The organism is Chitinophaga horti (assembly GCF_022867795.2).
Taxonomy (GTDB): Bacteria; Bacteroidota; Bacteroidia; order Chitinophagales; family Chitinophagaceae; genus Chitinophaga; species Chitinophaga horti.
In genome coordinates, this window is the sequence record NZ_CP107006.1 from 5,824,015 (window position 1) to 5,881,685 (window position 57,671).

44 protein-coding genes (2 of these 44 only partly in view) are annotated in these 57,671 nt (G+C 49.6%); 30 read left to right on the top strand and 14 right to left on the bottom strand.

The genetic code is table 11. The features are described from left to right. A protein-coding gene (gene prfA / locus MKQ68_RS23670; protein ID WP_264281220.1) for a peptide chain release factor 1 crosses the window boundary here: on the bottom strand, positions 1-559 show its 5' portion. 506 nt of this gene lie to the left of the window's left edge; only the first 559 of its 1,065 coding nucleotides appear in the window; its start codon is at positions 557-559; its stop codon lies off the left edge, out of view. 108 nt (positions 560-667) lie between these two features. Here prfA and MKQ68_RS23675 point away from each other — a divergent pair, with 108 nt between their 5' ends. Beyond that, entirely contained in the window at positions 668-1,828 is a 1,161-nt protein-coding gene (locus tag MKQ68_RS23675; RefSeq protein ID WP_264281221.1) for an amidohydrolase family protein, read from the top strand. Positions 1,829-1,856: 28 nt separating this feature from the next. After that, the gene (locus tag MKQ68_RS23680) at positions 1,857-2,999 is read left to right on the top strand and encodes a mechanosensitive ion channel family protein (protein ID WP_264281222.1); all 1,143 of its coding nucleotides are present in this window, start codon (positions 1,857-1,859) and stop codon (positions 2,997-2,999) included. Between the two features lie 60 nt (positions 3,000-3,059). Here the strand turns inward: MKQ68_RS23680 and MKQ68_RS23685 are convergent, their stop codons facing one another. The 3 genes from MKQ68_RS23685 to MKQ68_RS23695 form a co-directional block, all read right to left on the bottom strand. Continuing rightward, entirely contained in the window at positions 3,060-3,578 is a 519-nt protein-coding gene (locus tag MKQ68_RS23685; RefSeq protein ID WP_264281223.1) for a thioredoxin domain-containing protein, read from the bottom strand. A 10-nt stretch (positions 3,579-3,588) separates the two neighbouring features. Continuing rightward, positions 3,589-4,197 carry a MerR family transcriptional regulator gene (locus MKQ68_RS23690; RefSeq protein ID WP_244836781.1) on the bottom strand — a complete coding sequence of 203 codons (609 nt, stop codon included), beginning with the start codon at positions 4,195-4,197 and terminating at the stop codon, positions 3,589-3,591. Between the two features lie 120 nt (positions 4,198-4,317). Beyond that, complete coding sequence (locus tag MKQ68_RS23695) at positions 4,318-5,286, bottom strand: M23 family metallopeptidase (RefSeq protein WP_264281224.1); 969 nt, start codon at positions 5,284-5,286, stop codon at positions 4,318-4,320. A gap of 340 nt (positions 5,287-5,626) precedes the next feature. Between MKQ68_RS23695 and alaS the strand changes: the two genes are divergently transcribed. The 10 genes from alaS to MKQ68_RS23745 all read left to right on the top strand — a co-directional run bounded on the left by alaS (position 5,627) and on the right by MKQ68_RS23745 (position 20,679). Beyond that, complete coding sequence (alaS, locus tag MKQ68_RS23700) at positions 5,627-8,239, top strand: alanine--tRNA ligase (RefSeq protein ID WP_264281225.1); 2,613 nt, start codon at positions 5,627-5,629, stop codon at positions 8,237-8,239. 388 nt (positions 8,240-8,627) lie between these two features. After that, on the top strand, positions 8,628-9,662 hold the full coding sequence (locus MKQ68_RS23705) for a PDZ domain-containing protein (protein ID WP_264281226.1): 1,035 nt from the start codon (positions 8,628-8,630) through the stop codon (positions 9,660-9,662). A 160-nt stretch (positions 9,663-9,822) separates the two neighbouring features. After that, the gene (gene gatB, locus MKQ68_RS23710) at positions 9,823-11,277 is read left to right on the top strand and encodes an Asp-tRNA(Asn)/Glu-tRNA(Gln) amidotransferase subunit GatB (RefSeq protein WP_264281227.1); all 1,455 of its coding nucleotides are present in this window, start codon (positions 9,823-9,825) and stop codon (positions 11,275-11,277) included. Between the two features lie 79 nt (positions 11,278-11,356). After that, complete coding sequence (locus tag MKQ68_RS23715; protein ID WP_264281228.1) at positions 11,357-12,520, top strand: AhpC/TSA family protein; 1,164 nt, start codon at positions 11,357-11,359, stop codon at positions 12,518-12,520. Positions 12,521-12,596: 76 nt separating this feature from the next. After that, on the top strand, positions 12,597-13,415 hold the full coding sequence (locus MKQ68_RS23720; RefSeq protein WP_264281229.1) for an endonuclease/exonuclease/phosphatase family protein: 819 nt from the start codon (positions 12,597-12,599) through the stop codon (positions 13,413-13,415). Positions 13,416-13,814: 399 nt separating this feature from the next. Beyond that, positions 13,815-14,648: a heme/hemin ABC transporter substrate-binding protein gene (locus MKQ68_RS23725; RefSeq protein WP_264281230.1), complete on the top strand. Its 834-nt coding sequence runs from the start codon at positions 13,815-13,817 to the stop codon at positions 14,646-14,648. A gap of 3 nt (positions 14,649-14,651) precedes the next feature. Next, positions 14,652-15,707 (top strand): FecCD family ABC transporter permease, encoded by a 1,056-nt coding sequence (locus MKQ68_RS23730; protein WP_264281231.1) that lies wholly within the window; start codon positions 14,652-14,654, stop codon positions 15,705-15,707. Then, positions 15,704-17,587 carry a heme ABC transporter ATP-binding protein gene (locus MKQ68_RS23735; protein WP_264281232.1) on the top strand — a complete coding sequence of 628 codons (1,884 nt, stop codon included), beginning with the start codon at positions 15,704-15,706 and terminating at the stop codon, positions 17,585-17,587. The genes MKQ68_RS23730 and MKQ68_RS23735 overlap by 4 nt, the downstream gene beginning before the upstream one ends. 443 nt (positions 17,588-18,030) lie before the next feature. Then, positions 18,031-20,049 (top strand): TonB-dependent receptor plug domain-containing protein, encoded by a 2,019-nt coding sequence (locus tag MKQ68_RS23740; RefSeq protein WP_264281233.1) that lies wholly within the window; start codon positions 18,031-18,033, stop codon positions 20,047-20,049. Between the two features lie 33 nt (positions 20,050-20,082). Next, positions 20,083-20,679 (top strand): HmuY family protein, encoded by a 597-nt coding sequence (locus MKQ68_RS23745; RefSeq protein ID WP_244836799.1) that lies wholly within the window; start codon positions 20,083-20,085, stop codon positions 20,677-20,679. A gap of 163 nt (positions 20,680-20,842) precedes the next feature. Here the strand turns inward: MKQ68_RS23745 and MKQ68_RS23750 are convergent, their stop codons facing one another. Next, complete coding sequence (locus MKQ68_RS23750; RefSeq protein WP_264281234.1) at positions 20,843-23,356, bottom strand: DUF5686 and carboxypeptidase regulatory-like domain-containing protein; 2,514 nt, start codon at positions 23,354-23,356, stop codon at positions 20,843-20,845. A 130-nt stretch (positions 23,357-23,486) separates the two neighbouring features. Here MKQ68_RS23750 and MKQ68_RS23755 point away from each other — a divergent pair, with 130 nt between their 5' ends. The 7 genes from MKQ68_RS23755 to MKQ68_RS23785 all read left to right on the top strand — a co-directional run bounded on the left by MKQ68_RS23755 (position 23,487) and on the right by MKQ68_RS23785 (position 28,911). Then, the gene (locus MKQ68_RS23755) at positions 23,487-24,128 is read left to right on the top strand and encodes a hypothetical protein (protein ID WP_264281235.1); all 642 of its coding nucleotides are present in this window, start codon (positions 23,487-23,489) and stop codon (positions 24,126-24,128) included. Positions 24,129-24,189: 61 nt separating this feature from the next. Next, positions 24,190-24,486 carry a winged helix-turn-helix domain-containing protein gene (locus MKQ68_RS23760; RefSeq protein ID WP_244836804.1) on the top strand — a complete coding sequence of 99 codons (297 nt, stop codon included), beginning with the start codon at positions 24,190-24,192 and terminating at the stop codon, positions 24,484-24,486. A 208-nt stretch (positions 24,487-24,694) separates the two neighbouring features. Further along, on the top strand, positions 24,695-25,987 hold the full coding sequence (creD, locus tag MKQ68_RS23765) for a cell envelope integrity protein CreD (RefSeq protein WP_244836805.1): 1,293 nt from the start codon (positions 24,695-24,697) through the stop codon (positions 25,985-25,987). 18 nt (positions 25,988-26,005) lie between these two features. Then, a complete protein-coding gene (locus MKQ68_RS23770; RefSeq protein ID WP_264281236.1) occupies positions 26,006-27,406 on the top strand; it encodes a B12-binding domain-containing radical SAM protein in 1,401 nt (466 codons plus the stop codon). 22 nt (positions 27,407-27,428) lie between these two features. Further along, complete coding sequence (locus MKQ68_RS23775) at positions 27,429-27,833, top strand: hypothetical protein (protein WP_244836809.1); 405 nt, start codon at positions 27,429-27,431, stop codon at positions 27,831-27,833. 35 nt (positions 27,834-27,868) lie between these two features. Then, positions 27,869-28,246 carry a diacylglycerol kinase gene (locus tag MKQ68_RS23780; protein ID WP_264281237.1) on the top strand — a complete coding sequence of 126 codons (378 nt, stop codon included), beginning with the start codon at positions 27,869-27,871 and terminating at the stop codon, positions 28,244-28,246. Further along, entirely contained in the window at positions 28,243-28,911 is a 669-nt protein-coding gene (locus MKQ68_RS23785; RefSeq protein ID WP_264281238.1) for a DUF1361 domain-containing protein, read from the top strand. The genes MKQ68_RS23780 and MKQ68_RS23785 overlap by 4 nt, the downstream gene beginning before the upstream one ends. A 28-nt stretch (positions 28,912-28,939) precedes the next feature. Here the strand turns inward: MKQ68_RS23785 and MKQ68_RS23790 are convergent, their stop codons facing one another. Then, positions 28,940-32,311 carry a hypothetical protein gene (locus tag MKQ68_RS23790; RefSeq protein ID WP_264281239.1) on the bottom strand — a complete coding sequence of 1,124 codons (3,372 nt, stop codon included), beginning with the start codon at positions 32,309-32,311 and terminating at the stop codon, positions 28,940-28,942. A 55-nt stretch (positions 32,312-32,366) separates the two neighbouring features. Between MKQ68_RS23790 and MKQ68_RS23795 the strand changes: the two genes are divergently transcribed. Further along, positions 32,367-33,008 (top strand): MBL fold metallo-hydrolase, encoded by a 642-nt coding sequence (locus MKQ68_RS23795; protein ID WP_264281240.1) that lies wholly within the window; start codon positions 32,367-32,369, stop codon positions 33,006-33,008. Positions 33,009-33,222: 214 nt separating this feature from the next. Here the strand turns inward: MKQ68_RS23795 and MKQ68_RS23800 are convergent, their stop codons facing one another. Both MKQ68_RS23800 and arfB read right to left on the bottom strand, forming a co-directional pair. Continuing rightward, positions 33,223-34,734, bottom strand: a complete 1,512-nt coding sequence (locus MKQ68_RS23800; RefSeq protein ID WP_264281241.1) for an oligosaccharide flippase family protein — start codon at positions 34,732-34,734, stop codon at positions 33,223-33,225. 58 nt (positions 34,735-34,792) lie between these two features. Then, entirely contained in the window at positions 34,793-35,197 is a 405-nt protein-coding gene (arfB, locus tag MKQ68_RS23805; protein ID WP_432803730.1) for an alternative ribosome rescue aminoacyl-tRNA hydrolase ArfB, read from the bottom strand. Between the two features lie 33 nt (positions 35,198-35,230). Here arfB and dtd point away from each other — a divergent pair, with 33 nt between their 5' ends. The 6 genes from dtd to MKQ68_RS23835 all read left to right on the top strand — a co-directional run bounded on the left by dtd (position 35,231) and on the right by MKQ68_RS23835 (position 39,979). After that, positions 35,231-35,683 carry a D-aminoacyl-tRNA deacylase gene (dtd, locus tag MKQ68_RS23810; RefSeq protein WP_264281242.1) on the top strand — a complete coding sequence of 151 codons (453 nt, stop codon included), beginning with the start codon at positions 35,231-35,233 and terminating at the stop codon, positions 35,681-35,683. Between the two features lie 79 nt (positions 35,684-35,762). After that, positions 35,763-36,215, top strand: a complete 453-nt coding sequence (locus MKQ68_RS23815) for a hypothetical protein (RefSeq protein ID WP_264281243.1) — start codon at positions 35,763-35,765, stop codon at positions 36,213-36,215. Between the two features lie 85 nt (positions 36,216-36,300). Then, positions 36,301-36,627 carry a nucleotide pyrophosphohydrolase gene (locus MKQ68_RS23820; RefSeq protein WP_264281244.1) on the top strand — a complete coding sequence of 109 codons (327 nt, stop codon included), beginning with the start codon at positions 36,301-36,303 and terminating at the stop codon, positions 36,625-36,627. A 28-nt stretch (positions 36,628-36,655) separates the two neighbouring features. Beyond that, a complete protein-coding gene (locus MKQ68_RS23825) occupies positions 36,656-37,606 on the top strand; it encodes a YihY/virulence factor BrkB family protein (protein WP_264281245.1) in 951 nt (316 codons plus the stop codon). Between the two features lie 71 nt (positions 37,607-37,677). Continuing rightward, positions 37,678-39,105, top strand: coding sequence for a glycine--tRNA ligase (locus MKQ68_RS23830; protein ID WP_264281246.1), 1,428 nt, complete (start codon positions 37,678-37,680; stop codon positions 39,103-39,105). 205 nt (positions 39,106-39,310) lie between these two features. After that, a complete protein-coding gene (locus MKQ68_RS23835) occupies positions 39,311-39,979 on the top strand; it encodes a dihydrofolate reductase family protein (RefSeq protein ID WP_264281247.1) in 669 nt (222 codons plus the stop codon). A gap of 178 nt (positions 39,980-40,157) precedes the next feature. On the opposite strand, the gene MKQ68_RS23840 is transcribed toward MKQ68_RS23835, so the two are convergent. After that, positions 40,158-40,883 (bottom strand): ferredoxin--NADP reductase, encoded by a 726-nt coding sequence (locus tag MKQ68_RS23840; protein ID WP_264281248.1) that lies wholly within the window; start codon positions 40,881-40,883, stop codon positions 40,158-40,160. Positions 40,884-40,959: 76 nt separating this feature from the next. Here MKQ68_RS23840 and mfd point away from each other — a divergent pair, with 76 nt between their 5' ends. Continuing rightward, a complete protein-coding gene (gene mfd, locus MKQ68_RS23845) occupies positions 40,960-44,346 on the top strand; it encodes a transcription-repair coupling factor (RefSeq protein ID WP_264281249.1) in 3,387 nt (1,128 codons plus the stop codon). A 2-nt stretch (positions 44,347-44,348) separates the two neighbouring features. Here mfd and MKQ68_RS23850 read toward each other — a convergent pair whose 3' ends face one another. Further along, positions 44,349-46,289 carry a lectin-like domain-containing protein gene (locus tag MKQ68_RS23850; protein WP_264281250.1) on the bottom strand — a complete coding sequence of 647 codons (1,941 nt, stop codon included), beginning with the start codon at positions 46,287-46,289 and terminating at the stop codon, positions 44,349-44,351. Positions 46,290-46,547: 258 nt separating this feature from the next. Between MKQ68_RS23850 and MKQ68_RS23855 the strand changes: the two genes are divergently transcribed. Beyond that, positions 46,548-47,222: an SIMPL domain-containing protein gene (locus tag MKQ68_RS23855; RefSeq protein WP_264281251.1), complete on the top strand. Its 675-nt coding sequence runs from the start codon at positions 46,548-46,550 to the stop codon at positions 47,220-47,222. A 200-nt stretch (positions 47,223-47,422) separates the two neighbouring features. Here MKQ68_RS23855 and MKQ68_RS23860 read toward each other — a convergent pair whose 3' ends face one another. From MKQ68_RS23860 to MKQ68_RS23870, 3 genes are all read right to left on the bottom strand, one after another. Further along, positions 47,423-47,881 carry a hypothetical protein gene (locus MKQ68_RS23860; RefSeq protein WP_264281252.1) on the bottom strand — a complete coding sequence of 153 codons (459 nt, stop codon included), beginning with the start codon at positions 47,879-47,881 and terminating at the stop codon, positions 47,423-47,425. Between the two features lie 507 nt (positions 47,882-48,388). After that, positions 48,389-50,365, bottom strand: coding sequence for a DNA topoisomerase (ATP-hydrolyzing) subunit B (gene gyrB, locus MKQ68_RS23865; protein WP_264281253.1), 1,977 nt, complete (start codon positions 50,363-50,365; stop codon positions 48,389-48,391). A 149-nt stretch (positions 50,366-50,514) separates the two neighbouring features. Beyond that, positions 50,515-52,164 carry a hypothetical protein gene (locus tag MKQ68_RS23870; protein ID WP_264281254.1) on the bottom strand — a complete coding sequence of 550 codons (1,650 nt, stop codon included), beginning with the start codon at positions 52,162-52,164 and terminating at the stop codon, positions 50,515-50,517. Between the two features lie 210 nt (positions 52,165-52,374). On the opposite strand from MKQ68_RS23870, the gene MKQ68_RS23875 reads away from it, so the two are divergent. Further along, positions 52,375-53,307, top strand: a complete 933-nt coding sequence (locus MKQ68_RS23875) for a helix-turn-helix domain-containing protein (protein WP_264281255.1) — start codon at positions 52,375-52,377, stop codon at positions 53,305-53,307. An 809-nt stretch (positions 53,308-54,116) separates the two neighbouring features. Here MKQ68_RS23875 and MKQ68_RS23880 read toward each other — a convergent pair. Next, positions 54,117-54,584 carry a hypothetical protein gene (locus MKQ68_RS23880; protein ID WP_244845190.1) on the bottom strand — a complete coding sequence of 156 codons (468 nt, stop codon included), beginning with the start codon at positions 54,582-54,584 and terminating at the stop codon, positions 54,117-54,119. Between the two features lie 239 nt (positions 54,585-54,823). Between MKQ68_RS23880 and ileS the strand changes: the two genes are divergently transcribed. Next, on the top strand, positions 54,824-57,671 hold the 5' portion of the coding sequence (ileS, locus tag MKQ68_RS23885; protein ID WP_264281256.1) for an isoleucine--tRNA ligase. It continues 482 nt past the right edge of the window; 2,848 of the gene's 3,330 nt are visible here — the first part of the coding sequence; its start codon is at positions 54,824-54,826; the stop codon falls past the right edge of the window.

Here is a 57,671-nt window from a genome sequence, read left to right on the forward strand (position 1 = left end):
CGGGTACGCGTTGTACGCGGTGTACGCCGGACTCAAACTTGAGGGTGCCGTACACATCGTCGCCGTTCACTTCCAGTACTACTTCCTTGTAGCCGCCTGCGGAACCCGCGGTTTCGCTCATCACAGCTACTTTATAACCCCTGTTTTCACAGAAACGGAGGTACATGCGCAGCAGGTCGCCGGCGAAAAGGGCGGCTTCGTCGCCACCGGTACCGCCACGTATTTCAAGGATGGCATTACGCTCATCCTGGGGATCTTTGGGAATGAGGAGGTTGCGGATGTTAGCCTCGGCCTCGTCCTTTTGTTCTGCCAGGGACTCGGTCTCGGCTTTCGCCAGTTCCCGCATTTCCTCATCGCCGCTTTCCAGCACTTCCTTGTTAAAGGCAATAGCATCCAGCAGGTCGGTGTAGGCTTTGTAGGCCTTTACGATCTTTTCCAGCTGGCGGTATTCCTTGCTGTATTTGGAAAACTGCTTGTTGTCGCTCACCACCTCGGGGTTGGTAAGCGCCAGCGATACCTGTTCAAAACGGCCTCTTATGGCTTCCTGTTTATCTATCATGGTTATCTTTGATACCTGTTACGAATCTGCAGGCGCCGCTTCCTCATTTTAAACGGAGCGAGCTTGCAGGGTTGCAAAATTAACACCAATTCACGTAAATAGTACAGCATGCCGGAATGGATTAAGTTAACTGCCCGCGATATCTTCGACGGGCGCAGGTTTCTGGGGGAGGATAAAGTTTTGGTGATGCGACCTGATGGGGCCGTGGAGGCCATTATTGACCGCTCCGAGGCAGGGGAGGAGGTGCGCCGGCTGGACGGCTGGCTAAGTCCGGGCCTGATCAATACCCATTGTCACCTCGAATTATCGCACATGAAAGGCCGCATTCCGGAAAAAACGGGTTTGCCGGACTTTCTTACCACGGTGATGACACAGAGGCAACCGGATAGCCCGGAGCAGATTGCCGAAGCGATTGCCGCGGCAGAAACGGCTATGTTGGAGGCGGGCATCGTAGCGGTAGGGGATATTTGTAATACGGTAAACACTATCCCGCAGAAGCAAAAAAGCAACCTGTATTATCACTCCTTTGTAGAATGTATGGGCTTCGTCGACGCAAGCGCCCCCGCCAGGTTCGCGCAAATGCAGGAGGTGTACCAGGCCTTCCGCCAGCTGGATGCGGCTGGTGTACATACCACCACTTTGTCGCCACATGCCCCATATTCGGTCTCGGCCACCCTGTTCCGACTGCTGTCGGATCTCCGGGAGGAAGACCCTATTACCATCCACAACCAGGAGTGTTTCGCAGAAAATATGCTGTACGAATCCCGCGCCGGCGCTTTTCTTGGCTTTTATAAAAATTTCGGGATGGATATCAGTGGGTTCAGGGCGACGGGGCAAACCAGTCTGCCATCTTACCTGCCGTATTTCCAGTCGCCGGGTAATATGCTGCTCGTCCACAATACGTTCACTTCCGAAGAGGATATTCGTTTCGCCGCCGGTTCCGCCAAAAACATTTTTTGGTGCCTGTGTCCGAACGCCAATATTTATATCGAAGACACGCTTCCCTATATCGCGCTGTTCCGCGAACAAGGCGGGGTGATGACGATCGGTACCGACAGCCTCGCCTCCAATCACCAGTTATCAGTTTGGGAAGAAGCGAAAACGCTGCACGAGCACCATGCGGATGTTCCGCTCGAAGAGATCATGCAATGGGCTACGCTTAACGGCGCCCGCGCATTGGGAATAGAAAATACGTTCGGCAGTTTCGAGAAAGGTAAAAAACCAGGCGTAACAGTCATCGATAAAGACAGTAAAAAAGTATCTATTTAAATACATTTGCGGTTGCATAACAAATAATATGAACGACTTTTTAAACAGCCAATTTTTAGGAAACCCTATCCTCGACTACCTGATCGTTATTGGTGTGGTGTTGCTGGTACTCATTATCCGGCGCATACTTTCTACGTGGGTAGCGTCTATCTCATTCAGTTTTATTAAAGGGTGGACGCCCTCCCTGCAGCGCAGCGACTTTGTAAACCTGCTGGTAAGGCCGCTGGAATATTTGCTGGTATTCGTGGCCTTCATGCTCACGATCAATCGCCTGCACTTTCCACCACAACTCAACTTCCCGATTTATCGCAAACTCAGTACGATAACGGTCGATGGCAAGGTGGTGGAGCATATGACCACGCTCACTATCCACAATGTTCTTACTACGCTGCTCGAGCTTACAGTAAGCCTTTGTTTTATCTGGATATTCCTGCGCCTCATCGACTTTGTTGCGCTGGTATTGCAGGCTAAAGCGGATTTAACAGAGGATAAAACAGACAACCAGTTCGTCAGCTTCTTCAAAGACTTTTTCAAAGCCATCGTGGTCATCATCGGTGCGCTGATCGTCATACGGGTGTTGTTCGGACAAACAGTGGTAGAAAAGCTGATCGCAGGCCTTGGTATTGGTGCGGCGGCCCTCGCACTCGCCGCTAAAGAAAGCATCGAAAACCTCATCGGCTCTTTCATCATCTTCTCTGACCGCCCGTTCCGCGTAGGCGATTTTGTGAAGGTGGACAGCTACCAGGGTACGGTGGAAAAGATAGGCTTGCGTAGTACCAGGCTTCGTACGCTGGAAAAAACATACGTGACGGTGCCGAATAAAAAGATGGTAGACAGTGTGCTCGATAATCTGTCGCTCCGTACGCAGCAGCGTGCCGTATTACGTATCGAAGCCGCTGCCGATACGCCGGCTGATAAACTGGAAAAGGTGATCCGCAACATTCAGCAGTACCTGGAGCAACATAAAAACGTGGAGCCAGACTACGTGGTGAACCTGAACGACTTTACCAAAGACTCTTACGTAATACAAGTGATTTATCTCACCTATATTCTCGACGGCGCCCGTTATAACACGCTGCGGGAAGATATTAACCTGGCCATTATGCGCTTTATGGAGGAGCAGGATGTGAAGATCGCTGCTAAAGTAGAAGCGCCTACGGACAGGCAATAGTTAAAAAAGAAACGCTGCAAGTATTACCTGCAGCGTTTCTTTTTTGTATTGATAAGGTAACTATGGTTCCTCGGTTTTCATGATAATGCCGGCAATCGCATCTTCCAGGGCGCCGGATGGTTCGCCATTAATGCGGCCTACTTCCTTGCCTTCTTTCAGTACCACGATAGCAGGTGCCGTCTTTACTTTATAGCGATCATCGGCTTTTGTGCCGGAGTGCTGGTTTTGATCCACCGCGTAAGCTTCGAAGTTAGTTTCGGGTACGCTGGCCATAATCATGATCTTATAGAATTGCGGCAGCAATTTTTTACCGGCGGCGTCCCAGGTACTGGTAATGGCCACAAACTTGTATTTGGTATTGTTCGCCTTAATCAGGTTTACCTGCGTTTCTTTCGCCTCGTATTTATTGATGCCGGTATGGAACCAGGCCAGTTCCGGGTCGCTGGTCATCGTTTTCAGTTCAACTTTGCCCTTCATGATCTTAGAGCCGTCCGCCGCTTTCCCGGCTTCTGTCTGCGCCATTACTACAGAGGAAAGGAGTAAGCCACAGCCAGCCAGCATTGTCTTTAATCGCATCATGTATTAATTTTTATAATTGGTCTTTAAGTTCTGATAAAAATCCTTTGACTTTTAAAAGTGATTGTACCATTTCAAAATTACGGGCGGCTACTTTCCGGTCTTCCCGCAGTTTTTGCTTGGCACCTTCTATGGTGTATTTACGTTCTCTGAGTAAATGGTAGATGAGCTTCAGGTTTTGAATATCCTCCGGCCGGAAGAGGCGGTCGCCTTTACGGTTTTTCTTGGGTTGAAGAATATCGAACTCATTTTCCCAGTAGCGGATAAGGGAGGTATTTACGCGGAACATGTTCGCTACTTCGCTGATCGGGTAATAGAGTTTATCGAGTTTAAGCTTATCTATTTCCTGGATGATCTGCGGATCGTCGGCACTATCTTTCAGTGACTTGCGTCCCCGCTTTTTAGGCTTAGCTGCGTTAACGGCAGGCTGCTCCTGCGGCATGGGCGGCTTTTGCACCGTGATACTTACCGATACGGTTGCCGGTGGCGTTAATGCTGCCGGTTGCTGAATGATATGTTCGTCCTCTTTTTGCTCCACCTCCTGATCTTTCACTTGCGGCACTGCCTTTTCCTTCACCGGCTGCGGTTCAGAGGATCCAAAAAGGTCTAGTTGCTGCATCATGATGTTACGGTTAAGGGTAAGCTGATAGTGATTACAAAACTAATAATTTAAAGGACTGTTTTCACGATCAAGATACCCCCTTTTTCGCATCATTTGCCCAGGTGTGCAAGAATCATTCCATTAATCCAGTGACTGGTTGCTGGAGCGCGCTACCTTCAGCATTCTGTCGAATTGCTCGGCGGTAAGATCGTTGAAGAAGAAGAAGACAGGATCTACTTTTCCGTTGTTTTTAATTACCTCGTAGTGGCAGTGCGGACCAGTAGATTTACCGGTGCTGCCCACCCATCCTACCACATCGCCACGTTTAACGGCCTGTCCACGTTTTACCTTGATGCGCACCATGTGTCCATACAAGGTTTTGTAACCGTAGCCGTGGTTCAGTATCACGTGGTTGCCATACCCTACCTCGCTCATGCTCGCATCTTCCACGGTGCCGTCGCCGGTAGCATAAATAGGCGTGCCGGAGGGCGCTGCGAAATCGAGACCGCTATGGAACTTTACGGTTTTGTAGATCGGGTCTACCCGGTAACCGAAACCGGAAGCAATACGGTCCAGGTCTTTATTGGCTACTGGCTGAATGGCCGGGATAGAAGCCAGCATTTTTTGCTTGTTCTTGATAAGATCGTCTATCTGTAAATATGATTTCTCCTGTATTTTGATCCGGTTGGTAATTTCGGCCAGTGTGTTGGAGGTCGCTTCGATCACCTCGCTGTTGGTGAGTGTTTGCAGCTTTTCCTCGTTCTTCTTCACTATATCACCGGCACGCACGCTGTCTGCAATCGGTGTCGCTTCAAATATCACCCGGTAAATTTCATTGTCGCGGTGCTGCAGTTCGGAAAGTTGGCCTTTCACTTCGCCCAGGCGGTCTTTCAGCAGGTCGTACTGTTCCTTCATCTGGTCTATTTCACGGCGCAGGTTTTTTTCCTTCGGAGAATCCAGGAAGCGGTATGCTACCGAAAGGAAAAGGATGCCGGTTACGATGGCGGCCGAAAGAAAGCCCAGTATACGCAGGATTTTTACGCGTACGGATACGACGAGCTTTTCATATTTGAGCGTTTGTGTGTTGTAGAAATATTTGACCTTCTTCATTGAACCAGGTGTGTCTAAAGCTGGGCGCGTTCATCACTGAACGTTCATCCACTTGATTTATTTCGGGCGCTTTGGCCGTTTTCGGGCTAAAAACGCTTTTCTGCTTCGTTTTTGAATAATGCGACAGCTTTCAATATTTTTGCACCGCGCCTGAAATTGGCGGCTAAAGAATTGGGCTGGCACAGCGGGGTTAAACATAATGGAATTTCGCGAACAAACCATTTCCCAAGGATATAGTCTGGTAACCGGCTTATTTTCGCTGGGATACAAATTAAAGCCAAATTTAACATAGTCGCAATTATAAAATTTAAAATAGATATTAATACCTAGCAATACCTTTATGACAGCAGCCCAGATCAGACAACAATTCCTGGATTTCTTCGCTTCCAAAGGCCACACCATCGTGCCTTCGGCCCCGATCGTATTGAAAAACGACCCTACCCTCAAGTTTACTAACGCGGGTATGAACCAGTTTAAGGACTATTTCCTGGGCAACCAGGCGGCGCCCTGGAAACGCGCGGCCGACACACAAAAGTGCCTCCGCGTAAGCGGCAAGCATAACGACCTCGAGGAAGTAGGTATCGACACCTATCACCACACGATGTTCGAAATGCTGGGTAACTGGAGCTTTGGCGACTATTTTAAGAAAGAAGCCATTGCCTGGAGCTGGGAACTGCTGAGCGAGGTGTATAAAATCCCGAAAGACAGGTTGTATGTGACTGTTTTTGAGGGAGATAGCAAAGAAAACCTGGAGAAGGACACCGAGGCTTACGAGTTCTGGAAACAGTTCGTGGCCGAAGACCGTATCCTCATGGGTAATAAAAAAGATAACTTCTGGGAGATGGGCGACACTGGTCCCTGTGGCCCCTGTAGCGAAATACATGTGGACTGTCGGCCAGATGCGGAACGCGCCCTGGTAGACGGCGCTACCCTGGTGAACGCCGACCACCCTCAGGTGATCGAGATATGGAACAACGTATTCATGCAGTTTAACCGCCTGAAAGACAAGAGCCTGCAACCCCTGCCTGCCCAACACGTGGACACTGGTATGGGCTTCGAGCGACTGGTGCGCGTGCTGCAACAGAAAACGTCCAACTACGACACCGACGTGTTTCAGCCAACCATTCGCGTAACTGAAACGTTCTGCGGTAAAAAGTATGGCGAAACCGAAAAGACCGACATCGCCTTCCGCGTAATTGCCGACCATATTCGTGCGATCTGCTTCGCGATTGCCGACGGACAGCTGCCGTCTAACACCGACGCCGGTTACGTGATCCGCCGCATCCTGCGCAGGGCGGTGCGTTACTACTATTCCTTCCTGGATGTGAAAAAGCCCCTGCTGCACGAACTCGTGCCACAACTGGCCGGGCAATTCGCCCACGTATTCCCGGAGCTGAGCCAGCAGGTTGATTTTGTGAAGAAAGTGGTGTTTGAGGAAGAAAACAGCTTCCTCCGTACCCTGGAAGGGGGTATCCGTCGCGTAGAAGACGTGATTGGCGCCGCTAAACAGAAGAACATCGATGGCGCTACCGCCTTTGAATTATATGATACCTACGGCTTCCCTTACGATCTCACCGCGCTTATCGCTTCTGAGAACGGCTTCGCGGTAGACGAAGAAGGTTTTAAGGCCGAGCTGCAGAAGCAGAAGGACCGTTCCCGTGCGGCCACCGCGCTGGACATGGGCGATTGGACGATGCTGGACGAGCAGCCTTCCGGTAAGTTCATCGGCTACACTACCCTGGAAGCCGACGCCAAAGTGCTGAAATACCGCAAGGTAAAGGCAAAAGGTAAGGAGCAATACCAACTGGTACTCGACCAAACCCCTTTCTATGCCGAAAGCGGCGGGCAGGTAGGGGATACTGGCGTGCTCGACTTTGCCGGTGAAACCATTATCGTTACCGATACAAAGAAAGAAAACGACCTGATCGTACATTTTACCGATACGCTGCCTGCCAACGTGGCCGCGCCGGTAAAAGCGACCGTTAATAAAGAGGTACGCATCAATACCGAAAAGAACCACTCCGCTACCCACTTGCTGCATGCTGCGCTGCGCCTGGTGTTGGGTAACCACGTAGCCCAGAAAGGCTCCCTGGTAAACGGTGAAAACCTGCGTTTCGACTTCTCCCACTTCGCTAAAGTAACCGACGAGGAACTGGCAAAGATCGAAGCGATCGTAAATGAGAAGATAAGGGAAAACATTCCCGTAGTGATCAAAGAACTGCCCAAGGAAGAAGCCCTGAAATTGGGCGCTATGGCCCTGTTTGGTGAAAAGTACGGCGATGTGGTGCGTGTTGTGGTAATGGATCCTGCCTATTCGGTAGAACTGTGTGGCGGTACCCACGTAGGCTCCACTGGTGAACTCGGTATCTTTAAATTCGTAGCTGAAAGTGCGGTGGCTGCTGGTGTACGCCGTGTAGAAGCGGTAACCGGTGCGAAAGCAGAAGCTTATATCAACGAGCAATTCGAGATATTGAAGGCGGTGAAAACGCAGCTGAAGAATCCTAAAGACCTGGCAAAAGTAATCGAGAACCTCGTGAACGACAAAGCCGCCCTGGAAAAACAGCTGGCTGCCCTCGAACTGAAACAGGTGCAACAGATGGCTGCTACCCTGCCGGCGAAGGCGGTAGCAGTAAACGGCATCAACTTCCTCGGTCTGCAGATAGAAGCCAGCAGTGCGGATACCCTCCGTCAGCTTGCCCTCGCGCTGAAGCCCCTGATGGAAAACTTCGTCGTGGTACTGGCGGCCGAAGTGGCCGGTAAAGCCCAGGTAGTGGTAAGCATCGCGGACAATTTGGTAACTGAAAAAGGTCTGGACGCCACTAAAATCATTAAAGAGAAGATCGCCGGCCTCATCAAAGGGGGCGGCGGTGGACAGAAGGCTCTCGCTTCGGCAGGTGGCCAGGAAACTGCACAGCTTCAACAAGCGATTGACGCAGTTAAAGATTCCTTGTAACAGTCTCATTATCAATATCGAAAGGGTCGTAAGCATCGCTTACGGCCCTTTTTTTGGATTTATCGTATCGAACGGCTACATCCTTCGACAAACCTGGCTATATCCTTCGTAGATAGTCCGTATATCCTTCGTAGATACTTCGTAAATGATTCGTAGGTATACGAACCTTATACGAAGGATATACGAACCATATACGAAGGATGAACGAAGGATGCAGCAATTTTGCTTAAAGGATGTTGAGTTGATCGCCGATGGTTTATCGGTCCATCCGGCCCCATCCGTAAGCTGAAATTTTTAACATTCTGTTAGTCCATCGACCCGCTTTTTAACTTTTTCTTTTTAGCCCTCACCGATAAATTTGTGTGGAAACAATCAATTACATCAAACCATGAATAAGCTGTTATACACACTGGGCCTTGCAGGCATGACTGCCGTTGCCTTGCCGGTTATAGCGCAGGAGAAAGGAGCGAATAAACTCGGCGAATACGATGAGATTATTTTGAAGAGAAAGGATGGCAAAGACGGGAAGGTAACCGTCGAGATCAAAGACGGTGAGGTGTATGTGGACGGTAAAAAGATCAGTGAATATAAAGGAGAAGACATTTCCGTTTACCATCGCCGCAATACGCCGGTGGATGGCAATACTTTCAGTTTCAGGGGCGCGCCGCGTGGCGGCATGCAGCTCTACCGCGGCGAAGGGGCTCCCGAGGCCCCATCGCTTGCTGGTAAAGCGGTGTTAGGAGTTATTACGGCCAAGGAAGAAGCGGCTGGCGCAACGGTGAAAGAAGTGTCCGAAGGCAGCGCTGCCGAAAAGGCCGGCCTCAAAGAAGGCGACGTTATCACCCAAGTGAATGATGCTAAAATCAGCGAACCACAGGAACTGTTCGAAGCCATTGCTGCTAAAAAGCCGGGTGAGGAAGTGACCGTGACGTACCTGCGTAATAAAAAGGAAAGCAAGGCAAAAGCTAAATTGGGTGAGAGGCCGGCAGCGCCGTTAAACTTCGGTGGCGATGATGGCAATACCTTCAACTTCCGCAGCATGCCGCGTGGCGGGGACGATAATACGTTCGACTTCCGCAGGATGCCTCGTGGCGGCGACCTGGAGGACTTCTTCGGAGGTATGCAGCGCCAGAGAGAAGATAATAGCACCCGTCTGGGACTGTCTGTACAGGATACAGAAGACGGTAAGGGTGTAAAGGTGCTGGACGTAACTGAAGGCTCCGCAGCGGAAAAGGCCGGGTTTAAGGAGGAGGATGTGATTACAGAACTGGGCGGTTCTGCCGTACGGTCGGCCCGCGACGTGGTAAGCACCTACCAGGCGAACAAGGCTAAAGGCGAACTGAACGCGAAAATACTTCGCGGCGGCAAAGTGCAAACGCTGACCGTAAAAGTGCCAAAAAAGCTGAATAAAGCAGATTTATAGGTTTTCATACAATAGATATAGTTTAAGTGTTAGCGTAACAAAAGGCCTGCTTAGTGCAGGCTTTTTTATTGGCAGAGGGGCATTATCCCTCCCAACCAAAATTCCCCCACCATTATCCCAGTTTGAATATCTTTGTACGAATCGTCCGGACACAAATATCATGAGCTTGAACATCGATTATAGTAAGTACGAAGCCGTAATAGGGCTGGAGGTGCATGCACAGCTGCAAACGGTGAGTAAACTGTTTTGTAACGACAGCGCAGCATTCGGCGGCGCTCCCAATACGCATATCAGTCCCATCACCCTGGCGCACCCGGGTACATTGCCCTTTTTGAACAAGAAGGCCGTAGAGTACGCCATCCGCCTGGGCCTGGCCTGCCATTGTGAAATAGAAAAGGAGAACTATTTTGCCCGTAAAAACTATTTCTATCCCGATCTTCCCAAAGGATACCAGGTATCGCAACATACTGCGCCTATTTGTAAAGGTGGCTACGTAGCTATAGTAACAGATGCAGGTGCCCGTAACATCACACTCAACCGCATCCACCTGGAAGAAGATGCCGGCAAATCGATACACGACCAGGACCCGGACAATACCCTGATCGACTATAACCGTGCAGGTGTGCCGCTGGTGGAGATCGTGACCGAGCCGGATTTACATACTTCGGACGAAGCCTACGCTTACCTCACGGTGTTGCGCCGTCTCGTGCGCTTCCTCGAAGTGTGCGATGGCAATATGGAAGAAGGAAGTATGCGTTGCGATGCGAATATTTCCATCCGCCTGAAAGGCGATACCAATTTAGGCACGAAGGTGGAAGTGAAGAACATGAACTCTATCCGCAACGTGAAACGTGCGATCGATAACGAAGTAAAACGCCAGATCGAAATGACGGAGCGGGGCGAACGTATTGTGCAGGAAACCCGCAGCTTCGATGCTGCTAATGGCAGCTCGTTCCCACTTCGATCTAAAGAAGAAGCAAACGATTACCGCTACTTCGCCGAGCCAGACCTGGCGCCGTTCAACTTCTCCGATGCGTTTATCGATGATATTCGTAAGGCCTTGCCGCCATTGCCGGAACAACTGGTGCAAAAGTATGTGCAGCAACTTGGCCTGCCCGAATACGATGCGAACGTGCTTTGCGACGACCGCGAAACAGTGCAGTATTTCGAAGCGCTTATTGCAACCACACCGCACTACAAAGCCGCAGCCAACTGGATGCTCGGTCCTGTAAAGTCTTACCTGAACGAACATAGCATCAGCATAGATCAGTACCCGCTTCCTGCCGCTTCGCTGGCGGCGCTCATTGCACTGGTGGCAGATGGGAAGGTGAATTTTTCCATCGCCTCTTCCCGCATTTTACCTGAATTGATAAAGACGCCGGAAAAAGCGCCGCTCGATATTGCCACTGGGCTAAACCTGGTGCAGGATACGGATGCCGGCAGCATTGCACCGATCGTAGATGAGGTGCTGGCCAAATATCCGGATAAGGTGAAAGAGTTTAAAGCAGGTAAAAAAGGATTGATGGCGCTGTTCGTAGGAGAGGTAATGAAGTTGTCCAAAGGAAAAGCAGATCCTAAATTGACTAACCAGTTGCTGGCGGAAAAACTCCGTTAAAAGAAGGTTAACCTGCCTTTCGATATCGCTTTTAACACCTATTTTTGAAAGATTCAGTTATCAAAACAAAAGACCCGAAATGAAAAAATCAATATTACTGTCAGCTTTCGCAGCCGCGTTGTTCGCAGTGGGCTGTAATGAGCAGGAGGAGAAAGGGGAGTTTAAGATAGATGTGAAGCTGGCCAATGCACCGCTGAATAAAGTAGTGCTGGAAGAACTCACGATAGAATACCCGAAGATCGTAGATAGCACCAACATTACTGATCCTGCCGGCAAGTTTACGCTGAAAGGATTGGTGAATACACAGGGACTTTACCGCATTCGTTTTGAAGATGGTAAGTTTATTATGCTGGCGCTGGATGCAGGCGACATCGCGATCGACGGAGACTATAATCAACTGGAGAAGATCGCGGTCAAAGGTTCCGACGGCACCGTGGAAATCCGCGATATGCTGAACAAGTATAACGAGAAAAGCGTTACGCTCACCGGCCTTCAGATGCGCATGGACAGTCTGCAGCAGATCAAAGGTACCGATAGCCTGCAAGCGGTTACGAACGAGACGTTCACCAAAGAGGTAGAAGCCTTGAAAAAAGAGGTAATAGATGTGACCAACAATTCTAAAAACCCGGCCACTGCCGCTTTTGCGTTTACACTGTTGCCTCCGGAAACGCCACAGGAGCAAACTGCTTATAAAGAGCGTTTGGCCAACCTGGAAAAACGTTTCCCGCAGAACCCATTTGTAAAATCAGTAGCGCAAAAGCTGGGCGAACAAATGAAACAGGACGACCAGCCACAGCCAACTGGTCCGGAAGATGGTCCGGCTAAAATGATTGGTCAAACCGCGCCTGACTTTACCCTGCCGGATGTTAATGGCAAAATGGTAAGCCTGAGTTCTTTCCGCGGTAAGTATGTACTGGTAGATTTCTGGGCCAGCTGGTGTGGTCCTTGCCGCCAGGAGAACCCGAACGTAGTAAAAGCGTATAATGCCTATAAAGCGAAAAACTTCACCATATTGGGTGTGTCGCTGGACAGGGAAAAAGCAGACTGGCAAAAGGCAATTGCGGCTGACGGTCTTAACTGGGCGCATGTGAGTGACCTCAAGTTTTGGGAATCTGCAGTCGTGCCTTTGTACAACATCAACGGTATACCAACCAACATCCTGCTCGATCCTTCCGGTAAGATCGTAGCTGCTAACCTCCGCGGCAACGCGTTGGAAGCGAAGTTGGGCGAATTATTGAAATAATATCTTCCCGAATAAATCGTTTTGAAGAGGCTGTATCACGCAACGATGCAGCCTCTTTTTATGTCGACGAACGTATATGCCAGCTTTTGTTAGATTGATTATACTCGCCTGTGTCTTGCTGCTGACGGGCGTTTCCACCTATGCTTCCATCATCGTTTGCACCTGGAACATACGCGACTTCGGACAAACGCGCACCGATGAACAGATCCGTTATATCGCGCAAACGATTAAACATTGTGATGTAGTATCCATACAGGAAGTGGTGGCCGGTGCAGGTGGTGCGCAAGCCGTGGCAAAACTGGCGGAGCATTTGAATCGTACCGGTGTGCGGTGGGATTACGTGGTGAGTGTGTCCACGAGCAGCAGTGCGTATAAGCGCGAACGTTATGCTTTTCTTTGGAAGACGAGCCGCCTGACTAAAATCGGCGCTGCCCGGTTGGAAAAGCAATATCACTTACAGATAGACCGCGAACCGTTTTACATAGATCTAAAATATGAGAAGCAAATATTTACGCTTGCCGGCTTTCACGCCATTACTGCAAAGCAGCAACCGGAGCGGGAGGTAAAGTATCTGCGCTATTTGCCGGTCACGAAAGGGCCTTATCCGTTAGTGTTTTGCGGCGACTTTAACCTGCCGTCTTCCCATAGCGTATTTAACCCGTTTAAGAAGATGGGTTACCTGCCTGTACTCACTACGCAAAAGACATCGCTTCGTCAAAAGTGTAGGGGGATGGATTGCCTGGCTTCCGCATTCGATAATATTTTCATACCGCATCGGCAATTAAATGTGCTCCGCTCCGGCGTGATTCACTTCTATCGCGACTTCCCCCTGTTCGATCAGGCAAGGGGTATTTCTGACCATATTCCTGTATTCGCCGAGATCGACTTCAGGTAAAAGTAGCCTTTCAGGGTGGTGTTTACGTCAGCCATGAGCCTACATCTTCCCGCTTGCGTAAATTAATTGTCAAAAATTTCCCGATTTGATTATTAGGTTACAATTTTATGACTTAGTTTTGTTCCACTCAATTACTCCGCGCTAACTAAGTCTTACCTGGTAACTTCCGCCGTTATCAAGCAAGTCTTGTATTACCAATTCGACCTTTCAACTCAATCATTGTGTACCTGTCCGGCTTTTTAAAAAATGCCGGGAGGGGAACTTATTGCTTAAAGATAACCTTGCCGGGCATGGCGGAGTAATTGCTCCGGTAAGCTGGTGGTTGGCCCAATTCTAGACAGGGCCGATCATCTTTTTTGTCTGAAGCGTGTATTGTTTAAACATTAAATCATTACCAGGATGAAAGCTTTATCGCGTGCGCTTCCGGCTATGTTGCTGGCCTGTGCATTGTTGATCGTAAATACGGCGCAGGCGCAAAAACGTATCGTATCGCTCAACGGAACAGTAACCGAAATTCTTTGCGCACTCGGGTTCGAGAAGCAATTAGTAGGTGTGGATGTGACCAGTACTTACCCGGCATCTATGCAAAAAGTAGCCAAGGTGGGTCACAACCGCAACATCACTGCAGAACCTGTACTGGCATTGCAGCCAGACCTGGTGATCACTACATCTAACCACGTATCGCCTGCGGTGTTGGAGCAGTTTAAATCAGTAGGGGTTAAGACCGTCGTACTTACCCAGGAGTATTCACTGGAAGGTACCTGTACCCTCATTAACCAGGTAGCTGCTGCGCTGAACGTGGCTGCGAAAGGCGCTGCGCTTTGCAAACAACTGGAAACAGACCGCCAGGGCATTAAAGCGTTAAGCCGTCCGAAAAAGGTATTATTCATTTATGCGCGTGGTGCCGGTACCATGATGGTGGCCGGTAAAGAAACCTCGCTTGATAAAATGATCACCCTCGCCGGTGCAAAAAATGCAGCGGATGGATTCAAAGATTTCAAACCGTTAACAGCCGAAGCACTTGTGGCTGCCAATCCGGATGTGATCCTGATGTTCGATACCGGGCTGGAAAGCATGGGCGGTGTGAACGGTTTATTGAAAGTGCAGGGCGTAGCACAAACTACGGCCGGTAAAGAAAAGAAAGTAATCGTCATGGACGGTCAGCTGCTCACCGGCTTTGGCCCGCGTATAGTACAGGCGCTGCGCGAACTTACACAGAAGATAGAGGGATAGTGAATGAATAAAGGAATGAAACGCGCAGGCATTGTTACGGTACTCGTAGGTATGCTGATCGCAGCGGTTGTGTTTAGTACAGGCATTGGTGCCATGCCCATTTCACCCATGCAGGTAATCGCGATCTTACTCGCGAAAACTGGTATTCGTGTACCCGTAGCTTACGAAGAAGGAACGGCCGCCGTATTATGGATGATCCGTTTACCGCGCGTTGTATTAGGCGTCATCATCGGCGCCGGATTGGGTATTGCGGGTGCCGCGTTACAGGGATTATTCCGTAACCCGTTAGCCGATCCCGGACTGATAGGCGTGAGCGCTGGCGCATCGCTTACAGCGGTGATGCTCATCGTACTGCAATCTTCCTTTTCCTTTTTTGCTGACAGTCCGCTCTTACAATATTACCTCATGAACATCGTCACTTTTTGTGGCGCTGTTGTGGCGGTACTAATCGTGTTCCGCATATCGCTGCGTAATGGACAGGCGATCATGTCTACTATGTTGCTGGCGGGTATTGCGATCAACGCGCTGTGTAATGCCATCACCGGGTTAATGACTTATGTATCCACCAATGAACAATTGAGGAGCATCATTTTCTGGTTGATGGGCAGCCTGGGCGGGGCGAGCTGGCGTACAGTGCTGGCGGTGTTGCCCTTTGTGGTGCTCCCGCTGATATTCCTGCCACGCATCGCTTATGCATTAAACGTGTTTGCCCTGGGTGAACGTGAGGCAATGCACAGCGGTGTGAAGGTAAGCCGTCTGAAAACACAGCTGATCATATGTGCCACCATGGCCGTTGCAGCAGGTGTTGCGGTGGCCGGGGTGATAGGCTTTGTAGGACTGGTAGTACCGCATATTGTGAGGCAGGTCACCGGGCCAGACAATCGCATTCTTATTCCCTGTTCGGCTTTGCTGGGAGCAGTACTACTCACCGTTTCAGATCTGCTTTGCCGCACCATTGCCGCTCCGGCGGAAATACCGGTAGGTATTGTAACGGCAATCATCGGTACGCCCTTCTTTATCTGGCTGATATTAAAAGAGAAAAAATCGCTGGCCATATGATGCTTGAAGTAAACAACCTCACCGTAGAATTAGGCGGCAGGCCCATTCTCCGAAACCTGTCAATACAGGCGGGTACGGGCGCGGTGTGTGTATTGATGGGTGCGAACGGTGAAGGTAAATCTACTTTGCTCCGCACCCTGGCTGGAGAATATCCTCATTACACCGGCGAAATAAAAATGGCAGGCCGCAACCTGCGGCAGATGAGCATTAGCGACCAGGCGCAGCAACGTGCCGTGTTATCTCAACAACTCTCGCTTTCATTGCCATTCACCGTGCAGGAAGTAGTAGCGATGGGGCGCTATGTGCATGGTGGCCGTAGTGCTACAGCCGATAAGGAGCTGGTGAACTATGCTTTAAGGCAGCTACAGGTATACGACCTGCGTGACCGCTCTTACCTCACACTTTCGGGCGGACAAAAGCAACGGGTGCAAATGGCCCGCGTGCTGGCGCAACTGCTGGAAGTGCCGGATATACAGGGCATGGATTATGCCGGCAAAAAAATATTATTACTCGATGAGCCGGTTACCGGTATGGACATCCTGCATCAGCAGCTGTCGCTTCAATTAGCGCAGCAGCTGGCGAAGCAGGGCGTACTGGTAGTAGCTGTGCTGCACGATTTTCAATTGGCTGCAGCGTATGCGCAACATGTATGGATGCTGAAGCATGGAGGTGTACACTCCAGCGGCACTGTACGTAACGTATTTACGCCGGCTAACATTTCCGCCTGTTTCGGTATTGCCGTACAGGTGCTGGAGCATCCCGGCTTCAACTACCCCCTGGTAGTAACCACTACAGGGGAGGGCCCAATTCAATTACCAACTGCCGCTACGGCATTAAACGCATTAAATATGAGTACAGTAACTGCCACATCGCTGAAAGACAAATGGCTGCAATTCCGTGTAGATAATCCGAAAGTACGCATCCGCGATGCCGCGCAACAGATCGGCACCAGCGAAGGTGCATTGGTGGCTGCTTTTGCAGGCACCTGCGTAACCCGCCTTAACCCCGATTTTCGTGCATTGATCAAATGTATGCCCGAGCTGGGGAAAGTAATGGTACTTACGCGCAACGAAAGCTGCGTGATCGAAAGGAAAGGTGTGTTCGAGAAAGTAGATGTAGATAATCCGCATGTAGGCCTGGTATTGGGTGCTGATATCGATCTGCGTATGTTCATGAATAAATGGGCACATGGTTTTGCAGTGAACGATGATGAGGCTTCCGGCTTTAAAACATCCATCCAGGTATTTGATGGCCAGGGTGTAGCAGTGATCAAGTTTTATCCTACCGATGCCACAGATCGTGCAGCATGGGATAAGGTAGTGGCTGATTTTACGGCGGATGTGCAGGATAACATGATTGCGGAACAAGCACCTGCAAGAAAACCCGTGTATGCGGAACAGGTAGATAAGACAGCCTTCCTGGAAGAATGGGCGGTATTGAAAGATACGCATGACTTCTTCCCGCTGATCATGAAACACAAAGTTTCCCGCACACAGGCGCTGGCGCTGGCAGAAGGCCGCTTTGCCCGCAAAACCTCCAACGAAGCGGCGAAACAGCTGTTGGAACAGGCGGCGGCATCCGGCCTGGAAATTATGATTTTCGTAGGCAACCATGGTAATATTGAAATACATACCGGCCCGGTAAACAAGATCCTCGAAATCCCTGGATGGATCAACGTAATGGACCCGGACTTGAACATCCATCTGAAAATGGGCGACATTGCTCAAAGCTGGATCGTGGAGAAGCCTTCGGTAGATGGTGTGGTAACTTCACTCGAAGTATTTGACGCCGCCGGTGAAATGATTGTACAGTTCTTCGGCAAACGTAAGCCCGGCCAACCCGAGCTGGAAACGTGGAGAGCATTGGCCGCAACATTATAAGCCAGCCATATATTTTGTAAAGTCCCGGCGGTTACGTCGGGACTTTTGCATCTACCCCTCGTCGTCATTGCGAATGAAATGAAGCAAACATCCGCTACAATAGAAGGCTGCACGCGAGTTCTTATGTTTAAAAAGTTATGGCATCGAAGTTTGTTTCGCTCCGCTGGCAATGACGTCGCTACTATACCGAGACTACGCATTTATTTTTCCCGATTGCGTAAACGATTTTCCCGTTTGCGTAAATGAATTCCTGTTTCAACATCTAATTTTGTCATTACTCCGCCCGCCTTCAGCATACGCCTGTTTCAGGTGTTTGCTGCATATCTATACGCTTTTCTGCCATAAACCAACTCACAGAACCGGACATGTGCCTGACGAGATTTTTATACACGATATTTTTATGTGCCGTATGTTCTGCAGCCTTCGCGCAAACCGATACCAGCATGCAGCAGAAAGACCTGGGCGAGGTGGTGGTGACCGCTACGCGCACTGAGAGCCTGAGCAGCAAAGTACCTATTCCCGTTAGCGTTATTTCGCGCAAACAGATTGATATGCTTGGCAGTCGCCGGCTGGATGAAGTACTGCGTGAACAAACCGGGCTTGCATTAGTGTCTGATGTGAGCGGCGGTAGTCATGGTTCGGGCTTGCAGTTACAGGGGTTCGATCCTGCTTATACGATGATCATGATCGACGGGCAGCCGTTAATTGGCCGCAACTCCGGCATGCTCGATCTTTCGCGCATCACCATTGCCGACATAGAGCGTATCGAGATCGTAAAGGGCGCCAGCTCTTGTTTATACGGCAGCGAAGCATTGGCTGGTGTGATCAACATCATTACACGTAAGCCGTTAAGTGCAATAAGTCTGAATGCGAATTTACGATACGGCACTTACAACACCTTTGATGCCATCATGGAAGGCGGCCTGCCATTCCATCATAACAAAGGACATATTTCGCTTTCCGGTAACTATTACCGTACCGATGGTTTTAATGCCAATCCGGATGCGCAACAGGCTAATACCGTATTGCCGTATGCAACGTATACGTTGCAGGCCCGCGGCGGTTACCTGCTTAATGAGAATAACAGGTTAAACCTGTCGGCACGTTGGGCACATCTGCATCAGCATAACGATTACGGTTATATTTCCGGTGTTACCACCAGTGATAAGCGAAGTGAAAAAGACCTGAACATCATGGCTACACTCGATAGCCGCCTGCGCGACAGCAGTACGTTGAAGACGCAATACTACCTCACCCGTTACGGTACCAACGAAAGCATTGCCAACAAAACTACCGGTGCTGCGCTGGAAGATAATTTCTTCACGCAATACATGCAGGGCGCCGAGTTGCAATACACTAACAAATGGTTTACCGGCGGCGCGGGCGGTACGCTCGAATCATTGGAGGCCACCCGTTATTCGGCCAAACGACAAATGCAAAGCGCTTTTGCGTATATGCAGATCGATTGGAAAATAGGAGCGCAATTCGGTATACTCGGCGGCCTTCGTTACGATCGCAACAACCTGTACGGCGATCAGCTGAGTCCTAAACTGGCAGTGCGTTACACGCCGAACCACATCATCAACTTTAAAGCATCTGTCGGTCGTGGATTTAAAGCGCCCGACTTCAGGCAGTCGTACCTGTCATTTACAAACGCACAGGTAGGTTATACCGTATTAGGGGTGGAAGAATTTGAAACCGGTTTACAACGGTTGCAGGATGCGGGCGAAATAGGGAACGTGTTGCCTGCAGCGGCCAGCATCCGGTCATTAAGCCCAGAACGATCTACTTCTTACAACGCCGGTTTTACTTTAACACCCTTGCGTAAAATAAAGGTCGAAATGAACGTGTTCCGGAACGACGTAACAGATCTTATCAACACCATCACAGTTGCCGAAAAAACGAATGGCTGGCAGGTGTACTCTTACGTAAACGTATCCAAAGCCCGTATGCAGGGACTGGAAGTGAACGCCAGCTGGCAGCTGCCTTACGGCTTTTCGCTGAGCGGCGGCTATCAGCTGCTGTATGCAAAGAACCGCGACGTGATCGATTCTATCAAAAGCGGTACTGGTAATTATGCGTCGATAGCAGATAGTTACGGACAGGCGCGCCGTTCCACCGAAAAGGATTACTACGGTATTGAAAACCGCTCGCGGCACATGGGTAACCTGCGACTCGCGTATGAACACAAGCCCTTAGGCATTACCGTCAGTTTACGTGCGAACTATCGCGGTAAGTACGGTTATACTGATTTGAACGGCAACCAGTTCATCGACGAGTACGATCGTTTTGTAAAAGGCTATACACTGTTGAATGCAACTGTGGGAAAAACATTCCTGCAGAACAGGCTGTCTGCACAATTATCGGTGGACAATATCACCGGGCATATGAACCCTTTCATTCCAAACCTTGCGGGGCGTGTATACACCGTGGGTATTGGATGGAAGTTCCTCAAACCATAAAACCATCTTTTTAAATTTTATAAACCTTCAAACATGCGTATCAATTACAAGCAAGCATTAGTAGCAGCATCAGCGGCCGTTTTAACCTTAGTAGCGTGCGGCAAAGACGATGAAAAACCAAACATTCCGGCCGTTGCCGTTTCTATCACCGACCTCGCTGCCGATACGGCTGCAGCCAGTGGTGCGGGTGCCAAGGCTCCCCGCTACTTTACCCTCGACAGTCAACTGCTCTCTAAAGCGGATACCGGCAAATGGGATATCTCTTTCACGGGCACTTATAACGGTGACGTAGCTGCACAGAATGGTAAGATCGCGTTGGTAGATAGCGCATTTGACGCATTGACTACTGTTCCGCATGACACAGCATTTAAATATACCAAAGTAGGTATTAATGGCTTCGGTGGCGCAGTGGGCTGGTATAACTACAACATGACTTCACACGTTCTGACTGCACAGCCTAACCGTACATTGGTGTTTAAGAACCGTGCCGGCAGATATGTGAAACTGCAGATGGTTTCCCTGTACAAAGGCAATCCTGAAGCGCCTACCCGTGCAACACCTGCTCCGTACCTGACGTTTAAATACTACGTACAGGTAAACGGCGGCAAGAATCTTACAACACTTAAATAAGTATAACCTTTGCCATCAATAAAGAAGGGGCTGTCTCAAAAGTAGTTTGATGGTCATGAGAATCGCGTAAACGAAAAATTTCTCCATCAGGTACCCGTATAAAAACGGGTAGAAATTACTTTTGAGACAGCCCCTTTTCGTACAGTAGCAAGACGTTCCGCTTTTAGAAGGATAATTTGAAGCTTCCGAACACCCCGAAAGTACGATTGTATTCCTCCCCGGGTTTGCGGCCAGGCGCCACTCGCCACACAAAATCTACCCGCAGGAATTTCAGGATATTTTCCACGCCGGTACCAACTTCGAGGTACGGGCTGCCTTCCAGTGTTTTGAAAGCATAGCCGTTATTCAGGTTCAGTTGTTTGTTCTTTTCAGTGAGTTTGCCGATCACACCTTTCGCCGTCCAGAACTGGCGGAACTTCAGTTTACGCACTAACGGTATGTAGTTGAAGATGCCGCTGCCGATCGTATGTTCTACGTTAAAGCCCGCGTATTCATCACTCAGGAACTCGAAGCGGTTCATCATGTTAAACGCGTACTTGTTGTAATAGTAAATTTCGTTACCGGGATGTATTTCCAGCAGGGGATAAGGCAATGCGGGACCGAATACTTTACCGCCGAACAAGTTGTAATAAATGGTGCCCAATGCGCCTACTTTCCAGTAATCAGATACGGTGAGTGATACCTTTTCGTAAGAGTAGTTGCTGCCGGCGACGCCTGGTATGCCTACTGCGAAACGGCCTTCCACCACAGGATATTTGCTGCCAAGGCTATAGCGGTAGTAGTTGCCTTCCAGGAACTCTTCGCGATAGGCATAACGGAGTTTTAAGGCCACTTCCGAGTTGGCTAACGGCGTGCGTCCGCTGATGTCCTTCGGATAGTATTCCTTGCCCGGAAGGGGCGCAAAAGGCATGAATTGTTTATGTATCACCGATAAGTGGTGAGAGAAGCCGTTGTAGTATTCTTTATAGAACTCGAGCCGCTTTTCGTCGATCATCATAAACTTCTGCGGAACGCCTTGTTTACGGATGGCGAGCGAGAAGATGTTGTCGGTACCTACCTCATCGTAGTACGTGGCGCCGTTGTCGAGGTCGCGGGTGTAGGAGGCGTACAGGTAAGTGCGTGGTGAACGGTCCAGTATCCACAACCCGGTCATTTTACCTTTGAAACGCTGGTCGCCGAAGCCGTACGCCAGGTAGCCGTAAAGATAAATGTCTTTATGCACCTGCGGCGTCGTGCCCAGGTCGAGGCGCATACGGAAGCCTTCGAGGCGGTTTTGGCTGAACAGGTACCAATACGGGCCCCATTCCAGCGGACCGAAAGCTTTGTATCCGGTAGCAATGAATTTGATCGTGTTGGAGTACTTCTGGAACAGCGGCATTTTTTGCAGCGTGTCCACCATCTTATAAATCGCTACTTCGTTTTTCGTGAGGGAATCGTGGCGGGCCTGCACCCAGTAATCTTCGTCACGTTTACGCGCGCTGTCGGCGATCACAATATTTTGCGGGTACTTCTTTTTCTCTTCGAAGATGTTGGTGGCGGCCGTGTCGTTCACGATCACATGTTCGTAACTGGTGGTTTTGCGGCCGATAAACTCCAGTGTTTTCGTCGGTTTCGGGCTGGGCGTCCAGAAGTCGACGATGAACTTATCTTTTGCCAGGAACCACTGCGTACTGTCGTAAATCGGCTTAAACTCCTGCACCAGGCTAATGCGGCGTACAAAGTTAATGTTGGCATCACCCGGTACCGACATACTCATTTTCTGTACTGCATACGTACTGTCCTGCACCCACACTTCTCCCACAAACACATTTTCTCCTTTTCTTTTCGGGAGGAAGTTAAGTTTGATGTACCGCTTGCTGGCCACGTACTGCGTATCGGTAATGCGGTAGTTGTAAAACATGGCGCCGCTGTTGGAGATCGGGCTTACGAATTGTTTATCGAATACCGGGATGTAGTTGTCGTATACGTTTATGTTCTGGTACATGCTGCCCAGGAACTTTGTTACACTTTCATTGTCTAAGCCGGATGTGCGGCTGGCTTTGATAATCTCTTTCTCTTTCCGCGGGCTGCGTTGAAAGTAGTAATCAGAAATTGATTCCGTCAGGAATACCGGCAGGAAAGGTTTGGTTTCAGAAGTGCTGTCAATATTTTTCAGTACAAAAGCAAAAGGTTTAGTGAAGCGGTTCTTCGACAATTTAACCGTATTCAGGTTTTTCATGTCCAGCTCCAGCTTATTGTATACCTCGTATTTGTAGTTGTCTAGTTTATCGTAATTGTTGTCGGGTTTACGGCGAATGATTTGTCGGAGCAGGAGCAAGGCAAAGTTAACGTTCGCTTTTACTTCGAACTGTTTAAGCGATACATCGGAGCGGCTGATCTCAAAATTGATAAGCTGCGCCGTATCGGTACGGCTAACAAACATTACAGTTCGCTGGTATCCCATTACTCTAACAAGTAATGAATCAGATGGTATTCCGTTCAGGTTGAATTGATAAAAACCTTCTTCGTTGGTGACCATTCCCTCGTTGGTGCCTAGGAACTGCAAAGTTGCAAAGGGGATTACTTCCTGGGAATGCGCATCTTTAACCACACCACTGACCTTATATCGTTGAGCCTGAATGCCTGAGAAACTGACAATGCCGATCATCAGCGCTAAAATTCTTTTCCATGCGGTCATACAGGGGGCAAATTAGATATTTTAAGGCTATTTAAGCGTTCGTACCACTAAAATGACTTCATATTTACATCAAAATATATTTGGAGGATAAGAAACTTTTAATAGCTTTGTAGTGCAAAGTGCTTTACTTATGAACGAGCAACAACACCTAGATACCCTCACCGACATCAAACGGATGATGGAGCGCTCTACCAGGTTTATATCCCTGAGTGGCCTCAGCGGCATAATTGCCGGCGCGGCTGCCATAGCAGGAGGTGCGGTAGCGTTCGTGCTTATCCGGGATTATTATTACCAGTGGGACGTGTTGGGTAACCACAGCCGCCAGGACTTTCTGCACCTGAAGGTGAAGTTAATGGTGCTGGCGCTCGCAGTGTTGGTGATAGCGCTTACCGCAGGCTGCTACCTTACCTGGCGCCGCGCCCGCAGGAACGGGGAGGCGATTTGGGATGGGGTGGCACGCAAAGTGCTGGTTAACCTGGCGATACCATTGGTAGCCGGCGGCGCGTTCGTTATGGGCTCGCTGTATAATGAAGTACCGGTGCTGATCGCTCCTGTGTGCCTCATTTTTTACGGTCTGGCCCTGGTCAACGCCAGTAAGTACACTTTGTCCGACATCCGCTACCTGGGATTGGTGGAAATCGCGCTGGGGATCGTTAATCTCTTCGCGGTACGGTATGGCCTGTATTTCTGGGTGCTTGGGTTTGGGGTACTACATATCGTGTACGGCACATCCATGTGGTGGAAATATGAGCGTGGTACGAAGGTTTCTTAATCCGGAGAAGATTATGGAAATTCGTGTCCGAAAAGTAGCAGGGAGCAATTAAAGCGAAGCAATGAATCCGATCGGTAACCTAAATAAGATTTTCGAAAGCCGCATCCGCCTCGGCGTGATGAGCGTTCTGATGGTCAATGAAGAAGTAAACTTCAATGATCTCAAAGAAGTGTTGGAGGTAACAGACGGCAACCTGGCGTCGCACCTCAGCACGCTGGAGGAAAACGGGTTCCTGAAAGTGCATAAAGGTTTTATCGGTCGTAAAACAAATACTACATATTCTATTACCAAAGCAGGAGAGAAGGCCTTTAAAGGGCACATCGCCGCCTTGGAGCAAATGATCAAGTTTTCACAGTAAATTTTTTTTGTCCTTACACTTTGAAACGCAAAGTGCTTTTAGTTAAGTAAAAAGGAGGCCAGGCGGCAAAAAACTAACGCAGTAATGTGACTGACATTGCCATGCCCGACGGGTTCGAACGGGTGTAGCAAAACAAGCCGCAAACAGCGCCTGGCGGAGCTATGTCTTTTTTTTCATCATCAACATAAACACGATTAAAACACTTTTTATGGAAGAATCATGGGTTAAACGTTACGCTTATATCATCAAAGCCGCTCTCATACTGATCATGATCGTGGTATTACTGGTTCCCCTTGCCATGACGGAGGCTATGATCCGCGAGCGATCCTATCGCCAGGAGGAGGCGATTAGAGAAGTAAGCGGCAAGTGGGGACAGGCACAAACGGTAACCGGCCCTGTACTGGTGGTGCCTTACAAAAAGGGAAATGCAGTTAATTATGCCTACTTCCTCCCCGAGGAACTAAACGTCGACGGCGACCTCGTTTCGGAAAACAGGCAGCGGGGAATTTACAATATCGCGGTTTATAACTCCAATATCAAACTGAACGGCCGGTTTAAACCCTTGTCTACAGAAGGTTTAAGCCTCGGTGCAGATACATTGTCGCTCAACGACGCCTTCCTGGCCGTAGGCATCACCGACCTGCGGGGTATTAATAAGGAGTTGAAAGCCAGCTGGGACGGCCGCGACATCAAGTTTATACCTGGTTTGCCTAATTCAGAGGTATTGTCCAGCGGTATTCACGCAAAGATGTCATTGCAGCCTGACGATTCGGGCCACACCTTCAGCCTGAACCTTGCCCTGCGCGGCTCTGAGCAATTCAGCTGCTCGCCGTTAGGTGCAAATACGAAAGTATCGGTTCGCTCGAACTGGAGAACGCCCAGCTTCGACGGCGCCGTACTGCCTGAAACGCACAGCATCGGTAAAGACTCGGGCTTCGTGGCAAAATGGGAAACGCTCGGCATTGGCCGCACTTTCCCACAGGAATGGACGGGTAACAACATAAAAATCAATTCTTCCGACATCACTGTGAAACTCTTTCCTGCCATCGATACGTACCAGCAGTCACTCCGTTCGGTAAAATACTCCGTACTCATCATCGGTCTCACGTTCCTTTTGTTCTACTTCATCGAACTGTTGCAGGGCCGCGCAGTGCATCCGTTACAGTACATGCTCATCGGCCTGGCGTTGTGTATTTTCTATACCCTGCTGATCGCGATTTCCGAGCAGCTGAATTTCACCATCGCGTATGCTATCGCTGCGACTATGACGGTAGGGTTGATCACGTTTTACTTGTCAAGCGTATTTAAGAACACCCGCACCGGCCTGGTGATCGGTGGCGCATTGGGCGGTTTGTATGCCTTCCTGTACGTGATCATTCGTTCTGAAGATCAGGCGCTGTTAATGGGCAGCATCGGCTTGTTCGTTACACTCGCTGTCGTGATGTTCATCAGCCGCCGCATCCGCTGGGAAAAATTATCTGCCCCAACTATTTCTCAATAACCCTCATAAGTCCGCATCATGAAAATTAAAATGATACTGCCGGCGCTTACAGAAGCAAAAAGCCCGTACTGGCGCCCTATCAAATACTCGTTGTTCCCTCCCCTGGGATTGGCCACGCTGGCCGGTTATTGCAGGGCCGACGATGAAATCGACCTGCAGGACGAGCATGTGGAGGAGCTGAGGACGGACGATATGCCCGAACTGGTGATCATACAGGTGTACATCACCAATGCTTACCGGGCGTATGCGCTGGCAGATCATTACCGCAAAAAGGGCTGCTATGTTTGCCTGGGCGGACTGCACGTTACATCCCTGCCGGAAGAGGCGATGCCGCATGCAGACAGTATTTTCATCGGACCGGGAGAAGATATTTTCCCAGCCTTCCTGGAAGATTTCCGGAACAAAAGGCCGCTACCTCGCTACGTATCCCGCATCAGAACGTTGCAGGGAGTACCTAAAGTTCGCCGCGACCTGATTAAACGTTCCTATTATCTCGTACCTAATTCCATTGTTGTAACCCGTGGCTGCCCGCATCACTGCGACTTCTGTTACAAGGATGCCTTCTTTGAAGGGGGACGATCTTTTTACACCCAGACCGTTGATGATGCATTGTCTGAAATCGATCGTCTCCCCGGGCGCCACCTGTATTTTCTCGACGATCATCTGTTGGGCAACCAACGTTTTGCATCCGGACTTTTCGAAGGTATGAAAGGTATGGACCGCGTGTTCCAGGGCGCGTCTACGGTGGATGCGATATTACGCGGCGACCTCATTGAGAAGGCGGCCGAAGCCGGTATGCGCAGTGTGTTCATAGGTTTTGAAACCCTGGCGCAGGGCAATCTTTTGCAAAGCAATAAAAAGCAAAACCTGGGCAAGGATTACGCCGCCGCGATCCGCCGCTTGCACGACCTTGGCATCATGATCAATGGCAGCTTCGTGTTCGGGCTGGACGAAGATGGGCCGGATGTGTTTAAACGTACGGTGGACTGGGCTGTTCAAATGGGGCTTACTACCTGCACGTTTCACATCCTCACACCTTACCCGGGCACTGGATTGTATAAAAGTATGCAGGCCGAAGGCCGTTTGCTGCACAGCAACTGGGATTTGTACGATACACGTAATGTCGTTTACAAAACCCGCGGCTTGTCGGCCGAACAGCTGAAGGCTGGCTACGACTGGAGTTATAAATCTTTTTATTCCTGGAGTAACATTGCCCGCGCCTCGCTGCAACACGACGATATCAAACACCAGCTGAAACACTTTGCTTACGCTGGTGGCTGGAAGAAATTTGAACCCTTGTGGAACTTCATTATAAAGAACCGCCATCTAAACCAAATGCTGCCACTGCTGGAGGCGATACTGTCCAAAGTAAGGAACGGGCCGGACAGGTATTCGCCCCAGCCAGTGCTGCAGCATTGATCAAACTAAAAAACTAACAACGATGAAAACAATGATCTCCAATTCCCGCTGGCCTTTGTGGCTGGGAATTATACTCACACTGCCAGCTGGCTGGCTGATCTTAATGACCGTACTGAAGTATGGTATGGGCTATTCCTTTCTGTCAGACTGGTCGGGACCGGCGGCTGAGAGTATGGGGCTGGTCACTTATGGCCTCGGCTTTAATTTATGGGTAATACTCGCGCCCACGCTGGCGGTCATCATTAACGTATTGTCTTTTACCCACTGCGAATACACCTTTTACCAGCATTTTATTTCGATGCGTTTTATGGTGCGCAAAAACTGGTGGAATATGGCGGTAGCCGCCAACGGGATGCTTATCTTAGGGATGGTTTTTATCTATTTGCTGGGAGAGAACGGCTGGCGTTTCATGTTCCTTTTTGAATGACTGCCCCAACGTTCTTTGCTGTTAATACTTTTTGTATGTCCATTTTTAAACAAACCATTCGCAACCGGGTACGAAGTTTTGGCTACGCCTTCAGCGGAATTGTCGCTTTTCTTAAAAGTGAGCCGAACGGGCGCATTCACGCGGTAGCCACTGTATTGGTCATTGCCGCAGGTTTTTATTTTGATATCGGGTTGATGGAATGGGGCTTGCTCGTGCTGGTGATGGGATTAGTATGGATTACCGAAATACTTAACACAGCCATCGAAAAAGCAATGGACCATGTTGCGCCCGGGCGGCATACTATGGTGAAATTCGTGAAGGACGTGGCAGCAGCGGCGGTACTTATTGCTGCCATCACCGCCGTGGTGATCGGTGGTATTATTTTCTTACCCAAAATAGCTGAATTTTTATGAAGGCACGACAGTTAACGTACCTGCTTACACGAAAATATACTTTAACCGACATGACCTGTGTTGGCGCCGCGTTTTGCCTGTTGCTCGTAACAGCACGCACGGCCTACACCCGCGATGCCGGTTACTTTTTTATGGTGTGGAATCTCTTTTTAGGATACGTACCTTTTATAATCAGTAATGCCATGGCCCGCATACCCGCCCTGGTACAGCGTTGGTGGCTGCTCATTCCCACCCTGTGCTGCTGGATACTGTTTTTGCCCAACGCTCCGTACATGATCACGGATTTGTTCCATCTTGAACCTTTTGGCCCTGTGCCGCAGTGGTTTGATTTGTTCCTGCTTTGCTCGTTTGCTTTTACGGGTTTGATGGTGGGTTACTTGTCAATGGCTCAGGTGAAGCAATTGTTACAGCAACGCTTCGATGCGGGCTTGCGTGGGTTTAACCTGCCAGTGATCTGGTTATGTGCGATTGGTGTGTATATCGGCCGTTTTTTACGTTGGAACAGCTGGGATTTGTTTACGCGTCCGCTCGCGGTGTTGAGCGATTTGCTGGGGATCTTGTTTCACCCGGCGCGGTATCCGGGAGCCTGGGGCTTTACTTTCTGTATGGGCTGTTTTATGAGTATCCTTTATTATACTGCAAAAAAAATCCCGGGCCGCATGTGACCCGGGATTTATCTTTTATATCTGTTGGTTAGAAGTCAACTCCCATACCGAAGGCCCAAACCGGCTTCCCTTTAAAGAAGCGGATCATCGGCCAGCCGGCGTCTACACGCAGGTAATAACCCGCAATCGTCGTTCTCGCACCAAAACCGTAACCACCCACGAACGGTCCCAGGAAGCCTTCTTTCACCCTGGTAACTACACCATCGGGGCTATAGAAGTACGTATAGTTCGCGTCTTTAAACTTCAGCTTTTCGTACCACGCAGTACCGATGTCGATGAACGAGGTGAACATAAAGTTGCGCAGGAACGCAGAGTTGATCGGCCTGTCGATGAGTGTCGTAAACACTGGCAGGCGCAACTCGGTATTAAGCAACATCACGTTATTACCGTTCCTTGCATTCTGACGGTAACCGCGCATGTTATTGCTCAGCGTCTGGAACGCGTAGTTCGCATTGTAATTGATCGGGTTGTTACTGTTGATCTTCGGACTAAATTCATTGTCCGCGCCACCCAGGTAGTACAGGATCTTACGCCCGCCCCACGATACGTCCGCAGAGAAGCGGGTTGCCCATATGAAGTTGCGGAAGATCTTATGGTAGTGACGAATGTCCACCCCCATGTTGTATGTAAACTTGTTCTTCGCAGCGAACTCGTTCGATATGGCGCTGTAATCACCATCGATCAATGAGTTTACATCGATATAAGCTTTATAACGGGTGCCGTTCCAGATGTTGATAGCCGGATTGATCGTATTGTCGTACACGTATTCGATACGCGCGAGGATGCTCTTATCCTCCACATCCGGTGTTTTAAGCGACAGTTCGTCATTAGCCAGCATCACCAGCCTGTCTGTACGCCAACCCACCTGCAAACGAATGCTGCGCGCCTGGTCGAACGGATAACGCACTTCGCCCTGGTACAGGTTAGTCCTGATCTTGGCGGGGTAGTTAACACCATTCACGGTATCGCGCAGTGAGCCTTCGTCCACTTTGCGATAGTAAGTGAATTTATAGTCGAAGCGACGCTTCAGGTATGATGCGGAGATGAAGTACTCACTACCGTCAAGCGACGTTGGTATACGGAAACCACCATTAAATTTATAGTCTTCCATCAGGTCGCTCACACCGATGCGTATCATACCATTCACCGGGTCCGACAGGCGGATGGGACTGAACGGTCCGCCCGTAAAAGGTTGGTAACGGGTAATCAGTACCGAGTTATCGATCTGCGCCACGAGGTAATCCGTGGAGAACTTCAGGCGGTAAGCCGATAGTTTGGCGCTTTTCAGCACCGGCGGTTCTTCCAGTACAGGCATGTCTGGTACGGAGGCTACATCGGGTGTGCTGGTGTCTTCCGGTTCGTTGCCGAACTCATTCTGGAAGAAGTTAGACTTGGGCGTCGTGTCCTGCTTTTCGAAGTAAAGCGGGATACCCATTGCGATACTGTCCGCCTTCATCTGCTGCGCGCGGAAGCGGGTAGGCCGTGCATTCACGTTACGTTTACGCAGGGTGATCGTATCTACTTTCAGCTTGAAGAGGCGTTTAAAGTTCGCGAGTCTCACCACTTCCGACACCTGGCCCTGGTCGCCGGCAGCCCGCGATTCCTGGATGCCATACTGGTAGTTGGTGATCGGGAATACGTAGGTCGAATCCTTCGTAATGGAAATGGCCATCACCGTATCCGGCGCAGTAGAGCCATAAGCCTGCAGTGCGGAGTCCAGCTCCTCTGGATCAGGGTTGGTCAGCAATTCAGCACCCACCTGGTAAACGCTGTCGACCCCCGCCCTTTCGGTACGGAAGAAGCCTGCATAACGGTTGGAGATACCGTTCGCATCGGATACGAACGTGAAGTGGGTGGTGTTATACTGCACCGGGAAGCGGGCATTGCCATACTTCAGATCAGTAAGTTGTGAAATCTGTTTTTCAGATGATTTGTTCCAGTTATCGATCAGGAACACATTGTAGCGGTCGTGCGGCAATACAGTATCTGCTGTACGCGCTTTCGCCGACGGACGGTTAGAGGAGTAGATAATACCACTTTTACCCGGGAAGGCCACAAACGACGGGTCCAGGTCGTCGTACACGTCATTGGTCACCTGCTCCGTTTTGAAGTTGGATGCGCTGTACGTGTAAATATCCGTATGCCCGTTTTTGATCGCCGAGAAGAGGAACGAGTTATCATGCTCCCAGAAAAACTTCATATCCACCACGCGGTCGAACATCGTAAGGTCCTGTATCACCTTGATCTTGGTGATCAGGTCATAGATCATGAGTTTAGACTTGCCTTCGTGCTCATAAGCTACCGCGAGCTTATTACCTTTCTGGTTCCAGGCCAGCAGCGGATAGTTCGGGTCCAGTTTGTTGGACATCATACGCACCCCGCTTTTCAGGATCACTTTCGGTGTGCTGTAAATACCCACCTGAACCTGTACTTTGTATTTGCCGTTTTTGTATTCGATAGCGGCGTAAGAGTTGTTTTTCGGGTTGGCCGCAAAGCGGTAGTAATCAGCGTTAGAGGTGATTTCGCGTGCTACGATGCTTTGTCCACGCGTTACCTGGCGGCGGCGGCGGTTATCTTCCTGGTAGCGGCGGGTGTTGAAGACCATGAAATCCTTCATGGCCGCTTTGGGAGTCATCCTCAATACCTGCTCAAACCCTTTTTTCAATCCGCGGTTGATGCGGGTAATATACATCAGGTAAGGCACCGCGTCCTTCCCAAATTTACTTTCTACATAATACCAGAACGCCTGCCCGGCCAGCAGCGGTTTTTCAAATGCGAGCTGGTTAAACGAACGATACCGGCCCGAAGCCAGTACCACCTTGAGTTCCTCGTCCAGCTGCGAATTCCAGTTCTCCGCCGCATAGGCGATAAATCCATCTGTAAACCAGTTAGGGAAGTCGATCAGCACCGCGTTACCGGCAAACTCGCCGATATCCTCACCGAAAAGCAAGGTTTCCAGCATTACGCGGGCAATACCCTGGCGGATTTGCCTGCGTAGGTTTTCGTGGTTGCCATCGAAATATACGAGCAGTTTATTACCTACGAGTTTGGTTACACCACCTGTATTTTGCCAGTCCACCCCAATGCCGATGTTGGATTGCTTCATCTCCCCGAAGCTGTTATACACGACAATGTTTACACGCTGGCGGAACGAAAACTCCATGAACTGCTCCAGCTGGGGCAGTTCTCTTTCTGCAGCCTGGGCTACATATTTACCCAGTTCCAGGCCATTCTGACTGAAATACGTATAGAAGTGGCGGGTAGTATAAAAACGCCATTTGAAGTTTTTATGCTGTACGCGGTTCTGTCCAAATTCTACTGTATTCGTCTGTGCTTTCAGTATCAGCGGGCCACATAGGATACCGGATAAAAATAATAACCTGGTAATAAATCGGTTCATACAGAAAGATTGATAATATTGTATCAGGAATAAAATTAGCTAAAAAACGGTAACAATGATTGAAATCAAATATTTCACTTTTAATCCTTTCCAGGAAAATACTTACCTGCTTATAAACGATAAAAACGACTGTATCATTATAGACCCGGGCTGTTATTTTGAGAATGAGCGCACAGAACTACAGGATTATATCGCCAACCGTGGGTTAAAGGTTGCCCGGCTGCTGAATACACATTGCCACATTGATCATATTTTGGGAAATACCCTGGTCGCCCGTACCTACAACGTAGGCCTCGAGATTCATGCCGCCGACCAGGTGGTGCTGGACCGCTCGCCGCAGGTAGGCGCCATGTACAACATTCCGTTCGAACCCTCTGTGATGCCATCGGCTTACCTGGAGGACGGCGACCGGATCAGGTTCGGGGATGACGAGCTGGAAGTACTGTTTACGCCCGGTCATGCACCGGGGCACGTAGTGTTTTACTGCGCTGCACAACAGTTTGTGATCGGGGGAGATGTACTATTTTACCAGAGCATCGGCCGCACCGACCTTCCCGGTTGCGACCACGAAGCGCTGCTAAGGTCCATCCGTACCAGGCTCTTTACCCTGCCGGATGAGGTCAAAGTATACCCGGGGCACGGTCCGGCGACGACTATCGGGTATGAGAAAGTGAATAATCCGTTTTTGAAGGATTAAACGTGAACGGAGGGGTATGCGCTACCGGGAGTGGTGGTGTATACGCCTTACAACCGTTGGCTGCCCTCTTGTCCGGGTAGTAAAACCTTATAACCGTGATCGCAGCGTCCTTGTCAGGTAGCGAAACCTTACAACAGTGCATTGTGAACCTCTTGTCCGAGGTATAACTTACAAACGTGCATTACTACCTCCGGGAGTTGCAGCCCCAATACCACTATCCCTTCCGCCTCGCCAGGTTCATCAACCCAACTTTTTCCCGCTTCCACACCAGCGCCACGTAAATCATCAGCCCCGCCGCACCACAAGCTAACTTCAACATCACCGATTCCAGCGCCGCGGTGCCGAAATAGTAAGCCACGTAAATACCCACCGCCAGCAAAATGTAGCTGCCAATAGCCTTCACGTTATACGGCACGTAATAATACCGCTGCCCCATGAAGTACGTAATCACCGTCATCACCAGGTAACAGGCCAGGGTTGCCGAGGCGCTGCCCACGAAGCCGATCTTCGGGATCAGCCAAACGTTCAGCACGACAGTGATCACCGCGCCAATAACGGTTACGTATGAACCCAAAAGGGTTTTGTTCGTCAGTTTATACCAAATGGTGAGATTGTAGTAAATGCCCAGGCACACGTACCCGAAGGCCAGCAGCGGGATCACCGGCAAACCAGCCAGGTATTCCGGGTGGCCGCGGCTATCTACCAGGAAGTTGATCCAGATGGTATCAGCAAATAATACCACGAACAGGAACACCGCCAGGCAAATGATGGTAAAAAAGTACATCACCTTGGCATATACCTTAGGCGCGTCGCCTTTATTGGCCTCGTTAAAGAAGAACGGCTCGGCACCCATGCGGAATATTTGTATAAAGATGTTAATGAGCGCCGCGATCCGGTAGCTGGCACTGTATACGCCCACCATCGATTTATTCATCTCCTCATCGTAAGGCAGCAATTTGCCCAGCAGCGCACGGTCGAGGGTCTCGTTCACCATGCCGGCGAGTCCCACCACCACGAGCGGCAGCGAGTACACCATCATCTGCTTCCACAGCGCACTGTTAAATTTCGGACGGAACTGGGCCAGCTCCTTAAACAACATCAGCAACGTGGCCACGCTGGCAATGAGGTTCGACAGGAAGGCGTATCCCACCTGGGAAATATTTGGATTATAGATAGTAAGGAAAACGCTGTCCGGGTGATGTTGCTGCAACCACGGACAAAGCCCCACGAAATACAGGGTGCACACCACCGTGATCACGATATTGGTAAACTTGATGAGCGCGTACTTCATCGGTTTACCTTCCTTACGCAGTTTGGCGAAAGGAATAGTGGCGATCGCGTCCAGGCCGATGATGAAGGCGAAACAGATCACATATTCGGGATGCGCGCCCAGTCCCATGAAGTTGGCGATCCAGTCGGCAGCCAGTATCATGGCGGCGCTAAACAACACGGAGGTGCCGATCAGCGAGCTGAGTGTAGTCGAGTACAGGTCATTCTTATACTCGTCCATCTGGGCAAACCGGAAGTATGAGGTTTCGGTGCCGTAGGTAAATATGACGTTGAGAAAGGTAGCGTAAGCGTATACCAGGGCGTAATCCCCGAAGTCGGACGAGCTGTTAAACAGGTAAGTGAGGCCAAAGGCAATCAATACGTTCAAAAAGCGGCCAAGGATAGTAGGTACGCCGTAAATGAGGGTTTGTCCCGCAAGTTTCTTAATACTGCTCAACGAAAATAAGTTTGAACAAAAATAGAATTAATCCGGATAGATGGAAGTCCGGCGCCGATCAATACTGATCGCCGCGCCGGTTTTGTTTCTTTTCAGACAGGCGTTTTTTCAGTTGGATGCGTTTTTCTTTTACCGCCGCACTGGGTTTGGTGGCAACGCGTTTTTTCCTGACTGTCAGCGCCTGATTAATAAGCCGGTTAATCTTCTTAATGGCTTCGATTTTGTTGCCCAGTTGGGTGCGCTCGGTCTGGGACTTCACCATGAGCAGGCCATCGCTGTTAATCTTATTGGCCAGCTTGTCCTTCAACAGCGCCTTTTGCTCCACGCCCAGGCGGAGGGAGGCCAGTATGTTAAAGTAAGCCTCCACCATGGTTTCGACCTTGTTCACGTTCTGTCCGCCTTTGCCCCCGCTACGCGCCGTCTTAAAAGTCAGCTCGGGGGTGATGTCGATATGTTGGTTCATAAAACTATCTTTATCCGGCAAAAATAAACATTTATGAGAGCAGTGATTCAACGGGTTACACATGCGTCGGTTGTTATTGGGGGAAAGGAGAAGTCGGCCATCGGTCAGGGATTGCTGGTGCTGCTCGGCATCGAAGACGCCGACGCCCAGGAAGACGTCGATTGGCTGAGCAACAAAATCGTGAACCTGCGGGTGTTTGCAGACGAGGCCGGGGTCATGAACCGGAGCGTGAAAGAAGTGAACGGCGAGGTGCTGCTCGTCAGCCAGTTTACCCTGCACGCCGCCACGAAAAAAGGCAACCGCCCCTCTTATCTGCGCGCCAGCAAGCCGGAAATCGCCATCCCCCTGTATGAAAAAACGATCGCCCGCCTGGAGGCCGACCTCGGTAAAGCCATCGGTACGGGCACGTTTGGGTCCGATATGCAGGTGTCGCTGCTCAACGACGGTCCGGTAACCATCATCATCGACACAAAAAATAAGGAGTAGCTGTAACCTTTCGCCGTACAGCACCGATATACATACAGCGGCGCACGCAGCGCTCCTCCCGTAAACCAAAGTTCTTCTTATGCGCAAACTTCCCGTTATACTTGCCCTTGGCGTACTGTCCCTGGCCGCCTGCGACCGCGATAAAGATTATCCCGGCGACGGCGCTTGCCCCACCGATCTTTGGCCTTACAAAGTGGTGCTCACCGGCGCGGATGGCAAAAACCTGGTGTATGGCCCGGATGCCAAATTCTCGCCGGATAGCGTTAACATTAACAATGCGTTAAGCAGTTATCATAAAGTAGGCGTGCGCACACTGGGAGATAGTCCGTTCGTGACCATCCCGCAGGTAAGAATGCCAAAAAATATCTTTAGTGTTTCGGTAACGCGTAACGGTAAGGCTACCGTGCATGTGGTATCGTTCGAACTCACCAGCCCGATGAATTGTTACGGCCGGGTGAAGAAGATCACTGTAGAAGGCGGCTCGGCCTGCGTAGACTGCAAGCCTTATCCCACTATCAAATTGCCTTACTAACAACAGCAATATCTTTACTTAAACCGCCGGGCCCGCGCTGTGGAGGTTTTTCTTTTATCTTTATCCGCACTAAACAGCGGAAAAGATGACGATCAAAGAAGCCCAGGAGCGGGTAGACGCCTGGATCAATACCACCGGCGTACGGTACTTTTCAGAACTCACGAACATGGCTATCCTTACAGAAGAAGTGGGAGAGGTGGCCCGTATCATTTCGCGCCAATACGGCGATCAATCCTTTAAAGAATCGGATAAAAATAAAGACCTGGCCGATGAGCTGGCGGACGTGCTGTGGGTAGTACTTTGCCTTAGTAATCAGACAGGTATAGATCTCACCACCGCCCTGGAAAAGAATTTCGATAAGAAGAATATTCGTGATGCCAACCGTCACCGCGACAATGAAAAGCTGAAGTAAACGGCACGCGCCTTGATACGCTTCGGTTATGAAGCAGCGAACCAATCTTAAATTCTACTGGCAGGTCCTGAAGCAGGCGGCAACCGATTTTATGGGAGACAAGGTGCTAAAGATGAGCGCCGCCCTGGCGTATTATACGGTATTTTCTATCGCGCCGATGATGATCATCGTGATCTTCCTTTGCGATATTTTCCTGGGCCGCGAAGCCATAGAAGGCAAGTTGTTCAACGAAATACAAGGCATGGTAGGGCCGGAAGCCGCTGCGCAGATTCAGCAAATGATCAGCAACGCCTGGCTCTCCGAGAATGTTAGCTGGGCCACGATCATCGGTTTCGTGACACTTATTGTTGGTGCCACCGGTGTGTTTGGCGAAATACAGGACTCGATCAACACGATTTGGCGCCTCAAAGCCAAGCCCAAGAAAGGTTTCCTGAAGATTATCATTAACAGGCTGTTGTCTTTCTCACTGGTCATCAGTCTTGGCTTCATCCTGCTGGTGTCGCTGGCACTTAACACGCTTATGGAAGTGATGAGCGCCCAGTTGTTCTCTTTCTTCCCCGAAGCAGAAGTGGTCATCATCTACATCGCTAATATCGTCATCACGCTTATTGTGATTTCTCTTCTTTTTGCTATCATCTTCAAAGTACTCCCCGACGCTAAAATTCAATGGAAGCACGTGCTGGTAGGCGCTGTAGCCACCGCCGTGCTGTTTATGCTCGGTAAGTTCGCGATCGGATTTTACCTGGGTACGTCCAAGGTAGGTTCTACTTATGGTGCTGCCGGTTCTATCGTAATCATCCTGCTTTGGGTGTATTATTCCTCCGCCATCCTCTATTTTGGGGCAGAATTTACCCGGTCATGGGTAGAGAAAAAGGGTTGCGAGATAGAGCCGAACGACTACGCCATTTGGGTAAGGCAGGTAGAAGTGGCTTCCGAAGGCGTGATGGACGAAAAGAAAACTGCCGCGCGTAAGGTCTGATCCTTCGGCTTAAACATAAGGTAAAATAAATCGATGCGTACTTTCGAATTTGGAATTTATATTTGCGCAATATGGCAACTGATCAAAATAAATTCCAGGCAATCATATCGCACTGTAAAGAATACGGCTTCATTTTCCAGTCGAGCGAAATATATGACGGTTTAAGCGCGGTATACGATTATGGCCAGTACGGCTCCGAGCTGAAACGAAACATCCGTGAATACTGGTGGAAAAGCATGACGCAGATGCACGAGAACATCGTGGGCATCGATGCGGCCATCTTTATGCACCCTACCACCTGGAAGGCTTCCGGGCACGTAGACAACTTCTCCGACCCGATGATCGATAACAAGGATAGCAAAAAACGCTACCGCGTCGATCACCTCATCGAAGCACATGTGGAAACGCTGGACAAAGCTGCCGGCGAAGCCCTGCTGGAGCAGATGGATAACCTCCTCAAAAACGACGATTATGCTGGTCTGCGCGACCTCATCATCAATAACAATATTAAATGTGGCGTAAGCGGCACAACTAACTGGACGGATGTTCGCCAGTTCAACCTCATGTTCAGCACCCAGCTGGGCAGCGTGTCCGACGAGGCCAGCGAAATCTATCTTCGCCCGGAAACGGCGCAGGGTATTTTCGTGAACTTCCTCAACGTGCAGAAAACCGGCCGTATGAAAATACCGTTCGGCATCGCGCAGGTAGGTAAAGCTTTCCGTAACGAGATCGTGGCCCGCCAGTTCGTATTCCGTATGCGTGAATTTGAGCAGATGGAAATGCAGTTCTTCGTACGCCCTGGAACACAAAAAGAGTGGTACGAATACTGGAAGGAAGAGCGTATGAAATGGCACCTCGGCCTGGGTATCGCCGCCGACAAATACAAGTTCCATGATCACATTAAGCTGGCGCACTATGCCGATGCCGCCTGCGATATCGAATACAACTTCCCGATCGGTTTCAAAGAAGTGGAAGGCGTGCACTCGCGCACCGATTTTGACCTGAAACGCCACCAGGAGTTCTCCGGCAAAAAGATGCAGTACTTCGATCCGGAGATCAACCAGAACTACGTGCCTTACGTGATCGAAACCTCTATTGGTTTGGATCGTACGGTGTTAATGGTACTTAGTGAAGCCTACGAAGAGCAGGACCTCACTAAGGATGATAAAGCCGACAGCCGCGTGGTACTGAAGTTCCCGCCGAAACTCGCGCCGATCAAACTGGCCGTGTTCCCGCTCACCAAAAAAGATGGTCTGCCCGAACTCGCCCGCGAACTGATCAACGAGTGCAAACAGGACTTCTACACTTACTATGAGGAGAAAGACAGCATCGGTAAACGTTACCGCCGCCAGGATGCCATCGGTACGCCGTTCTGCATCACCGTCGATCACCAGACTAAAGAAGACGGCACTGTGACCATCCGCCACCGCGACAGCATGGAACAGGAGCGCATCCCCATGTCGCAGGTACGCGACCTCGTGTTAAAAGCGATCCGTTAATTACGGTCTCAATATTTTTGAATGGGCTGCAGCGTAACGTTGTGGCCCTTTTTCATGTAGTCATCTTCTCCTTCCCCTCCCCAGCCCCCGTTGCGTCGCACCCTTCAGCTGCACACCGCTACCTGTCGCAAAATGCCGCCTGTTTGTCACAGCCACACCGCCCCCGGAACGATTATGGTAGGTAGCTTTGTGAGAAACGTACATTATGAGAAAGATAATCGTTAACGCCTTCATCAGCCTGGACGGCGTCATGCAAGCTCCCGGTGGCCCTCAGGAAGATCCTTCAGGCGGGTTTAAACTGGGTGGCTGGTCCGCTCTTTGTTGGGACGAGATCATGGGCCAAACCATGGAACAAATCCGCGACCGCCCCTACGACCTCCTGCTGGGGCGCCGCACCTACGAGATTTTCGCCGCCCACTGGCCTTATCAAAAGGAGGAGCCCATCTCCGAAGTATTCGACCGCATCACCAAGTATGTAGTCGCCACGAAGCCCGTCGACCTGTCCTGGCAAAACTCCGTCCTCATCAGCGGCGACGTGGTAGCCGCCATAAAGGAACTGAAATCGCAGCCCGGCCCCGACTTATTTGTCGACGGCAGCTCCGTACTCCTGCAAACCCTCCTCGCAGAAAACCTCGTCGACGAACTCCACACCTGGACATTCCCCGTCACCCTCGGCCAGGGTAAAAAGCTGTTCGACGGCGGCACGCCATCGGGCCATTGGAAGTTAATTAACAGCGTAGTGGCCACCACGGGCGTCATTATCGCCAGCCTCGTACCCGACGGCCCGGTGCAAACGGGCACTTTCGAAATGGGCGAAATCAGCGAACGCGAAGTAACCCGCCGCGAAAAGTTTCGTCAAACGGGGGAGTTATAGCTCCATCCTTCGTGGATCCTTCGAGGATCCTTGCTGTCAACAACCCGAAGCAGCAGTAAAACTGTCACGTCCTAAAATAGGTTTACACCCAGGTAAGATAAACCCGATTAAGTTTTACACTTGCAATGGGCTCATCAGCGGAATACGGTTGAAGGGAGCAACGGGGGCTGAAGAAGGCTCAACCGTAAAGTTCCAGATGAATATCCTTGCGATCATAACCCATCGCCTGGATGCGCTGCTTTGCCTCGTCGATCATGGCCTTCCAGCCGCAGAGGAAGAAATGGGCGGGGCGTTTGTCCGCCAGTAATGACTCGTACACGGCATGCACATAGCCTCTTTGTCCCCACCAGTCGGGGTTTTCATCGCGGCTAAGGGTGGGTAGGTAAGTAAAACCAGGCATTTCGCGGGCCAGGCACCGCATTTCATCGGCGTACAGCAGGTCTTGCTCGGTACGCGTGCCAAACACCAGGTAAATAGGCGGGTGCGGAATTTGATGCAAATGTAAATAGTGGACCATGGACCGGAACGGCGCAATGCCCGTACCCGTACACACCAGGAAGAGGTCACGGTCCGGCTGCTCGGGTAAGGTGAACGCGCCCTGTGGCTTACTGACCGTAAGTTCGCTGCCTTCGCGCACCTCGTTAAACAGGTAAGTGGTGCCAGCACCGCCTTCCAGCAGTACGATCACCAGCTCAATCTCGTTGGTGCCATTGGGGTGGGAGGCGATCGAATAGCTGCGCCAGCGCTTGTTTTTCTTCTCGTGAATGGGAAGGTCGAGGGTGACGAACTGACCAGGTTTGAAGTCGAAACGCCCCAGTTCGGGCATTTTGATCCAGAAGCGCCGCGTGTTGGCGGTTTCCTGGAGAATGCGGGTTACGATGCCGGTATACCATTGGTCCAACATAACGCGGAGTTTATATAAATATAACTAAAATCCGTGTGACGGTTTTTTTTGCAATCATCGTATCTTTGCATCCTTCATGAATCTACAGGCAGTACTACAGATGTATGAACGGGACCCCCGCCTGCGTAAGCTGGCGACAGGACTTTCATTGCCCGTTCCCCAGTATTTTCACCTCACCGGGCTTACCGGCAGCGCTGTTAACTTCGTTGCAACCAGTGCCTGGACAGGTTCCGATGCGAATCACCTCTTCATTCTCAATGATAAGGAAGAAGCCGCTTATTTCCATAACGACCTGGAGCACCTCAGCCAGGCGCTGGATATCTTTTACTTCCCCGATTCGTTTAAAAAGACCGGCCAGTTCTCGGAACTGAACAGCAGCCATAGTATGTTGCGTACGGAAGCGCTTATGAAGTTCTCCGGCCCGTCTGTTCATAAAAAAGTACTGGTTACCTACCCGGAAGCCCTCTGGGAAAAGGTGGCCGGCAATACTTCGTTTACCGCCAACATGGTACAACTCAAGGTAGGCGAATCCCTCAAAGTGGATTCCCTGCTGGAAAAACTGGTGCAATGGGGCTTCGAACACAGCGACTTCGTGTACGAACCCGGCCAGTATGCGGTGCGTGGCGGTATCGTTGATATCTATTCCTTTGGTAACGACAAGCCGTACCGCTTCGAGCTGTTCGGCGACGAAATTGATTCCATCCGCATATTCGATGCAGAAACCCAGCTGAGCGAACGAAAACTCATGCAGGTAACGCTCATCGCCAATATGGACACCCACGCGGTGGAGCATAATAAGACCTCGCTGCCCGACTTCCTGCCCGACAATACGGTCATCTGGATGAAAGACCCGGCTTATGTGCTGGAAGTAGTGCAGCAAATGGAACAACGTTTCCACGACTGGCTGCAAACCGGTCAAAAAGTGAAAGTGAGCGAGGACGAAGAGCTGGAAATGACGGAGCAGGATTTTGTACCTGGTACTACCCTCATGCAACAGCTCCAGCAAAGGCATAACATCGTGATCGGCCCTAAATTCAATTTTGAAGATGCGGCCCTTACTCCCGAAGTGATTCATTTCAACACGCAGCAGCAACCGGTGTTTAACCGACAGTTCGAAATGCTGATCAAAGACCTGGCGCAGCATAACGCGGCCAAACAAACGATTTTCATTTTTGCCGAAAATCCACGCCAGCTGGAAAGGCTGCGCAGTATTTTCGAAGACCTGAAAGCGGATTTCGTTTTCTATCCCATCCCCACACCGATCAGCTCCGGCTTCATCGACACCGACCTGAAAATACTTTGCTATACCGATCACCAGATCTTCCAGCGTTTCCATAAGTACAAAGTGAAACAGGCCTACAATAAAAACAAGGCCATCACTTTAAAAACGTTGAAGGAGCTGCAATCCGGCGACTTCGTTACGCACATCGATCATGGGGTGGGCGTGTATAGCGGACTGCAAAAAATAGAAGTAAACGGGAAGATGCAGGAGGCGATCCGCATCATCTACAAAAATAGTGACCTGCTGTATGTGAACATTAACTCGTTACACAAGATCAGCAAGTACTCCGGCAAAGAAGGCGTAGTACCGAAAGTGAATAAACTGGGCAGCGATGCCTGGGATAAACTGAAGGAAAAAGCCAAAACACAGGTAAAAGATATCGCAAAAGACCTGATCCGCTTGTATGCGGCACGTAAGGCCCAGCAAGGCTTTGCGCATTCACCGGATACGTATTTGCAAACGGAGCTGGAGGCATCTTTCATTTATGAAGATACGCCGGACCAAAGCAAGGCCACTGCTGATGTGAAGCGTGACATGGAAAGCGGTGCGCCGATGGACCGCCTGGTTTGTGGCGACGTAGGCTTCGGTAAAACGGAGGTGGCGGTGCGTACGGCGTTTAAGACGATCGTCGATGGCAAACAGGCTGCGGTACTCGTGCCAACGACCATCCTGGCCTTCCAGCACTACAAAACATTTTCTGAGCGACTGAAAGATTTTCCCTGTACGGTCGACTATCTCAATCGTTTCAAATCCGCGAAGGAGAAAAAGGAAACGTTGCAAAGACTGGCAGAAGGTAAGATCGACATCATCATTGGTACGCATGCCCTGTTAAGCAAGGATGTGAAGTTCAAAGACCTGGGCGTACTGGTGGTGGATGAGGAACAAAAGTTCGGTGTTACCTCCAAAGAAAAACTGAAGCAGTGGAAAGTGAATGTAGATACGCTGACTTTAACGGCCACGCCTATCCCTCGTACGCTGCAGTTCTCGCTGATGGGTGCGCGTGACCTTTCCGTTATCAATACACCGCCGCCAAACAGGCAGTCGATAGAAACAGAGGTACACGTTTTCAATCCTGAACTGATCCGTGATGCCATCTATTATGAAACAGAGCGCGGGGGACAGGTGTACTTCATTCATAACCGGGTGAATGGTTTGCGAGAAATGGCAGGCCTCATCCAGGAGTTGTGCCCGGACTTGTCTATTGCAACGGCGCATGGTCAAATGGAAGGGCATAAGCTGGAAGAAGTAATCCTCAACTTTATTGACCGTGAGTACGATGTGCTGGTGTGTACCAACATCGTGGAGAGTGGGGTGGATATTTCCAATGCGAATACGATCATCATTAATAACGCGCATCACTTCGGCCTCAGCGACCTTCACCAGCTGCGCGGCCGTGTGGGCAGGAGTAACAAGAAGGCGTTCTGTTACCTGCTGGCGCCACCGGTAAGCACCTTGCCGGCCGACAGCCGCAAACGCCTGCAAACGCTCGAGCAGCACAGTGAGCTGGGCAGCGGTTTCCAGATCGCGATGCGCGACCTCGACATTCGTGGTGCCGGTAACTTACTCGGCGGCGAACAAAGTGGTTTCATCGCCGAGATAGGCTTCGATATGTACCAAAAAATCCTGGACGAAGCGATCCGCGAACTGAAACAAACAGACTTCAAAGATCTGTTCAAAGATCAACTGGAAGAAAAGAAAGACTACATCAGCGATTGTACCATCGATACCGACCTGGAAATACTGATCCCCGATTCGTATATCGAAAGCATCCAGGAACGCCTGAACCTTTACCAGGAATTGGATAACATTACGCTCGAAGATAAACTGCAGGCCTTTGAGAAAGACCTGGTCGACCGTTTCGGCCCAATCCCCGCACCGGTAGCAGATTTGTTCACCACCATCCGCTGCCGCTGGATGGCGATCCGTTTAGGTTTTGAAAAGATGATCCTGAAAGATGAAAAACTTCGTTGTTACTTCATCAACAACCCGGATTCGCCTTACTTTGAATCGGTTACTTTCAATCACTTACTCAACTACATTCAAACCCGCACAAATAATGCACGCCTGAAACAGGTAGGTAAAAACTTTATGCTGGTGGTGGAGCGTGTGAAGAGTATGGAGCAATTATTCCGCTTCCTCGATGGGATTGTGAAGAGCCAGGATGCGAAGGTGGGCGCGTAGCGTTACCTGATAAGGGTTATCGTTCCTTTCCGCTCTACGAGTTTACCGGTATAATCTTTCCCGCTGATCGTCCACACGTAAGTGCCGATCGGCATAGGCCGCCCGTTCATGGTACCGTCCCAGGGTACGGATAACTGGTTGGTGTAAAATACTTGTCCGCCCCAACGGTCGAACACCCGCAAGTAATCAATTCTCGGAATGCCTGCAGCAATCACGCGAAAGAGGTCGTTCACTCCATCGTTATTCGGCGTAAAGCCCGATGGCACCCAAAACTCAGGGCCGCTATATACTTTGATATTGATCGTGTCCCTGTCTACGCAGCCCTCCGCCGTGGAAGAAGTTAGGATGTATGTTTGATCTGCATTCAGCGTCGCTACCGGGTTTGCGACCAGTGGGTTATTTAACCCGGTGGATGGCGTCCATACGAATGAACTGCCGCCCTGGCCCGCCAGCTGCAATGGTTGGCCAACAGCGATCAATGTATCGCGGCCGGCATGAGCGGCCACGTCTACTACGCGTACGGTGGCCGTAGCGGTAGGCGAGGGGCAGCCGTTAGCACTGGTGCCGAATAAGCGTACGGTGAATTGTCCGCCCGAAGCATAAGTATGATCGAAGGCGGCTGACTGGCTGGTTTGCTGATCGCCGAGGTCCCAGGTCCAGTTGATGACCGGTGCGGATGCGTCGAGGCTGCTGCCTGTAAACGCCGTGGCTTCACCCAAACAGACGGCCGGCGTGGCCGCGATGGCAACATTGGGTGCAGGCAGTACATCTAATGTTTTGGTCGTACTCGCGCTGCAACCTTCCGCGGTGGTTACGGTTAATTGTACCGTGTATTGCCCCTCCGCATAATTGATGTTGGCCGACGGCCGGGTGGACGTTTGTCCGTTATCGAAATCCCATGCCCACCGGTTGATTGTACCCACTCTCACAGTAGAGGCATCCTGGAACAGCGACGCATTACCGTCACATAACAGCGCCGGTGCATTAAAGTCCGGAACCGGATAAGTGCCCAGCGTTACCTGCTGCCGTAGCGTATCGGATATGCATCCGCTGTTGTCCTGAATAACCAGTTTAACATCGTATATGCCTGGCTGATAGTTATGAATAGGTGGATTAGGTGTAGCCGGGTCGGTACTCAGGTAAGTGGTGCCGTCGCCTAAATCCCAGAACCAGCGGGTAATGCTGCCGAATGAACTGGAATTATCGTATAGTTGCACGGGTGTACCCTCGCAGAAGATCGTTTGTCCGCTCGCGAATTGTGGACGAAGTGCCGCGCAGAATTGCTGCAGGTTGGAGGAGCCACCGGTGGAGCCTGCGAAACCCCAATATACCATGGGGTCGCCGTTGAACACGTCGGTAACGAGGTCTTTGGTGAGGGACAGGCGGTTTACGCCGTCCATATCGACGGTGAGCAGCTGTGTAGCCGCATCCCAGGATACTTTGAAGATATGCCAGTTGCAATCTTCGATATTATCACTGTTGGGCAAGGCCGTAACCGGGCCTGCCAGGTTGTGGGCGGTGTCGGAGTGGTTGGATACGCCGTTAATCTGTATGGCTACGTGGTCGTACGGCGGATCGCTTTCATTGTTATTCTGCCAGGTATCGATCAATATACCGACTGACGGACTTACCCCTGCAAAACCAATCCCCTGGCCACTCGCGCCCAGGCTGGTGCCCTGCGTTTGCAGGATGAACCCGATGCCATCCGCTCCGTTGTTGTCTTTGCACCCGAGGTTTACATCGAACGTATATACAAAGGAGTTGGTAAGGCTGATCTTGTTCCGGTTCCAGGCGGTGCCGCTCTGGTTGCCCTGGTCGGCCGTTAACTGGTAACAGTTGCAGCTCTTTTGCTGCGCGCTGCCGTTTAATATATAGTTGTTCTGCGCCAGGCATAACTGTGCACAAAAAAGTAGTACTGTGATTAATGGTAGAGCTCTGAACATTAGCAACAAACGCAGCTGGCATAAATTTGGCCGGAAACAGGCAAGGAAAATACTATATTTTATCGATTAACTGATTGATGCAGGGGATGTACGGAAATATAATATCATCACAAATACATTTATGTTTGTAACATAAAATGTTAAAGAACGTTAAAGTCTAAAACAAGTTATGGAATCAGGATATTTCACCGCATCCTGATTACGAAAACAAAAAGAGAAACCATGAAAAAGTTGATTTTAGCACTAACCGGATTAGTTATGACCATGACAGCAAGCGCTCAGACTATTACCAACACCCCGCCGGTAAAAAAGATTGAAGTAAATGCATCGGCCGAAATCGAGATCACACCCGATGAGATCTATTTCAATATCTCCCTGCGAGAGTACATGAAAACCAAAACTGCCAAGGTAGATATTTCTACCCTTGAAGCCCAGCTCCAGAAAGCCGTACAGGCGGCCGGTATTCCGAAAGAGAACTTCACTATCGAGAATGTATATGGCTATAACGGCACACAGTGGTGGAAAAAGAAAAAGGTAACAGAAGAATTTATGGCCCGCAAACAATACCGCCTCAAACTGGCCGATCTGAAAAAGATCAATGGCGTCCTGGCCGGTGTTGATGAAGAAGGTATTGAAAGCGTAAACATTGCTTCTTTCAACCACAGCAAAATGGAAGAATACCGTAAGCAGGTTAAAATAAACGCGATCAAAGCCGCTAAAACTAAAGCCGAATACCTGGCAGCAGCTGCTGATGAAAAACTGGACGGTGTGCTGGAAATCCAGGAGATACCTACCGATAGCTATGCAGACGCCCGCCCGATGGTAGCTTTCGCCAATTCCCGCATGGCCGGCGACGCTGTTCCACAATCTGACATTGACGTAAAAACGATCAAGATTCGTGGTGAGATGCGTGTAGTATACAAAATCAAATAAGTAGTAACGCATAAAAACGAAACCGGGCAGTGAGCGTAAGCTCTCTGCCCGGTTCCGTTTCAGTAGGTGTCGGCCATTTCGGTATGACCATCTGTTTTCGTAGTCCGTGTGATACTAAACTGTCATTTCATTGCTATTTTGCAGCAGCTGCACCGGTGCCCGGCAGCGATACAGCAGTATTTTGAGTCAGGTTAAATGGCTCAGGGTGTGATCGTCAGATCAAACTTTCCATCGGTTACCTGCAAGGTTACACTGGGATCCAGGTCACTCAGCAGGGTGCCTGTAAAAGTGCCTTCGGCATGGGTGCTACTGATCTTTGTGATAACAATCGTCGCACTGCCTACGGAAGCTTCATTGTTGTAAGACGAATAGCTGTCCATATCCGGCAGCGTTACCCAACCGAGTGCATTCATCGGCGTAGCTTCGGAAGAATAGGTGCCCGCCTGTAATTTCTTCTCAGGGAAGAATACGTTAATGGTACCAATCCACTTACTGTTGCCAGATCCGGAAGCTACCAGCATGTATCCGCCCAGTGTGTCCAACAAAGAGCCAGATACCAGGTTCTTATTGGATGTAACGGTGCTGTCTTCAATCTTAAACGACAAGTCCCCACCAGGGATCAAGTCTTTGGCCTTCTCGCACGAGAAAAGGCTGGTCATAACTGTTCCGCAAATTAGCGCAAACAGGAGTGTTTTAATTTTCATAGAATGGTCCAAAAATTAGATTTTCAATAGGTGTATTCGGCTCGATAACTAGTGTATTCGGTCTTCTTGCTACAAAAAAAAGTGTACTCGGTTATAGGTTCAATGCTACGGTTTGTTTGCTCATTGTATATGCAATATAAGTAATATGTCTGTATTATTAAGATTAATTATAATGTTTTTTGAGAGGTAAATTTGGGTAGAGGTCTAAGGTTATGGGGATAAGTCTATTAGCTGGAAAAATTTTTAGTGGGATGGCTGCTAAGTGGCAAGGCTGACGCAGCGGCCTGGGTGTTGGTTGTGCTAAAGCCATGTGTGCTGCTTTCGGCGGGCTGTCCGCAATAGCGTGTTGTGGCAAGGCCAGGCTCAAAAGCGGTAATCAGCGACACTTCTGGCCTGCAGAATAAACGCATGCAAAAAGGGCTGACCAGCGGCCAGCCCTCCTGATATCTATATAATAATGTATTAAGCGTCGATCTTCGCGTACTTCGCGTGCGACTCGATGAACTCGCGGCGCGGAGGTACTTCATCACCCATCAGCATGCTGAATACACGGTCGGCTTCTGCAGCGCTTTCGATGGTCACTTGTTTCAGTGTACGTTTTTCCGGGTCCATGGTGGTATCCCACAGCTGCTCGGCGTTCATCTCACCCAAACCTTTATAACGCTGGATGTTCACGCTATCCTCTTTACCTGAACCAAGTCGGGCTACAGCCGCTTTACGCTGGTCTTCGTTCCACGCATACTCCTGCTCTTTACCTTTCTTAACCAGGTACAGCGGTGGCTGAGCAATGTAAACGTAACCCTGGTCTACCAGGTCTTTCATATAACGGAACACGAACGTAAGGATCAATGTGGCGATGTGGCTACCGTCCACGTCGGCATCCGTCATGATGATCAGTTTGTGATAACGCAGTTTGCTGAGGTTCAGCGCTTTGTCATCTTCTTCGGTACCGATGGTTACACCCAGTGCTGTAAAGATGTTTTTGATCTCTTCGTTCTCGTAGATCTTATGTTCCATGGCTTTTTCCACGTTCAGGATCTTACCACGAAGCGGGAGGATCGCCTGGAAGTTACGGTTGCGGCCCTGCTTAGCAGTACCACCCGCCGAGTCTCCTTCGACAAGGTACAGCTCACATCTGTGCGGATCGTTATCGGAACAGTCGGCCAGTTTACCCGGCAGGCCGCTTCCGCTCATTACGCTTTTACGCTGAACGAGCTGGCGGGCTTTACGGGCGGCTTCACGCGCCTGTGCAGCCAATACCACTTTATTGATAATGATCTTCGCTTCCTTTGGATGCTCTTCCAGGTAATGATCAATCACCTGTGCAACGGCGCTGTCGACTACACCCATTACATCGGAGTTACCAAGTTTGGTTTTGGTCTGCCCTTCGAACTGCGGCTCTGGCACTTTAACGCTGATTACAGCGCTCAGGCCTTCGCGGAAGTCATCGCCGGTTACTTCTACTTTTGTTTTTTCAAACAGTTTATTTTTATCGCCGTACGCTTTGAACACACGCGTAATCGCGCGACGGAAGCCCGCAACGTGGGTACCGCCTTCGATGGTGTTGATGTTGTTTACGTAGGAGAAAATGTGCTCGTTGAAAGAGTCGTTATACATCAACGCTACTTCTACAGCAACGTTGGAGTTAGGTTCATGTGTTTCCACATAAATGGGGTTCGGTAACAGGCTGTTACGGCGACCGTTTTTATCCAGCATCGCAACGAATTCCATGATACCGCCTTCGCTGTAAAATACTTCTGTAAGCGGGCTGCCATTATCGTCTTTCTCGCGCTCGTCGGTAAGAATAATCCTGATTTTGCGGTTCAGGTAGGCCAGCTCACGCAGACGGCCTGCGAGAATTTCGCGGTTATAGGTCCTTTCTTTGAAGATCTCTTCGTCGGGCTTAAAATGAACGGTAGTACCAGTGATCTCGCTGGTGCCGATCTCACGAACGGCATACTGCGGTGTACCCTGGCGGTACTCCTGTTCAAAAGTTTTTCCTTCGCGGTTTACAGTAACGGTCAGGATGGAGCTGAGTGCGTTCACACAACTTACACCCACACCGTGCAAACCGCCGGAAACTTTATAAGTGTTCTTGTCAAATTTACCACCGGCGTGCAGTACGGTCATTACCACTTCCAGCGCGGAGCGACCCTCTTTCGGGTGCATGCCCGTGGGAATACCACGACCATCATCCTTCACACGGATAGAGTCATCTTCCAATATGCTTACTTCAATATTCTTACAATAACCTGCGAGCGCTTCATCTATGGAGTTGTCGACTACTTCGTATACAAGGTGGTGCAGACCTTTAATACCGATATCGCCGATATACATCGCCGGCCTCTTACGCACTGCTTCCAATCCTTCTAATACCTGAATACTACCCGCATCATAACCGCTGGAGGGGGTAGGTGCTTTCACTAGTTCTTCACTCATATTTTTGATGAAATTCTTTTTTTGATAAAAAGGTCGAGAATCATGCAAAAATAAGCAAAATGGGGCTGATTTCCATAAAATAAGCACTGTTTCTCGGTCGTCAATATGCCCGAAAACAGTGCTTCTTCGCGAATGTTGAAAAGTTGTGATTATAATGCCTGTATCGCATCGGTCGCCGCGATCTCCATCAGGCCCTTTGAAAGGGTCTTCCAAACGAGGTTAAAATACGACTTACGGATGTCCCTTTTATAGCTCGGATAGGCCACCCGCGGGGCTTCTTCCTTCGCGGGGTTCTCCGGTTTAATGGCGATAATGTTGGCGAGCATGGATTTAAGGCCTTTCTTCTTTACCTTTTTGGTATCCTCATCTTGCTCTAACACGCTAATTTTCAGGTCGTCGTAAATAAATTTCACTACGCCTTTCGCACTCATTTCATTCCCCTGGATGTTAAAATCAACGCTCTTCACATTGCAGGATTTGATCTCCACCATCGCCAGGCCACGAACTACGGGGGTAAATTCCCGCGCATCCATGGCGCCCATGTGCCCGGAAACGTTGAAGGCGCCGCTTGTATCGTCCAGCATAAACTCGAAACGGGCCTTGAGCGGACCGTTCTGCATCACTTTGGTGTGCAGATCGGCTACCATACTCTTTTTACGGGCAATTACACTATCCACGTTCGTAATATTGGTAAGGGTGCCGCCGGCATTCAGGAACTTCACGGTGCCCTGTTTTTTCGTTTTGGGGTTCAGTTCGGTGTAAGAAATATCTACGGTGCCCGGCTTCAGGGTATCCAGCCGCAGCGGTGTTTTCAGCTTCAATATCATCTGGTTTGGAAAAGAACCCAGTTTGTTACCTGGTGGCAGCGGCAGCGTTCTGTTACGATAAACGTCCAGCTTACCGCTTTTCATCCGCAGGGAGGCAATAAATATTTCCCCCTTCATCAGGTGCTGGGGGCTTACGCCTGCAGCGTTAACACTATCGAACTTAATATCGAACCGGTCTTTCTGGTAGCCTACGATTTTATCCTGCTCCGCCTTGCTGTAACGCGGCTCCAGGGTCACCTGCTCAACGGCCAGCTGCTGACTGGCGGCCTGGTATTGCAGATTCTTGACGTGTAGCCAATACAGGCTGTCCGGCGTACGGAAGTCATATTTCTTCAAATTAATATCAAATTGTTTCGCATAAAAGAATCGTTCAGGATCTTTCTGCGTCAGCGAGTCGATCACCAGGTCGCGCACGCGGGCGTCTATTTCGGTGAACCTGGTAAGCACGCGTACACTATCCTTGCGAATGCGTGTCATCGAAAAAGTTACATTCAGCAGTTCGGCGCGACCGACTGATAGGCCCTGTAACTGCTTGCCACCCTTTTTAGTTGTTGTGTCTACGCTGTTGTCATCCTGCACCAGACCTACTTCCGGATTGTTGAGCTTAATCGACCCTATGGCGATCTCATGTTTCCTCACATAGCGGAGTATTTTCACACCCCGTAGCTCCAGTGCCGGTACTTTCAGGGTGAACACGGCGTTAGGTGCCCGCTGTTCTTTTTGCAGTTGCACGTACCGCGCGCTGTCTGGTTTTAACACCGCTTGCTGCAGGTTTACGTAACCCGTAAGCAGGTTCATGTCAATATCGCTATACTCAAGGTGGTAAAGGCTATCCGTTGATTTTTGCACATACACTTTCAGCTCTTTGTTGAGTATGCCTTTCCAATGATGGTTCAGGTACACGCCAATAATTACTACCGCCACTATTAACACGCCCAGGGTAATCAAAGCCACTTTAAGGAACTTTTTCATGCGGATACGAATTGATTAGGTATTAAAGATGTCTAATACCATACCAGCAGGTTTAAAGGGCCATTATACATCAATATAAACAAATTAGTTTATTTGTTATCGTATTGAAAATCAATCATGGTTACTCCGAGGTGACCTGTATATTGTAAGGTGACTGTCAAACCAGAAAATGTTAACCCATGAATGTGTACTTTTGCTAGGCTTTAACAAATGAAAGAATTACAGGACATATTGATGCTTGCGATCCAGCAGCCAGCCATGAACGATCAGCTGAAGCTGGCCGAATCGGACGCCGTGGCGGTGCCTGACTGTCTGGATTTTACGTTACAACGATTTACGTACGACCGGCCGCTGCCGGTGGAAGATGTGGCGATGGTAGTTTACCAGCCGGCAAAAAGGGGCCAGTCCGCTGCGATCGAGCTGCGTTATTGCGTGGCCGGAAGTAAGTATTGCACGAATCCCGGATGTACCGACCAGGTATGCGCCGGTGGTAATAAACACGATAAAGAAACCTGTAATGAACGTGTGCCTTCGGTGGATATGATCACCGTTCGTTTTCAGCCAGGTTTTATCCAGTCATTACAGAAAGGCAATACCAATTCTACACTATTCGAATTACAATCCAAGAAGCCTTTCGTGAAAACCATCACACCTTGCACCAAGTCTAAAAAAGTGTTGGAAAAGATGGTGCATCACAATTACGAAGGCATCCTGAAAAATATATTCCTGCAAAGCAAAGCACTCGAGTTATTGCTTTTCAGTTCCGACCAGTTTATTCAGAACGATACCGACGAGCGTTATGGTTGTCGCTTCCTTACGCAAATGGAGGACCGCGAAAAGATCAATAAGGCCCGCGACATCCTGCTGGAGCAACTGGATGCCCCTATCACTATTCGTGATCTGGCGCGTCGTGTAGCCATGAACGAGTGTTACCTGAAAAAAGGCTTCAAAGCTACTTACGGTACCACCATTTACGACTACTTCCAAAAAGAGCGTATGGAAAAGGCCAAGGGCCTGTTATATGAAAAAGGTCTTTCCGTTTCCGAAGTGGCGATCATGATGGGTTATTCCTGCATCTCCCACTTTTCTACGGCCTTTAAAAAGCATACGGGCCTCAAGCCTTGCGAATTATTATTGCGATAACAAGATGAATATCAATATTTAAAATGTCCCTTTAGTGGGACATTTTTATTTTATGGTAGTCGGCTTTTGCTACTTTCTTCATCCGCCGTTGCGTCGCACACTTGTACGTTTTTTCTCTTTTCCTCCTTTTTCCCGATCCGATCTTTTCTTTTCCCGATTTCGAAACTACTCTTCCAGCTTTTGATGTTTCTTTGTATCACGATCAAAGGATATCTATCCTGATTTTCATAAGCTTCCTTATCAGATTTGACCTTAAAAAAGGAAAAGCTTGCAGACGATAGTAAAGCCATTATTAAACGGCAGTGTTTTATCAAACACCATTGACCTTAAGTAACACTGCCTAGTCTAAAAGTTTTTCCACCGTAATTTGCATAAATCCGTCCCGCTTCAACGGGACGGATTTTTTTATACCCATCCCTCATTCTTCACACCCTTAAAGCGTCCCAAAGAACGAGGCAGGTTTGTTTATCCCTATATAATACATAGGTAAAAAGAACTCCGCCCAGGGAGTGCGGCTTGTCCTTCTTATCCCTATGCAATACTTTATCACAAGGCAATAGGTAAAAAGAAAACCCCGCCCAAAAGAGCGGGGACTGTCCTATTTATCCCTATACCTATGAAATACTTTATCAAGAAGGTGACAGGTTAAAAAGGAAAACCCCGCCCAAAAGAGCGGGGACTGTCCTATTTATCCCTATACCTATGAAATACTTTATCAAGAAGGTGACAGGTTAAAAGAAAACCCCGCCCAAAAGAGCAGGGTCTGTCCTATTTATCCCTATACCTATGAAATACGTGTTTAAAAAGATCTACTCGGTGATGGTGCCGGCTTCATTCAGCAAAACTGTTTTTGCCGCGCCATTATCGTCGATGCTGATCTTATAGTAAGCTGCTACGTCAGAACGCTCTATTTTCCAACCTTCCTTCACTACCGCAGCAGGATACTTTGTTTTGAGTGTAGAACTAACTCCTTCAGGAATATTAGTGCCAAACTCAGTCCTGGTGGCTACCCAGGAACCTTCGCCATTATATTCAGCCGATGTTTTCACATCAGATTGAGTAAAGTTCGCGATCCAGTTACCAGCACTGGACTTTGTCCATTTAACGTCTGAAGACCCAGTAAAGTTTTGTTGAAATGCAGTTTTAACATTTTCTGGGGCCTCAACCTTCTTTACAGCAACAACTTTCGTTGTTTTTTTCGACGACTTCTTTTGTTGTGCAAAAGCCATGCCTGAAGACAGCAAGGCGGCACAAATAATCAAGGTTACTCTTTTCATAAAGACATGGTGTTTGATATGGTTAAATTGCTTAGCTGTAACTCTAAAATGCTAAGCGAAAACAATGCCAAAAACGAAACTTAACACTTAATTATTGTAAATTAATCAATTTTCTCATCAAATTTATTAAAAATCCTCGAAAAATTCCCAAAAACTGGTTAAGTGGCATTATGAGCGTATTTTGTAACTTTGCAATCTTTTATATTATACTTATAACAACAAAGGGAAGGGGATAGTTTATGTCCAGCAAATACCAGGAATATAGCCAATTGAATTTACCACAGATAGAAAGAGAAATACTTCAGGCGTGGGAACAGCAGCAAATATTTGAGAAAAGCGTAGACGGTCGTGACGGTGCCGAACCTTTCGTATTCTTCGAAGGGCCGCCCAGCGCGAACGGTATGCCAGGTATTCACCACGTTATTTCCCGTGCGGTGAAGGATCTCGTTTGCCGGTACAAGACTATGCAGGGTTTCCAGGTGAAACGTAAAGGCGGTTGGGATACACATGGCCTGCCGGTGGAAATTGGGGTGGAAAAAATGCTGGGCATCACTAAAGAAGATATCGGTAAAAAGATCTCTATCGCAGAGTATAATGATACGTGTCGTCGTGAAGTATTGAAATTCAAAGATAAATGGGACGAACTCACCCGCAAAATGGGGTATTGGGTCGACCTGCAGGATCCTTATATTACCTTCGACAATAATTATATCGAGAGTCTTTGGTGGGCGCTTAAAACGCTGTATAACAAGGGCTTCCTCTATAAAAGCGTAAGCATCCAGCCGTACTCACCGGCCGCCGGTACCGGCCTCAGTTCTGCAGAATTGAACATGCCTGGTACTTACAAGGATGTGAAAGATACCACGATCGTAGCCATGTTTAAGGCGGTGCAGTCCGACAAGTCGCAGTTCCTGTTCGACGTTGCCGGTAACGACCAGGTGTTTTTCCTCGCCTGGACCACCACCCCCTGGACGCTGCCCTCCAACCTCGGCCTTACCGTAGGGGCGAACATTGATTATGTACTCGTAAAAACCTTCAACCAGTATACGCACCTGCCCATTCATATCGTGATGGCAAAGGCATTGTTGGGTAAGTATTTTAAGGCAGATGCCGAAAATGCTGATTTTGATGCGTTTAAAGAAGGGGACAAACTCATCCCATGGAAGGTCGTATCCTCCTTTAAAGGAAGTGAGCTGGAAAACATCCGTTACGAGCAGCTGCTGCCGTACGCGCAGCCTGAAGAAGGCGATTCGTTCCGTGTGCTACTCGGCGATTTTGTGACTACCGAAGACGGTACAGGTATCGTACACACAGCGCCTGCCTTTGGTGCAGACGATAACCGTGTAGGTAAAAAGTACGGTATCGGCATACTCACGCTGGTTGACCGCCAGGGTAAATTCACCGATAATGTAGGTGAGTTCTCCGGTCGCTACGTGAAAAACTATAAGAGCGACCCCAACTTCGCAGATGTGGATGTGGACATCGCCATCAAACTCAAAAAGGAAAACCGCGCCTTTAAAGTAGAGAAGTACGAACACACGTACCCACACTGCTGGCGTACGGATAAGCCCGTGTTGTATTACCCGCTGGATGCCTGGTTCATCAAAACAACAGCCGTTAAAGACCGCATGGTGGAATTGAATAAGACCATCAACTGGAAACCTGCTTCTACCGGTACGGGTCGTTTCGGCAACTGGCTCGAGAACATGGTGGACTGGAACCTAAGCCGCAGCCGTTTCTGGGGTACGCCGCTGCCAATCTGGCGCACGGAAGATGGTACGGAAGAAATCTGCATTGGCAGCATTGAGGAGCTGAACCAACACATCCGTAAAGCAAACGAAGTGCTCGGCGGCGATGTAAATAAGAACTACCTGCACGAAGGCATCTTGGACCTCCACAAGCCTTACGTAGACGATATTATACTGGTGAGCCCGTCAGGCAAACCGATGAAGCGTGAGCCAGACCTGGTAGACGTTTGGTTCGACAGTGGGGCGATGCCTTATGCACAATGGCATTATCCGTTCGAAAATAAAGAAATGGTGGACGCACCTTCTAATGCGTTCCCTGCCGACTTTATTGCTGAGGGTGTGGACCAGACGCGTGGTTGGTTTTACACATTGCATGCGCTCGGTGTTATGCTGTTCGACAGTGTAGCATTCAAGACTGTTGTTTCCAATGGCCTGGTGCTGGACAAAGAGGGTAACAAGATGAGTAAGAGCAAGGGTAACGTGGTAAATCCGTTCGATACGCTGGAGCAATTCGGCGCGGACGCTACCCGTTGGTACCTTATTACCAACGCATCGCCCTGGGACAGTGTGAAGTTCGACAGCGACGGCATTAAGGAAGCGCAGCGTAAGATCTTCTCTACCTTATACAATACTTATAACTTCTTCGCGATGTACGCCAACCTGGATAAGTTTAGCTTCAAAGAGGCATACATTCCGTTGGCGGAGCGTCCGGAAATTGACCGTTGGATCATTTCCCTGCTTAACACGTTGGTTAACAAAGTAAACACATCTTTCGACGAATACGAGCCAACCCAGGCGGGCCGTGCTATACAGGAGTTTGTAGACGAGCACCTGAGCAACTGGTACGTGCGTCTTTGCCGCCGCCGTTTCTGGAAAGGGGAGTACAATCAAGATAAGATTAGTGCTTACCAGACCTTGTATGAATGCCTGGAAAAGATCGTACAAATGATGGCGCCGGTTTCACCATTCTTCTCCGACTGGATGTTCCGCAACCTGAACAATGTGAGCGGCCGCGTAAATGCCGAGTCCGTACATCTGACCAACTTCCCGAAAGGTGACGTTTCGTCCATCGATGCGGAGCTGGAAGAGCGTATGCAGCTGGCGCAGGACATATCCTCCCTGGTATTGTCGCTTCGTAAGAAGACCAATAACAAGGTAAGGCAGCCCCTGCAGAAAGTATTGATCCCTGTACTTGACCCTCATATGCAGGCGCAGGTGCAGCTGATCGAACACTTGATAAAAAGTGAGGTGAATGTTAAAAGTATTGAGTATCTTACCGAAACCGAGGGTTTCATAAAGAAAAAGATCAAGGCTAACTTTAAGACCCTGGGTAGCAGGA

Coding starts and splice junctions, on each gene's coding strand:
- MKQ68_RS23675 (WP_264281221.1), top strand. CDS start 668: ATGCCGGAATGGATTAAGTTAACTGCCCGCGATATCTTCGACGGGCGC.
- MKQ68_RS23680 (WP_264281222.1), top strand. CDS start 1,857: ATGAACGACTTTTTAAACAGCCAATTTTTAGGAAACCCTATCCTCGAC.
- MKQ68_RS23685 (WP_264281223.1), bottom strand. CDS start 3,578: ATGATGCGATTAAAGACAATGCTGGCTGGCTGTGGCTTACTCCTTTCC.
- MKQ68_RS23690 (WP_244836781.1), bottom strand. CDS start 4,197: ATGATGCAGCAACTAGACCTTTTTGGATCCTCTGAACCGCAGCCGGTG.
- MKQ68_RS23695 (WP_264281224.1), bottom strand. CDS start 5,286: ATGAAGAAGGTCAAATATTTCTACAACACACAAACGCTCAAATATGAA.
- alaS (WP_264281225.1), top strand. CDS start 5,627: ATGACAGCAGCCCAGATCAGACAACAATTCCTGGATTTCTTCGCTTCC.
- MKQ68_RS23705 (WP_264281226.1), top strand. CDS start 8,628: ATGAATAAGCTGTTATACACACTGGGCCTTGCAGGCATGACTGCCGTT.
- gatB (WP_264281227.1), top strand. CDS start 9,823: ATGAGCTTGAACATCGATTATAGTAAGTACGAAGCCGTAATAGGGCTG.
- MKQ68_RS23715 (WP_264281228.1), top strand. CDS start 11,357: ATGAAAAAATCAATATTACTGTCAGCTTTCGCAGCCGCGTTGTTCGCA.
- MKQ68_RS23720 (WP_264281229.1), top strand. CDS start 12,597: ATGCCAGCTTTTGTTAGATTGATTATACTCGCCTGTGTCTTGCTGCTG.
- MKQ68_RS23725 (WP_264281230.1), top strand. CDS start 13,815: ATGAAAGCTTTATCGCGTGCGCTTCCGGCTATGTTGCTGGCCTGTGCA.
- MKQ68_RS23730 (WP_264281231.1), top strand. CDS start 14,652: ATGAATAAAGGAATGAAACGCGCAGGCATTGTTACGGTACTCGTAGGT.
- MKQ68_RS23735 (WP_264281232.1), top strand. CDS start 15,704: ATGATGCTTGAAGTAAACAACCTCACCGTAGAATTAGGCGGCAGGCCC.
- MKQ68_RS23740 (WP_264281233.1), top strand. CDS start 18,031: ATGCAGCAGAAAGACCTGGGCGAGGTGGTGGTGACCGCTACGCGCACT.
- MKQ68_RS23745 (WP_244836799.1), top strand. CDS start 20,083: ATGCGTATCAATTACAAGCAAGCATTAGTAGCAGCATCAGCGGCCGTT.
- MKQ68_RS23750 (WP_264281234.1), bottom strand. CDS start 23,356: ATGACCGCATGGAAAAGAATTTTAGCGCTGATGATCGGCATTGTCAGT.
- MKQ68_RS23755 (WP_264281235.1), top strand. CDS start 23,487: ATGAACGAGCAACAACACCTAGATACCCTCACCGACATCAAACGGATG.
- MKQ68_RS23760 (WP_244836804.1), top strand. CDS start 24,190: ATGAATCCGATCGGTAACCTAAATAAGATTTTCGAAAGCCGCATCCGC.
- creD (WP_244836805.1), top strand. CDS start 24,695: ATGGAAGAATCATGGGTTAAACGTTACGCTTATATCATCAAAGCCGCT.
- MKQ68_RS23770 (WP_264281236.1), top strand. CDS start 26,006: ATGAAAATTAAAATGATACTGCCGGCGCTTACAGAAGCAAAAAGCCCG.
- MKQ68_RS23775 (WP_244836809.1), top strand. CDS start 27,429: ATGAAAACAATGATCTCCAATTCCCGCTGGCCTTTGTGGCTGGGAATT.
- MKQ68_RS23780 (WP_264281237.1), top strand. CDS start 27,869: ATGTCCATTTTTAAACAAACCATTCGCAACCGGGTACGAAGTTTTGGC.
- MKQ68_RS23785 (WP_264281238.1), top strand. CDS start 28,243: ATGAAGGCACGACAGTTAACGTACCTGCTTACACGAAAATATACTTTA.
- MKQ68_RS23790 (WP_264281239.1), bottom strand. CDS start 32,311: ATGAACCGATTTATTACCAGGTTATTATTTTTATCCGGTATCCTATGT.
- MKQ68_RS23795 (WP_264281240.1), top strand. CDS start 32,367: ATGATTGAAATCAAATATTTCACTTTTAATCCTTTCCAGGAAAATACT.
- arfB (WP_432803730.1), bottom strand. CDS start 35,197: ATGAACCAACATATCGACATCACCCCCGAGCTGACTTTTAAGACGGCG.
- dtd (WP_264281242.1), top strand. CDS start 35,231: ATGAGAGCAGTGATTCAACGGGTTACACATGCGTCGGTTGTTATTGGG.
- MKQ68_RS23815 (WP_264281243.1), top strand. CDS start 35,763: ATGCGCAAACTTCCCGTTATACTTGCCCTTGGCGTACTGTCCCTGGCC.
- MKQ68_RS23820 (WP_264281244.1), top strand. CDS start 36,301: ATGACGATCAAAGAAGCCCAGGAGCGGGTAGACGCCTGGATCAATACC.
- MKQ68_RS23825 (WP_264281245.1), top strand. CDS start 36,656: ATGAAGCAGCGAACCAATCTTAAATTCTACTGGCAGGTCCTGAAGCAG.
- MKQ68_RS23830 (WP_264281246.1), top strand. CDS start 37,678: ATGGCAACTGATCAAAATAAATTCCAGGCAATCATATCGCACTGTAAA.
- MKQ68_RS23835 (WP_264281247.1), top strand. CDS start 39,311: ATGAGAAAGATAATCGTTAACGCCTTCATCAGCCTGGACGGCGTCATG.
- MKQ68_RS23840 (WP_264281248.1), bottom strand. CDS start 40,883: ATGTTGGACCAATGGTATACCGGCATCGTAACCCGCATTCTCCAGGAA.
- mfd (WP_264281249.1), top strand. CDS start 40,960: ATGAATCTACAGGCAGTACTACAGATGTATGAACGGGACCCCCGCCTG.
- MKQ68_RS23850 (WP_264281250.1), bottom strand. CDS start 46,289: ATGTTCAGAGCTCTACCATTAATCACAGTACTACTTTTTTGTGCACAG.
- MKQ68_RS23855 (WP_264281251.1), top strand. CDS start 46,548: ATGACCATGACAGCAAGCGCTCAGACTATTACCAACACCCCGCCGGTA.
- MKQ68_RS23860 (WP_264281252.1), bottom strand. CDS start 47,881: ATGACCAGCCTTTTCTCGTGCGAGAAGGCCAAAGACTTGATCCCTGGT.
- gyrB (WP_264281253.1), bottom strand. CDS start 50,365: ATGAGTGAAGAACTAGTGAAAGCACCTACCCCCTCCAGCGGTTATGAT.
- MKQ68_RS23870 (WP_264281254.1), bottom strand. CDS start 52,164: ATGAAAAAGTTCCTTAAAGTGGCTTTGATTACCCTGGGCGTGTTAATA.
- MKQ68_RS23875 (WP_264281255.1), top strand. CDS start 52,375: ATGAAAGAATTACAGGACATATTGATGCTTGCGATCCAGCAGCCAGCC.
- MKQ68_RS23880 (WP_244845190.1), bottom strand. CDS start 54,584: ATGAAAAGAGTAACCTTGATTATTTGTGCCGCCTTGCTGTCTTCAGGC.